52 protein-coding genes (2 of these 52 only partly in view) are annotated in these 55,438 nt (G+C 71.3%); 25 read left to right on the plus strand and 27 right to left on the minus strand.

The window, feature by feature from the left end:
* The 3 genes in view from ACBJ59_RS48355 to ACBJ59_RS48365 are tightly spaced (at most 49 nt apart) and all read left to right on the plus strand, a layout consistent with a single transcriptional unit that may run on beyond the window.
* Window positions 1-597 carry the 3' portion of a UbiA family prenyltransferase gene (locus ACBJ59_RS48355; RefSeq protein ID WP_375116780.1) on the plus strand. Its footprint begins 285 nt before the window's first position, so only the last 597 of its 882 coding nucleotides appear in the window; its start codon lies off the left edge, out of view; the stop codon is at window positions 595-597.
* 49 nt (window positions 598-646) lie between these two features.
* A complete protein-coding gene (locus tag ACBJ59_RS48360) occupies window positions 647-1,741 on the plus strand; it encodes a sensor histidine kinase (protein ID WP_375116781.1) in 1,095 nt (364 codons plus the stop codon).
* Complete coding sequence (locus tag ACBJ59_RS48365; RefSeq protein ID WP_375116782.1) at window positions 1,734-2,402, plus strand: response regulator; 669 nt, start codon at window positions 1,734-1,736, stop codon at window positions 2,400-2,402. The genes ACBJ59_RS48360 and ACBJ59_RS48365 overlap by 8 nt, the downstream gene beginning before the upstream one ends.
* Here ACBJ59_RS48365 and ACBJ59_RS48370 read toward each other — a convergent pair.
* Both ACBJ59_RS48370 and ACBJ59_RS48375 read right to left on the minus strand, forming a co-directional pair.
* Window positions 2,375-3,400 (minus strand): aldo/keto reductase, encoded by a 1,026-nt coding sequence (locus ACBJ59_RS48370; RefSeq protein ID WP_375116783.1) that lies wholly within the window; start codon window positions 3,398-3,400, stop codon window positions 2,375-2,377. The genes ACBJ59_RS48365 and ACBJ59_RS48370 overlap by 28 nt on opposite strands.
* 317 nt (window positions 3,401-3,717) lie before the next feature.
* Entirely contained in the window at window positions 3,718-5,409 is a 1,692-nt protein-coding gene (locus tag ACBJ59_RS48375; protein ID WP_375116784.1) for a serine protease, read from the minus strand.
* A gap of 317 nt (window positions 5,410-5,726) precedes the next feature.
* On the opposite strand from ACBJ59_RS48375, the gene sigJ reads away from it, so the two are divergent.
* Window positions 5,727-6,671, plus strand: coding sequence for an RNA polymerase sigma factor SigJ (gene sigJ / locus ACBJ59_RS48380; RefSeq protein ID WP_375116785.1), 945 nt, complete (start codon window positions 5,727-5,729; stop codon window positions 6,669-6,671).
* Window positions 6,672-6,694: 23 nt separating this feature from the next.
* Here the strand turns inward: sigJ and ACBJ59_RS48385 are convergent, their stop codons facing one another.
* From ACBJ59_RS48385 to ACBJ59_RS48400, 4 genes are all read right to left on the minus strand, one after another.
* The gene (locus tag ACBJ59_RS48385) at window positions 6,695-7,123 is read right to left on the minus strand and encodes an organic hydroperoxide resistance protein (protein ID WP_375116786.1); all 429 of its coding nucleotides are present in this window, start codon (window positions 7,121-7,123) and stop codon (window positions 6,695-6,697) included.
* Between the two features lie 143 nt (window positions 7,124-7,266).
* Window positions 7,267-9,078, minus strand: coding sequence for a glycoside hydrolase family 2 protein (locus ACBJ59_RS48390; RefSeq protein ID WP_375116787.1), 1,812 nt, complete (start codon window positions 9,076-9,078; stop codon window positions 7,267-7,269).
* 72 nt (window positions 9,079-9,150) lie between these two features.
* The gene (locus tag ACBJ59_RS48395) at window positions 9,151-10,140 is read right to left on the minus strand and encodes a LacI family DNA-binding transcriptional regulator (RefSeq protein WP_375116898.1); all 990 of its coding nucleotides are present in this window, start codon (window positions 10,138-10,140) and stop codon (window positions 9,151-9,153) included.
* Between the two features lie 71 nt (window positions 10,141-10,211).
* Complete coding sequence (locus ACBJ59_RS48400) at window positions 10,212-12,695, minus strand: polysaccharide lyase family 8 super-sandwich domain-containing protein (RefSeq protein ID WP_375116899.1); 2,484 nt, start codon at window positions 12,693-12,695, stop codon at window positions 10,212-10,214.
* A gap of 121 nt (window positions 12,696-12,816) precedes the next feature.
* Between ACBJ59_RS48400 and ACBJ59_RS48405 the strand changes: the two genes are divergently transcribed.
* Window positions 12,817-13,239 carry a spore-associated protein A gene (locus ACBJ59_RS48405; RefSeq protein WP_375116788.1) on the plus strand — a complete coding sequence of 141 codons (423 nt, stop codon included), beginning with the start codon at window positions 12,817-12,819 and terminating at the stop codon, window positions 13,237-13,239.
* A 100-nt stretch (window positions 13,240-13,339) separates the two neighbouring features.
* On the opposite strand, the gene ACBJ59_RS48410 is transcribed toward ACBJ59_RS48405, so the two are convergent.
* Both ACBJ59_RS48410 and ACBJ59_RS48415 read right to left on the minus strand, forming a co-directional pair.
* The gene (locus ACBJ59_RS48410) at window positions 13,340-13,807 is read right to left on the minus strand and encodes a phospholipase (protein WP_375116789.1); all 468 of its coding nucleotides are present in this window, start codon (window positions 13,805-13,807) and stop codon (window positions 13,340-13,342) included.
* 114 nt (window positions 13,808-13,921) lie between these two features.
* The gene (locus tag ACBJ59_RS48415) at window positions 13,922-14,335 is read right to left on the minus strand and encodes a hypothetical protein (RefSeq protein WP_375116790.1); all 414 of its coding nucleotides are present in this window, start codon (window positions 14,333-14,335) and stop codon (window positions 13,922-13,924) included.
* Window positions 14,336-14,554: 219 nt separating this feature from the next.
* Here ACBJ59_RS48415 and ACBJ59_RS48420 point away from each other — a divergent pair, with 219 nt between their 5' ends.
* A complete protein-coding gene (locus ACBJ59_RS48420; RefSeq protein ID WP_375116791.1) occupies window positions 14,555-15,778 on the plus strand; it encodes a cytochrome P450 in 1,224 nt (407 codons plus the stop codon).
* 45 nt (window positions 15,779-15,823) lie between these two features.
* On the opposite strand, the gene ACBJ59_RS48425 is transcribed toward ACBJ59_RS48420, so the two are convergent.
* Window positions 15,824-16,204: a hypothetical protein gene (locus ACBJ59_RS48425; RefSeq protein ID WP_375116792.1), complete on the minus strand. Its 381-nt coding sequence runs from the start codon at window positions 16,202-16,204 to the stop codon at window positions 15,824-15,826.
* A gap of 47 nt (window positions 16,205-16,251) precedes the next feature.
* On the opposite strand from ACBJ59_RS48425, the gene ACBJ59_RS48430 reads away from it, so the two are divergent.
* Together ACBJ59_RS48430 and ACBJ59_RS48435 are read left to right on the plus strand one after the other, a co-directional pair.
* Window positions 16,252-16,782, plus strand: a complete 531-nt coding sequence (locus ACBJ59_RS48430) for a carboxymuconolactone decarboxylase family protein (RefSeq protein ID WP_375116793.1) — start codon at window positions 16,252-16,254, stop codon at window positions 16,780-16,782.
* Between the two features lie 77 nt (window positions 16,783-16,859).
* Window positions 16,860-17,294 carry a DUF1772 domain-containing protein gene (locus ACBJ59_RS48435; RefSeq protein WP_375116794.1) on the plus strand — a complete coding sequence of 145 codons (435 nt, stop codon included), beginning with the start codon at window positions 16,860-16,862 and terminating at the stop codon, window positions 17,292-17,294.
* Here the strand turns inward: ACBJ59_RS48435 and ACBJ59_RS48440 are convergent.
* From ACBJ59_RS48440 to ACBJ59_RS48455, 4 genes are all read right to left on the minus strand, one after another.
* Window positions 17,291-17,704, minus strand: coding sequence for a hypothetical protein (locus ACBJ59_RS48440; protein ID WP_375116790.1), 414 nt, complete (start codon window positions 17,702-17,704; stop codon window positions 17,291-17,293). The two genes, ACBJ59_RS48435 and ACBJ59_RS48440, sit on opposite strands and share 4 nt — an antisense overlap.
* Before the next feature lie 140 nt (window positions 17,705-17,844).
* On the minus strand, window positions 17,845-18,105 hold the full coding sequence (locus ACBJ59_RS48445; protein ID WP_375116795.1) for a hypothetical protein: 261 nt from the start codon (window positions 18,103-18,105) through the stop codon (window positions 17,845-17,847).
* 3 nt (window positions 18,106-18,108) lie between these two features.
* Window positions 18,109-19,143, minus strand: coding sequence for an NAD(P)-dependent alcohol dehydrogenase (locus ACBJ59_RS48450; protein WP_375116796.1), 1,035 nt, complete (start codon window positions 19,141-19,143; stop codon window positions 18,109-18,111).
* A 119-nt stretch (window positions 19,144-19,262) separates the two neighbouring features.
* Window positions 19,263-20,630, minus strand: coding sequence for an acetamidase/formamidase family protein (locus ACBJ59_RS48455; RefSeq protein ID WP_375116797.1), 1,368 nt, complete (start codon window positions 20,628-20,630; stop codon window positions 19,263-19,265).
* A 144-nt stretch (window positions 20,631-20,774) separates the two neighbouring features.
* Here ACBJ59_RS48455 and ACBJ59_RS48460 point away from each other — a divergent pair, with 144 nt between their 5' ends.
* Window positions 20,775-21,245 (plus strand): PPOX class F420-dependent oxidoreductase, encoded by a 471-nt coding sequence (locus ACBJ59_RS48460; RefSeq protein WP_364116778.1) that lies wholly within the window; start codon window positions 20,775-20,777, stop codon window positions 21,243-21,245.
* Window positions 21,246-21,294: 49 nt separating this feature from the next.
* Window positions 21,295-22,593, plus strand: coding sequence for an MATE family efflux transporter (locus ACBJ59_RS48465; RefSeq protein ID WP_375116798.1), 1,299 nt, complete (start codon window positions 21,295-21,297; stop codon window positions 22,591-22,593).
* Here ACBJ59_RS48465 and ACBJ59_RS48470 read toward each other — a convergent pair.
* Window positions 22,553-23,008 (minus strand): MarR family winged helix-turn-helix transcriptional regulator, encoded by a 456-nt coding sequence (locus ACBJ59_RS48470; protein WP_375116799.1) that lies wholly within the window; start codon window positions 23,006-23,008, stop codon window positions 22,553-22,555. The two genes, ACBJ59_RS48465 and ACBJ59_RS48470, sit on opposite strands and share 41 nt — an antisense overlap.
* 83 nt (window positions 23,009-23,091) lie before the next feature.
* Between ACBJ59_RS48470 and ACBJ59_RS48475 the strand changes: the two genes are divergently transcribed.
* Complete coding sequence (locus ACBJ59_RS48475; protein ID WP_375116800.1) at window positions 23,092-23,637, plus strand: YceI family protein; 546 nt, start codon at window positions 23,092-23,094, stop codon at window positions 23,635-23,637.
* 143 nt (window positions 23,638-23,780) lie between these two features.
* Entirely contained in the window at window positions 23,781-24,464 is a 684-nt protein-coding gene (locus ACBJ59_RS48480; protein WP_375116801.1) for a hypothetical protein, read from the plus strand.
* A 77-nt stretch (window positions 24,465-24,541) separates the two neighbouring features.
* On the opposite strand, the gene ACBJ59_RS48485 is transcribed toward ACBJ59_RS48480, so the two are convergent.
* The 3 genes from ACBJ59_RS48485 to ACBJ59_RS48495 all read right to left on the minus strand — a co-directional run bounded on the left by ACBJ59_RS48485 (window position 24,542) and on the right by ACBJ59_RS48495 (window position 25,613).
* A complete protein-coding gene (locus ACBJ59_RS48485; RefSeq protein ID WP_375116802.1) occupies window positions 24,542-24,841 on the minus strand; it encodes a hypothetical protein in 300 nt (99 codons plus the stop codon).
* A 149-nt stretch (window positions 24,842-24,990) separates the two neighbouring features.
* Complete coding sequence (locus ACBJ59_RS48490) at window positions 24,991-25,368, minus strand: hypothetical protein (protein WP_375116803.1); 378 nt, start codon at window positions 25,366-25,368, stop codon at window positions 24,991-24,993.
* A complete protein-coding gene (locus tag ACBJ59_RS48495) occupies window positions 25,365-25,613 on the minus strand; it encodes a hypothetical protein (protein ID WP_375116804.1) in 249 nt (82 codons plus the stop codon). Before ACBJ59_RS48495 ends, ACBJ59_RS48490 begins: the two co-directional genes overlap by 4 nt.
* Window positions 25,614-25,832: 219 nt before the next feature.
* Here ACBJ59_RS48495 and ACBJ59_RS48500 point away from each other — a divergent pair, with 219 nt between their 5' ends.
* Window positions 25,833-27,281 carry an ankyrin repeat domain-containing protein gene (locus ACBJ59_RS48500; RefSeq protein WP_375116805.1) on the plus strand — a complete coding sequence of 483 codons (1,449 nt, stop codon included), beginning with the start codon at window positions 25,833-25,835 and terminating at the stop codon, window positions 27,279-27,281.
* A 139-nt stretch (window positions 27,282-27,420) separates the two neighbouring features.
* Window positions 27,421-29,520 (plus strand): NAD-dependent DNA ligase LigA, encoded by a 2,100-nt coding sequence (gene ligA / locus ACBJ59_RS48505; protein ID WP_375116806.1) that lies wholly within the window; start codon window positions 27,421-27,423, stop codon window positions 29,518-29,520.
* Between the two features lie 59 nt (window positions 29,521-29,579).
* On the opposite strand, the gene ACBJ59_RS48510 is transcribed toward ligA, so the two are convergent.
* Window positions 29,580-30,488 carry a class I SAM-dependent methyltransferase gene (locus ACBJ59_RS48510; RefSeq protein WP_375116807.1) on the minus strand — a complete coding sequence of 303 codons (909 nt, stop codon included), beginning with the start codon at window positions 30,486-30,488 and terminating at the stop codon, window positions 29,580-29,582.
* Between the two features lie 212 nt (window positions 30,489-30,700).
* Here ACBJ59_RS48510 and ACBJ59_RS48515 point away from each other — a divergent pair, with 212 nt between their 5' ends.
* Together ACBJ59_RS48515 and ACBJ59_RS48520 are read left to right on the plus strand one after the other, a co-directional pair.
* A complete protein-coding gene (locus tag ACBJ59_RS48515) occupies window positions 30,701-31,405 on the plus strand; it encodes a restriction endonuclease (RefSeq protein WP_375116808.1) in 705 nt (234 codons plus the stop codon).
* Between the two features lie 342 nt (window positions 31,406-31,747).
* The gene (locus tag ACBJ59_RS48520; protein ID WP_375116809.1) at window positions 31,748-33,961 is read left to right on the plus strand and encodes a hypothetical protein; all 2,214 of its coding nucleotides are present in this window, start codon (window positions 31,748-31,750) and stop codon (window positions 33,959-33,961) included.
* Between the two features lie 301 nt (window positions 33,962-34,262).
* Here the strand turns inward: ACBJ59_RS48520 and ACBJ59_RS48525 are convergent, their stop codons facing one another.
* Both ACBJ59_RS48525 and ACBJ59_RS48530 read right to left on the minus strand, forming a co-directional pair.
* A complete protein-coding gene (locus ACBJ59_RS48525; protein WP_375116810.1) occupies window positions 34,263-35,378 on the minus strand; it encodes a serine hydrolase domain-containing protein in 1,116 nt (371 codons plus the stop codon).
* A gap of 55 nt (window positions 35,379-35,433) precedes the next feature.
* On the minus strand, window positions 35,434-36,036 hold the full coding sequence (locus ACBJ59_RS48530) for a TetR/AcrR family transcriptional regulator (RefSeq protein WP_375116811.1): 603 nt from the start codon (window positions 36,034-36,036) through the stop codon (window positions 35,434-35,436).
* A gap of 108 nt (window positions 36,037-36,144) precedes the next feature.
* On the opposite strand from ACBJ59_RS48530, the gene ACBJ59_RS48535 reads away from it, so the two are divergent.
* Entirely contained in the window at window positions 36,145-37,329 is a 1,185-nt protein-coding gene (locus ACBJ59_RS48535) for an erythromycin esterase family protein (RefSeq protein ID WP_375116812.1), read from the plus strand.
* Here the strand turns inward: ACBJ59_RS48535 and ACBJ59_RS48540 are convergent.
* Window positions 37,295-38,347 (minus strand): tartrate dehydrogenase, encoded by a 1,053-nt coding sequence (locus ACBJ59_RS48540; RefSeq protein ID WP_375116813.1) that lies wholly within the window; start codon window positions 38,345-38,347, stop codon window positions 37,295-37,297. The two genes, ACBJ59_RS48535 and ACBJ59_RS48540, sit on opposite strands and share 35 nt — an antisense overlap.
* A gap of 56 nt (window positions 38,348-38,403) precedes the next feature.
* Window positions 38,404-39,291, minus strand: a complete 888-nt coding sequence (locus tag ACBJ59_RS48545) for a LysR family transcriptional regulator (protein ID WP_375116814.1) — start codon at window positions 39,289-39,291, stop codon at window positions 38,404-38,406.
* A 104-nt stretch (window positions 39,292-39,395) separates the two neighbouring features.
* Here ACBJ59_RS48545 and ACBJ59_RS48550 point away from each other — a divergent pair, with 104 nt between their 5' ends.
* Window positions 39,396-40,994 carry an SLC13 family permease gene (locus ACBJ59_RS48550; protein WP_375116815.1) on the plus strand — a complete coding sequence of 533 codons (1,599 nt, stop codon included), beginning with the start codon at window positions 39,396-39,398 and terminating at the stop codon, window positions 40,992-40,994.
* A gap of 30 nt (window positions 40,995-41,024) precedes the next feature.
* On the opposite strand, the gene ACBJ59_RS48555 is transcribed toward ACBJ59_RS48550, so the two are convergent.
* Complete coding sequence (locus ACBJ59_RS48555) at window positions 41,025-41,948, minus strand: AraC family transcriptional regulator (RefSeq protein WP_375116816.1); 924 nt, start codon at window positions 41,946-41,948, stop codon at window positions 41,025-41,027.
* A gap of 113 nt (window positions 41,949-42,061) precedes the next feature.
* Here ACBJ59_RS48555 and ACBJ59_RS48560 point away from each other — a divergent pair, with 113 nt between their 5' ends.
* Both ACBJ59_RS48560 and ACBJ59_RS48565 read left to right on the plus strand, forming a co-directional pair.
* A complete protein-coding gene (locus ACBJ59_RS48560; protein ID WP_375116817.1) occupies window positions 42,062-42,613 on the plus strand; it encodes an NADPH-dependent FMN reductase in 552 nt (183 codons plus the stop codon).
* An 85-nt stretch (window positions 42,614-42,698) separates the two neighbouring features.
* Window positions 42,699-43,373, plus strand: coding sequence for an alpha/beta fold hydrolase (locus ACBJ59_RS48565; protein WP_375116818.1), 675 nt, complete (start codon window positions 42,699-42,701; stop codon window positions 43,371-43,373).
* 24 nt (window positions 43,374-43,397) lie between these two features.
* Here ACBJ59_RS48565 and ACBJ59_RS48570 read toward each other — a convergent pair whose 3' ends face one another.
* Window positions 43,398-44,120 (minus strand): Clp protease N-terminal domain-containing protein, encoded by a 723-nt coding sequence (locus ACBJ59_RS48570; RefSeq protein ID WP_375116819.1) that lies wholly within the window; start codon window positions 44,118-44,120, stop codon window positions 43,398-43,400.
* Window positions 44,121-44,185: 65 nt separating this feature from the next.
* Here ACBJ59_RS48570 and ACBJ59_RS48575 point away from each other — a divergent pair, with 65 nt between their 5' ends.
* The 4 genes from ACBJ59_RS48575 to ACBJ59_RS48590 are packed head-to-tail and all read left to right on the plus strand — an operon-like array spanning window position 44,186 to window position 48,915.
* A complete protein-coding gene (locus tag ACBJ59_RS48575; RefSeq protein ID WP_375116820.1) occupies window positions 44,186-45,613 on the plus strand; it encodes a serine hydrolase domain-containing protein in 1,428 nt (475 codons plus the stop codon).
* Complete coding sequence (locus ACBJ59_RS48580; protein WP_375116821.1) at window positions 45,610-46,704, plus strand: AAA family ATPase; 1,095 nt, start codon at window positions 45,610-45,612, stop codon at window positions 46,702-46,704. Before ACBJ59_RS48575 ends, ACBJ59_RS48580 begins: the two co-directional genes overlap by 4 nt.
* Window positions 46,691-48,103, plus strand: a complete 1,413-nt coding sequence (locus tag ACBJ59_RS48585; RefSeq protein WP_375116822.1) for a VWA-like domain-containing protein — start codon at window positions 46,691-46,693, stop codon at window positions 48,101-48,103. The genes ACBJ59_RS48580 and ACBJ59_RS48585 overlap by 14 nt, the downstream gene beginning before the upstream one ends.
* Window positions 48,100-48,915 carry a hypothetical protein gene (locus ACBJ59_RS48590; RefSeq protein WP_375116823.1) on the plus strand — a complete coding sequence of 272 codons (816 nt, stop codon included), beginning with the start codon at window positions 48,100-48,102 and terminating at the stop codon, window positions 48,913-48,915. Before ACBJ59_RS48585 ends, ACBJ59_RS48590 begins: the two co-directional genes overlap by 4 nt.
* A gap of 229 nt (window positions 48,916-49,144) precedes the next feature.
* Here the strand turns inward: ACBJ59_RS48590 and ACBJ59_RS48595 are convergent, their stop codons facing one another.
* The 3 genes from ACBJ59_RS48595 to ACBJ59_RS48605 all read right to left on the minus strand — a co-directional run bounded on the left by ACBJ59_RS48595 (window position 49,145) and on the right by ACBJ59_RS48605 (window position 53,762).
* Window positions 49,145-50,968, minus strand: a complete 1,824-nt coding sequence (locus tag ACBJ59_RS48595) for an ABC transporter ATP-binding protein (protein ID WP_375116824.1) — start codon at window positions 50,966-50,968, stop codon at window positions 49,145-49,147.
* Window positions 50,968-52,803, minus strand: coding sequence for an ABC transporter ATP-binding protein (locus tag ACBJ59_RS48600; RefSeq protein WP_375116825.1), 1,836 nt, complete (start codon window positions 52,801-52,803; stop codon window positions 50,968-50,970). The genes ACBJ59_RS48595 and ACBJ59_RS48600 overlap by 1 nt, the downstream gene beginning before the upstream one ends.
* A 95-nt stretch (window positions 52,804-52,898) precedes the next feature.
* Window positions 52,899-53,762: a dioxygenase gene (locus tag ACBJ59_RS48605; RefSeq protein ID WP_375116826.1), complete on the minus strand. Its 864-nt coding sequence runs from the start codon at window positions 53,760-53,762 to the stop codon at window positions 52,899-52,901.
* Window positions 53,763-53,991: 229 nt separating this feature from the next.
* On the opposite strand from ACBJ59_RS48605, the gene ACBJ59_RS48610 reads away from it, so the two are divergent.
* Window positions 53,992-55,438, plus strand: the 5' portion of a protein-coding gene (locus ACBJ59_RS48610) for a pectate lyase (protein WP_375116827.1). The gene runs 158 nt beyond the window's last position; the window shows 1,447 of its 1,605 coding nt (coding positions 1-1,447); it begins with the start codon at window positions 53,992-53,994; the stop codon falls past the right edge of the window.

The raw sequence follows: 55,438 nt of genomic DNA on the forward strand, positions 1-55,438 counted from the left end.
GTCGCGGGCGGGGCCGCGGTGCTCGCGCTCTGCCTCGGCGTCCTGGCCGGCCCGTTGTTCGCGGTCCTCGTCGCGGCGCTGCTCGTGCTCGGCCACGCCTATTCGGCCCCGCCGCTGCTGCTCAAGTCCCGCCCGAGCACCAGCGTCGCCGTGGCGGTCAGCGCGGCGCTGCTGACGTACGCGGCCGGCTTCGTCGCCGCCGGCGGCCGGCTCACCGAGGTCACCGGCACCCCGCTGCCGCAGATGGCGCTGATCATGGCGGCCTGGATGGGGCTGGTCGGCGCCCCGGCCAAGGACCTGCCCGACGCCCTCGGTGACGCGGCGGCGGGGCGGCGCAGCTTCCTGACCGCGTACGGCCTCGCTCGTACGCGGATCCTGCTCATCGCGGCGCCCGCCTCGCTGGCCATCGCGGCCGGCCTGGTGAGCGTGGCCGAGCCGCTGCTGGCGGGGATGGCGATCTGCCTGTCCGCCGGCGCCGTGCTGCTGGCCGGGCTGGCCGTCAAGGTCGGGGTCGGCAGCCGGGCCCCCTACCGAGTGTTCATGGCGACGCAGTACATCGCCCATGTTGCTGTGCTGTTGTCGGTCTTATGGGCTTGATAAAAGATGTCCTACGTTCGGGCGCCCACCTTCCGGGAAGGGCCCAGTGATGGCGCACGTGCGCGAAAGCGGCAAGCCATTGCGGGAGGCGCTGGCCGACTTCCTCGACGCTGAGCGGTCTGCGCTCCTGGCGGCCTACGTGGCCGGGCTGGAGAGCATGAGCAGTCCGCTGATCGGCGATCCCGAGACCCGGCCGCAGTTGCTCGCCCATGCCGACCTGACCATCACCGACGTCATGAGGAGCCTGCGGCTGGGCCACCCCACCATCGACGAGGGCTACAAGCTCCTCGCCTGGGACATCGGCAAGACCCGGGCGGAGAGCCGGCTGCACCCCAGGGCGTCGCTGCAGGCCGCGACCTGCCTCGCGGACGTCACCATGAACGCCGCCGCGGACTACCTCTCGGAGCACGCGTGCGGCCGGGAACTGCTCGTGCTCGTCATGCGCGCCGTGACCGAGAGCGTCATCATGCGGGTCCACGAGGCCTCGCTCGCCTACTCCTCCCAGCTCCTCCACGACATCAACGCCGCGCACGTGGACGAGCGCCGGAGGATCGCGCGCGAACTGCACGACCGGGTGGGCTCCGGGCTGGGAGTCGCCCACCACCAACTGGAGCTGGCCGAGGTCTACCGCACGAACCCGGCCAACGCCATGGACCGCGTGACGCTGGCGCACGAGGCCGTCCAGAACGCCATGCTCAGCACCCGCTCGATCGTCTCCGACCTGCGCATGGACGAGCAGGTGCACAACCTCGAGAAGGAGCTGACCACGCTCCTGGAGACCATCGCGCCCGACGGCGTGATCATGCGCTTACGCGTCAACGGCGACGAGGCGTGGGCCTCCAGGCAGGTGCTGGCGGAGACGTTCCTCATCATCAGGGAGGCCGTGCGCAACGCGCTCGCGCACGGCACGCCGAGCATGGTGCTCATCAGCGTGAACATCGCGCCCAGCCAGCTCCACGCCATGGTCGAGGACGACGGCGGCGGCTTCGACCTGGCCCGGGCGCGCCGGTCGTCCGGCATGGGGCTGACGTCGATGCGGGAGCGCGCCGAGCTGATAGGCGGCCGGTTGATGCTGACACCGGTGGTGAACCGCGGCACCTACATGGAACTCGTCGTACCGTTATCGGAGCATCGAGATGGATGACCGCACCACCGTCCTCATCGTGGACGACCATGCCCTGTTCCGTGAGGGCCTGAAGGAGCTGCTGGAGAGCGACGACGAGATCGTCGTGGTCGGCCAGGCCGGCGACAGCGAGGGCGCCGTCTCGGTCACCGCCGAGCGGAAACCGCACGTCGTGCTGCTCGACGTGGAGATCCCCGGTGACGAGGTGACCACGACGGTGAGCCGCATCCAGGCCGCCTCACCCGACACCGAGGTGATCATACTGAGCATGTACGACGGGCCGTACCTGGTGCGGAGCCTGCTGGCCCAGAACATCCGGGGCTACCTGCTCAAGAGCGTGCGCCGGGCCGAGCTGCTGGCCGCCGTGCACGCCGCCCGCACCGACCACGACCGGGTCGTGCTCGCCGTCTCCAGGGAGAGCCTGTGCCAGGCGCAGCCGAGCGACGTCAACCCGCTGTCCGCGCGGGAGCTGCAGGTGCTGGAGCTGGTGTCCGAGGCGCTGAGCAACGGCCAGGTCGCCAGCCGGCTGGACCTGACGGAGGCGACCGTGAAGCGGCACCTGCGCAACATCTTCGTCAAGCTGGGCGCGGTCTCGCGGGTGGACGCGGTGAACAAGGCCGTCGCGGCGTCCCTCATCAAACCGCCGTCCACCCATCACAACCCCGGACACGGAGGGTCCTGAGGGATCGGGCCCCGGAGCGGCGGGCCCTGAGAGGTCGGGCCCTGGAGCGGCGGGCCCTCAGGTATCGGGCCCTGGAGCGGCGGGCCCTCAGGTATCGGGCCCTGGAGCGGCGGAAACAGCGTGCCGAGCCGCGCGAGCAGGGCGTGGTCGGGCTGGATGCCCGCCGCGCTGGCGTTCATCTCCAGGTGCACCTGGTTGCGCGTGCTCGGGACCGGCACGATGTCACCGCCCTGCGCCAGCAGCCACACCAGGGCCAGCCTGGCGAGGCTGAGGTGCAGCTGCGCGGCGATCTCCTCGGCCGACCGCACCGCCCGCATGCTCTCCCCCAGCGCGTGCCTGGCGATGCGGAAGTCGGCCCGCCGCGCGTCATCATGCGCCAGATGCGCCCCGAACCTGGCCGCCCCCGACAGAAAGCCGCGGCCGAGCGGGCGGCAGGCCACCACCCCGATCCGGTGCGCCCGGGCCGCGGGCAGCCGGTCCAGCTCGGCGCGGCGCTCCCACAGGGAGTATTCACAGGTGATCGCCGAGATCGCGTGCTCGGCGGCGGCCTGGTGGATCTGCCCGGCCAGCGGTTCGGCCAGCCCGATGTGCCGGATCTTCCCCGCCGTGACGAGCTCGGCCAGCTCGCCCACGCCGTCCTCGATGGGCCGCCGCCAGGCCGGGCAGTCCAGGTAGAACAGGTCGAGGTGGTCGACGGCCATCCGGCGCAGGGCGGCGTCGCAGGCCCGGGCCAGGCTCCGGTTGCCCGGGCGGGCCAGCGCCGCCAGCACCACCTCCCGGCGGCGGCCCCCGATCGCCCGGCCGGCCAGCTGCTCCACCTCCTCGGACCGGGTGCGGCAGGTCGTGTCGAGCAGGGTGATGCCCAGATCCAGCGCGTGGCGGATGACCCGGACACCCGCGCCGACATCGACGGTGCCGTACGCGCCGCTGAAGGCCGTCCCACCCAGGCCGATGGCGGAGGAGGCCGGACCGGCTTGGCCGAGTCGCCTGACGTCCATCGGGTCACGGGATCCCGCGATGGGTCGGGTGCCGGTGACGGCCGTGCTCGCAGCCTTCGGTCAGGGTTTCGCCGGACATACCATCACGATGCGCCGGGCCTATCCAGGCAGGCTTCATCCGCGATACAGCGGGGATACGAACGGGGCCCCTTCCGGGGAATCGTTGGACGGACGTGGGTGAACCGGCGGCACGTCCACGATCACGTGCCGCCGGTCCACGAACCTCCGGCTGCCGCCCCTCGGGGGGACGGTCGCCTGCGGGGGAACATCGTGAACGGCTCATGCTCCTCCCCGCCTGCTGCCGGAGGAAGCCGTTCTCAGGAGGAGTGACCGTCCCGAGGAGGCGCGAACTGGCCGTGGCGGGCGTCGCGCGTCCGGTCGTCCAGGTACGGCTGACCGGCGTGCCCCTGCGCAGGGTTGCCGTACTGCCCACCACCACCGGCATAGGGCCCGGCCCCGTAACCTCCCTGACCGTTGTGGGCGTACGTGCCGCCGTGGGCCGGCGGGACCGGCGGCGACGCTTGACCGGCATGTCCGGCCGGCAGCTGGTGCCGCGGCCACGAGGGCGGCGGCACCGCACCGTACGGGGCGTAACCCATTGGAGGAGAGGATCGGCGGCGGCGCCTGCCGAGGAGCTTCACCACGACCAGGGCGAGCACGATCGCGACCAGCACCCCGGCCCCGATCAGCACCCACATCAGCAGCGGCCTGGGCGACTCGTCCTTGCCCGCCGAGATCGCCGCCTGCGTGTCGCTGATGTACTTGGCCACGTACGGGTGGTTCGGGAAGAGCGCCTGCACCTCGCGGAACTTCGGCAGGGCGTCCTCGAAGTAGTTGCGGAAGTAGTCGTCGAGCGCCTCGTTGTAGCGGACCGTCGTGACGGCCTGGGCGGGCTTGACGTTCTTCTCGCCGAGCTTCTCCTTGATGATGCTCACCGGCAGCACGAAGCTCTCGCTCTCCGATGCCTCGCCGCCCTCGCTCACCGTGCCGGCGATCAGCATGCCGATGACCTTGCCGTCCTTGCTGAACACCGGACCGCCGGAGTTGCCCTGGTAGGACGGCGCCTGCGTCTGGATGTACGGCACGCCGGTCTGGGTGGTGCGCTTGGCGTTGTACGGCCCCTCGGTCAGCGCCGGCTCCAGCTTGGACTCCAGGCTGAAGAACGGGGTGTTCGTGACCAGGCCCGGGAAACCGCTGATGTACAGCGAGTCGCCGGTGCGCACGTCGGCGTCGTCACCGAGCGGGACGGTCGGCAGGTTCTGCTGGCCGTTGACCTTGAGCAGCGCGAAGTCCTTGCCGGGGTAGCTCTCGCCCACCGACACCAGCTCCGCCGGCACCGCCTTCGCGGTCTTGTCCACGCCACCGCCGGGCAGGCTCTGCAGCACCGACAGGCTCTGCTTCAGGCCGCGGATCTTCATGTGGTTGGTGTTGAACGTGACGTAGATCTGCTGGGCGAGCTTGACCATCTCCTCGTCGGCCGCGATGTTCTGCAGGCCCGAGATGATCTCCTTGGCGTCCTGCTCGTTGAACTTGGCCAGCGCCTGCTGCGCGAACAACCGGCTGAGCTCGGTCTCGCCGACCTGGACGCAGTGGGCTCCGGTGACCATGTAGCCGTCGGGGGTGACCCACCAGCCGGTGCACAGGCCGCCGACCTCGGCGTCCACCGTACGTTCCGGGGTGGTCTCGGCGAGGTAGGCGTCGACGTCGGCGGCGATCTGCTGGAACAGCCACTTGGCGATGCTGCGCTCGTCCGACGAGATCTTGCCCGCCTGCACGGCGAGGACGGCCTGCTCGGTGAGCTGGTTGAAGGCGTTCTGGTTGATCGTGCTGGTGGGGACGGCGACCGTACCGGTGTAGGTGAAGCTGGTCAGCTGCACCGCGGGCTGGGTGCGAGCCGCCAGCCACGTGCCCACCGGCACGTCGGGCCGCTCGTCGGGCGCGCCATCGGCCACCGCGGGCGCGGCGGGTAACGCGACTGCCATGACGACCGCCGCCACAACCGCGGCCACCTTCGTCCACCTCTTACCGAGATTCCTAAAATTCTCGAAAAATCCGTTCACGTCGGCAAATGCTGAAGCACCGCTCTTGTCCATGGCTTGTAGCCGACTGGGAACCCACCACGCCGCACTACCTACTCACGGTGTCTGCACGAAATGCGCCGCGATCTCGACGCGGTCGGCGACGGTCTGAAGGGTGCTCATCGGCTCGCTCCTTGGCTGGTGTTGGATGGTGCCAGATCTCACCGGTACGACGACGCGACCCCGCGGAAGGTGGGAAGGCACCTCACAGTTCGGCAGGCTGTCTCGTCCAACTGGTGAGGAGAGATGTGACCGAGGGAGTCGTCGACACCATGACCAGCCGATCCGGGCCAGGGCACGACCGGGACGATCCGAGTCTGAGCGCGATCATGAGTGAGCGGCGGCAGCTGATCAATCTCGCGTACCGGCTGCTCGGTTCCCTGGCCGAGGCCGAGGATGTCGTGCAGGAGACGTACGCCCGCTGGTACGCCATGTCCGACCGGGAGCAGGAGGCCATCGAGGCTCCGGGCGCCTGGCTGCGGAAGGTCGCCGGCCGCATCTGCCTCGACCTGCTCGGCTCGGCCCGGGCCAGGCGGGAGAGCTATGTGGGTGAGTGGATCCCGGAGCCGGTGCCCGACCGTACGGAGTGGATGAAGCCCGAGGGAGATCCCGCCGACCGGGTCACCCTCGACGAGTCCGTCAACATGGCCTTCCTCGTCGTGCTCGAATCCATGACCCCGGCCGAGCGGGTCGCGTTCATCCTGCACGACGTCTTCCGCTACTCCTTCCCCGAGGTGGCCGAGATCGTCGGCCGTACGCCGGGGGCGTGCCGCCAGCTGGCCTCCTCGGCCCGCCGCCGCGTCCGCGAGGCGGAGACCCCCGCGACGCCGAGCGCCCAGCAGGCCGGCATCGTCAGGGACTTCAAGCTGGCCTGGGAGGCCAAGGACATCGACGCCCTCATCGGTCTCCTCGACCCCGGCGTCACGGCGACCGCCGACGGGGGCGGGCTCGTCAGTGCCCGGCTCCTCCCGGTCCACGGCGGCGACCTGGTCGCGCAGGCCTTCGCCGACATCGCCCGCGTGGCGCCCGACCTGGCGATCCTGGAGCGTACGGTCAACGGTCAGCCGGGGCTGGTGGCCCAGCAGGACGGCGTCACGGTGGCGGTGTTCGCGTTCGAGGTGGCGGGCGATCGGATCAAGCACATCTGGGCGGTCCGGAACCCCGAGAAGCTCCGCCCCTGGACGGCGGGCTGAGCCCTGCGGCGGCGAAAGGGACGTCAGGCGACGGCGGTCGCCCGGATGGTCACCGGGATGTTGCCGCGCGTGGCCTTGGAGTAGGGGCAGATCTGGTGGGCGGCGTCCCCGAGCTCCTCGGCCGTCCGCTGGTCGACCCCGCCCAGTTCGAGGTTGAGCACGGCGCCGAGGCCGAACCCGCCGTCGTCGCCGTGCCGCAGGGTCACCTCGGCCCTGATGCTCGTGCTCTTCAGCGTCACCTTGCGCTGCGCCGCCGCCCTCCTGACCGCGCCGAGGAAGCAGGCGCCCCACCCGGCGGCGAACAGCTGCTCGGGGTTGGTGGCTCCACCGGCGCCGCCCAGCTCCTCGGGGATGGCGAGGGTGGTGTCGAGGAGACCGTCGTCGGCCCGGACGCGGCCCCCGTTACGGCCCTCTCCGGTCACGGTGACGACCCCGGTGTAGCTCACAGCCATGACATTTCCTTTCCCGCAGGACGATCGCCGGCCCCGGACGGGCATGCTCGCGAGCGTCACCTGTTCAACTGGTGACGATGTTGGCAGGCCCGCCCGTCACCTGTCAAGCCGGTGATGCGAGTACAGCCGGCGGTACCCGGGTCTCAGCGTTCGGCGGCGGCCGGGCGGGACTGGACCGCGCGGACCCGGTCCACGTCGAGCTTCGTCGTACGGTCGAAGCGGTAGATGCCGTTCTCCTCCTGGAACACGTCGGTCAGCTGCGTGTAGCAGTAGCCGAACATGCCCGGGTCGTCCAGCAGCGCCCCGGTCAGACCGGCGAATCGGGCATGGAACTCCTCCTCGCTCCGCACCCGCTGCCCGTAACCCCAGGAGCTCTCGCGGAGCGCGTCCTGCTCGGTCCCGGCCAGCTCCGGGTTCCACCAGATGCCGCCGTACTCGCTGACGAAGTACGGCTGGCCGCGGTAGGGCACGGACATGGGCCGGCCGCCCGAAGCCCGGTTGACGAAGGGCTCGTCCTCGCCCAGGCCGCTCAGCTGCCCGGCGAACGCGACGGGCTCCTGCTCGTAGTTGTGCGAGTCGTAGACGTCGGTCTCCGGCACCCGGTGGCTGTAGCCGGAGGCGTCGATGACCGGGCGGGTGGGGTCGGCGAGCTTGGTGGCCAGGAACATGCCGCGGGTGACGTCGTCGAGCTGGGTGACGTGGTCGTCGATGGCCTGGGAGGTCTCGTTGAGCGGGCACCAGCCGATGATCGACGGGTGTGAGACGTCCCGTTCCAGCACCTCCAGCCACTGCGTGACGAAGGAGGCGGCCGGCTCCTGCCGCTCGTGCCCGGTGGCCGCGCCCCAGTCGCCGAACTCGCCCCACACCAGGTAGCCGAGCCGGTCGGCGTGGTACAGGAAACGCTCCTCGAACACCTTCTGGTGCAGCCGCGCGCCGTTGAAGCCGGCGGCCACCGACAGCTCGATGTCCCGCCGCAGCGCGGCGTCGGTGGGCGCGGTCATGAGGCCGTCCGGGTAGTAGCCCTGGTCCAGCACGAGCCGCTGGAAGACCGGGCGGCCATTGATCAGCACGCGCTTGCCGTCGATCGCGATCGAGCGCAGCCCGGCGTAACCGTCCACGGCGTCCGTGACGGCGCCACCGTCGTCGAGCAGCTCGACCCTGAGGTCGTAGAGGAAGCCGTCACCCGGCTCCCACAGGCGCACCCGGTCCGCCGGGAGCTCCAGGCGCACGGAAGGTGCGAGGTCCACGTCGGCGCGGGCGGTCGCGGTGGCGGCGGCGCCGTCCCCGTCGGAGGCCGTCACGCGGATCGAGCTGCCGGGGCGGTTGCCGGACAGCGGCACGACGACGGTGAAGGACGAGGTCGCCACGTCGGGGGTGATGCGGGGGCGGCGCAGGTGCACGTCCGGGACGGGCTCCAGCCAGACCGTCTGCCAGATGCCCGTCGTACGGGTGTAGAGGCACTCGAAGTTGCCGTACCGGGTGGACTGCTTGCCGCGGGCCTGGGGACCGTGCCGGGGGTCGCGGGCGCGTACCACGATCGTGGCGTCCTCGCCGGGGCGGGCCACCGCCGACAGGTCGGCCGTGAACGGCGAGAAGCCGCCGCGGTGGCGGGCCACCTCCACGCCGTTCACCCACACCGTGGCGTCGTGGTCGACGGCGCCGAAGTGCAGCAGCGTACGGCGGCCGGCCCACGCGGCCGGGATCGTCACGGTGCGGCGGTACCACACCGCCGCCATGAAGTCGGTGTGCCCGACGCCGGACAGCTCCGACTCGGGCGCGAAGGGCACGGTGATCGTGCCGGAGAGCTCGCGTTCGCGCAGGCCGCGCTCCAGGCCGGAGTCGGCGGCGTCGATCTCGAACTGCCAGGGGCCGTTGAGGTTGAGCCAGTCCTCGCGGACCATCTGCGGGCGGGGATATTCCGGACGGGGCACGTCGTGGGGAGCGGCGCTCGGCATCTCACAACCTTCGGGGGGCAGGGTAATTGCTACGTAGCAAAATACCCTGCCACGGCCCCCTGCGACACGGCCTCACCGGCTGGACTCGCGCACCTCCAGCCGGAAGTCCACCACGACGTGCGACCCGCGCCCGCCGGACCTGCCACCGATCTGCTCGTCCAGCATCGCGACGGCATTGCCGGCCAGCGCCTCGACGTCCGGCGAGACGGAGGTCAGCGACGGCGTCGCGTAGCGGGCCTCCTCGACGTCGTCGAAGCCCACCAGCGCGACCTCCTCCGGCACCCGGACCCCCCGGGAGCGCAGCGCCCGGAGCGCGCCGAGGGCGAGGGAGTCGTTCATCGCGTAGATGGCGTCCGGCAGCCGCCGCCCGGCGTCCAGGTGCTCCTCGATCGCCCGCCGGCCGTCCGCCCGGGTCCAGTCCGCCCCGACCAGCAACTCGTCGTACGCCGTCAGCCCCGCCTCCGCCAGCCCCTCCAGAAATCCCCGCAGCCGCAACCGTGCCGTCAGCCCTCCGCCGGGATGGTGGCCGAGCAACATCAACCGCCGCCTGCCCGCGCCCGCCAGATGGCGCACCACCGCCAGCGACGCCTCCCGGTTCGGGATGCCGACGTGCGGGACCTCGCCCTCCAGCACCTCGTCGCCGATCAGCACGATCGGATAGTCCGCGCGGCGGCGCTGCCCGTCGTCCGGCCGCAGCGACATGGCCATCATGATCGCGCCGTCGGTGAGCTGGTCCCGCCCGCCCGTCAGCACCTTCAGCTCGCGCTCGCGATCCGACTCGGTCAGCTCGATCAGCACCGTGTAGCCGAGCGCCTCGGCCTCGCGCACGACCTGACCGGCGAGGTCGGCGAAGATGCGCGCCCTGAAGTCGGGGACGACGAGCGCGATGAGCCCGGTGCGGGCGGACCGGAGCCGGCGGGCGGCGGCGTTGGGCACGTAGCCGAGCTCCGCCATGGCGTCGAGCACCCGCCGGCGCGTCTCGGGCCGGACGTACGCGTAGTCGTTGACGACGTTGGAGACCGTGCGCTGGGAGACACCGGCGGCGCGGGCCACGTCGTGCATGCTCACGGCCATCAGCGCAACGCCTTACCCCTGGGTCGGTACCACGGCCATCATCGTACCGGCCGGCGCGGTCAGCGCAGGGTCGCCGTGAAGGTGCGGCCGTGCGCGTGCCGGGTGGTCGCCTGGATCAGGGTGCCGCCGGGCACGCGGCGTACCGTCACGCCCTCGTCGGCCGTGTCGAGCCTGAGGAACGCGCCGTGCAGGACGACGGAGACGCGGTCGCGCTTCATCGTGGGGTCCGACAGGGCGACGACCGTGCGCGCGCCGGACCGGACGATGACCGAGGCGGGGCCGTCGATGAGCAGGCGTTCGACGTGGCGGGGGCCGTCGGAGAAGACGTTGGCGGCGACGATGCCGAGGGCCTTGTGCTTGATCGCCTGCACGTGACGGCTGTTGGCCAGGACGGACAGCGGGCCCTTCGCGTAGCCGCGCAGGGCGGCCTCGGTCGCGTTCGGGACGAGGGCGTAGGCGAGGGCGGTCAGGTCGCCGCCGGCGGGGTGGGTGACGGAGGCGGTGAAGACGTTCTTGGTCACCATGGTGTCGGGGTTGGACGTGCGCACGACCCGGCGGCTGCGGGTGACGGTCTCCAGCCCGGCCGTGACCGGCTGGCTGGTGAGGAAGGCGTAGCCGACGGACGTGCGGCGGGTGCCGTTGGCGTAGCGCAGCCAGCGCGGTGGCGTGCTGCCCCCCGCCTGCCAGGCCGCGCCGTCCCAACCCTCGCCGGTGACCGCGACCGCGTCGCCGGGGGCGGCGATGCGGCTGTCCACGGTGGTCACCGCGGCCCGCCCGTCCTGGCCGGAGACGCCCGCGGCCAGCACCACGATCTCGTCGTCGAGCATGAACCAGGACTTGGTCGCGCGGGCGTTGCGGTAGGCGACGAAGTCGTCGGGCAGCAGCCCCGCCTGCTTGGCGGTGTAGGCGGCGTCGTCGGACTGGACCAGGCCGGCCGCGCCGTACGCGCCGAGCGTCGCGCCGCCGGAGAAGGCGTTGCCGGCACGCGGGAAGTACACGTAGGTGTTCTGGGACTCCGAGGAGGAGGTGAAGTTGAGCGGGTGCCCGGGGTTCTCGTACCAGAACCGGCCGTACAGCTCGGGCACCGTCCGCCGCTCCTCCACCGGCGCGGTGGCCCCGGCCAGCCGGTACGGCGAGACGGTCGTGTAGTAGTCGACGCCGAAGACCTCGCGCTGGTCCTCGCCCGCCAGGTAGAGGTAGTAGGCGCCGTCGCCCTGGAACCAGGGCATGAGGTTCTCGCCGTTCATGTACTCGTACTTGCTGATCCGCTCCGAGCTCCGCGCCAGGGCGAAGGCGTAGCCGGGGCGCCGGTGGACGGTCCTGTCCATGGCGTTGAACGCCACGCACCGCTCGGGCGGGTTCAGGTCGGCGGCCGGGATGGCGGAGTCGGCGCGGATGGCGGCGTAGCGGGCGATGCTGACCGGGGAGACGAAGGCGGCCGGGTCGGTGGCCGGCAGGAACTTGAGGTATTTCCTCAGCGCGAGCGCCTCGGCGCTCCCGACGTGGTCGGCCAGGTCGGCGACGGCCTCCACGACCACGCTGACGTCGGAGTAGCCGGTGTTGGTGCGCGAGACCGCGCGCCCCTTGACGATCTCCATCATCCAGCCCTCGAAGATCAGCGGGGCGAAGCCGTCGGAGATCCACCGGTACACCGCGCCGGGAAGCTCTTCCGGGCCGCCGGTCACGCCTTCGAGGGTCTTGAGCGTCTGCACGACCCGGGTCAGCAGGATGCGGCCGTACGAGCCGGTGTAGGCGACCGAGTGGTGCTGGATGAAGGAGCCGTCGCGGTAGTAGCCGTCGGTGACGCCGTGCCGGAGGTTGTAGGGGTCGATCGTGGCGAAGACGGTGGCCTGGTCGGAGATGGCCTTGGTGACGCGGGCGTCGTCGCCGGTGAGCGCGCCCTGAAGGATGCGGTTGGCGGTGATGTCAGCCAGGTTCGCCCCGGTGTGGAAGCGGGAGTCGAGGTCGACGTCGCCGTTCTCGCCGTTGCGCAGGTAGGCGTCCATCGAGGTGATGTACGTCCCCGTCAGGTCCCCTCGTAACTGCTCCGGCAGCAGGACCAGCGTCCTGCTCACGTGGGTGGGGATGCCGATCTCCCAGTTGTGCCAGTTGCCGTAGTAGCCCGCGGCCTGGTCGCCGAAGTAGCGCTCGTGCAGCCACCGCAGGCCGCCGGCGACCCGCTGCTGGACGGCGGTGTCGTCGGCGAGCGCGCTGCCGGGGGCGCGGGTCGCGAGCGCGATCTCGTACAGGTACTGGTAGGCCAGCCGGAGGTTGGCGTCGTCGGTGCCCAGCTTCAGGCCGGCGAACAGCTCGCCGGCGCCCGCCTGGTCCATGGCCGTCAGCCGTTGCCTGGCGGTGCCGAGAATGGCCGCGAGCTTGCCCGCGACCTCGGGGCGGGCATTGACCTCGGGGGTCCCCGCGAAGATCGCCACGGTGTTGGCGAGCAGCCGCGCGTGGTCGACCGCCGCCGCGGCACGCGCGGGGGTGGCAACGGCGAGCAGGCCGGCGGCGGGGAGCAGGGAGAGAACCTGGCGGCGGGACATGTGCGGCACGGCGGGCTCCAGGCCGTTGGGGGGTATGCCGGGCTCACATTACATGATCTTTTTCTGGCCGCCCAGGAGCCGGCTCGATGACATCCCCGCGAACACGCGTTATAACCGAACAGTGACTCTACGTAACAGCTCCAAGCGAGCGGCGGCCGTGGCCGCCTGTGCCCTCACCGCCGTGACCGGCACCGTCATCACCGCCCCACCGGCCGCCGCGGCCACGTACGCGGGCGAGTGCGGGCCCGGCTACCGCGTCGTCAACTCCGCCCCCATCGGCCGGCTCGGCACCGTGTTCCTGACCTACAGCTCCGCCTCGGGCAACAACTGCGTGATCGCCAAGCGCCACCGCGCCGGCTCGCGCGTGCTGATCGAGGCGGGCCTGGGCGTGCACCCGGTCGGCCAGCACTGGCCGGCCTACCAGGGGCGCCACTACACCTCCTACGCCGGGCCGATCCGGCTGTCCGCGGCGGGCAGGTGCGTGGACTGGATGGGGCGCATCTCGGGGGTCGAGGGCGGCAAGCGCCGGACCAACTGCGGCTGACCGGAACGGACGGGTGAGAGCCCGATCCGGTCCGGCGGGCACGACGGCACCGGGGTCTCAGGACAGCCGCGATCAGGTGATCGCACACCGGCTGTGACGGTCAGTGGATCCCCTCGCCGACCACGAGCGCGCCCAGCCGCTGAACGGCCTGGTGGTACGAGCGGGCGAGCCGGTCGCAGGCGTCCTCGCGGACCCCCTCGTACCCGGCGCACACCTGCCGCATGTCGAAGAGGAAGGCGCTGTCGACGTGCTCCTTGTTGGCCGCGAACCGGCTCACGGCCCGGTAGTTGCGGTAACCGAAGTCGTGCCGCCGGCAGGGCATCCGGAAGTCGAAGCCGAGCGGCTGGTCGGGGCTGCCGGAGCACAGGTCGGTGGACCAGTCGAAGGCGTAGGCGGTCCAGGACGCCCGGTCCAGCCAGGCGTCGTACCAGGCGGCGGCGCCGGCGCTGGTGGGACTGGTGAGCGCGGAGAGCGCGGTGAGCTTCTGCTCCAGCGTCACGGCGTACGCGGGAGCCGGGTGCGCGAAGACGATGATCGGGGCGAGGGCGGCGAGGAATCGTCCAACCATGAGAACCTGCTTGTCTTTGCCCGGGGCCGGAACCTTGTCATGGCAAGCTTGGTCCGGCCACCCCGGCGATCAGGCGAGCCGACGGGCAACGCCGCAGCAGTTCTCCTTCAAGGTTCAGTAGATGCGGTACTTCTTGCCGCAGTTGTCGAACTTGCCGGCCCAGCAGGTGAAGGTGTACACCTTCCCGATCCCCCGGCCGCTCCACGAACCCACGACCTTGCCGTCCCACGACTTGTTGAACTTGTGCCAGGCGCCGTTCTGGTAGACCTCGAACCACACCCAGCCCTTCTTCCCGCCGACCTTGTCCACGCCGTACCACTTCGTGAACACCTTGCCACCCGACTTCCACGTCCTGCCGAACGTGTAGGCCTTGCCGTCACTGGAGAAGAACTTCCCCCAAGTGGTTACCGTCGACTGCGTCGTGGCCGACTGGGTCGTGGTGCTCGCCTGGGCGGCGGCCGGGCTGAGCGCCAGACCGGTCACGGCCATCGAACCGGCCAGAGCGGCGATCGCAAGAGTCTTACGCATTTCGGGTTCCTCCCTGTCAGTGCTGCCGGGGTGTTTCCGGCAAGACAGACAGTACGGAGACCACAAGCGATCAACTGTGCAGGAATCCACACATCAGAGGTGATCAGCGCCACAAAGCGCCGGCACGGTGGCCCGACACGTCGCGCCGGCCTTCGTGGGCGTCCTGAGGCGATCGACTTATATTCGGAAGGACGACGGGCTCCCGAGTTGGAGGACAAGGTGGCTGCCGACGCGATCCCCGAATTCCCGTTCGACCGCCCCACGGCCCTGGAGCCGCCGCCGCAGCTCGCCGAGCTGCGCGAGAAGTGCCCGGTGGCGCACGTACGGCTGCCCAGCGGCGACGTCGCCACGCTGGTGACCAGGTACGACGACGCCCGCGCGGTGATGGCGGACCCGCGTTTCAGCCGCAACCTGGCCAGGGAGGGCGCCGCCCGGCTGTCCACCACCGAGGACGGCGGCCTGTTCAACCGGCGCCGGGTGAACACCATGGACATCAGCGAGGGGCAGGGCCACCTGCGCTGGCCGCGCCTGCTCGGCCGCTGGTTCACCATGCGGAGGATGGAGCTCTGGCGGCCCAGGGTCCAGGCGATGACCGACGACCTGCTGGACGCCATGCTGGCCAAGGGCTCCCCGGGGAACCTGTCGGCCGGTCTCGCCCTGCCGCTGCCGGTACGGGTCATCTGCGCGCTGGTGGGAGCGCCGAGCGAGGACCAGGACAAGTTCGCCCACTGGTCCCGCGTCATGCTGACGCTGACGCGGCACACGCAGGAGGAGGTGGACCAGGCCTACCGGGAGTTCAACGCGTACGTGTCGGACCTGGTCGACCGCAACCGGGCGGACCCGGGTGACGACCTGCTCAGCGAGCTGACCCAGATCACCGACGCCGAGGACGGCCGGCTCAGCCGGGCCGAACTCATCGCCACCGTACGCGGGCTGCTGCTGGCCGGCCACGAGACCACCTCGAACATGATCGCCATCATGGCGGCCATGCTGCTCGCGGAGCGCCGCCGGTACGAAGCCGTCATCGAGGACCCCGGCCTCGTCCCGGGCACCGTCGAGGAGGTGCTGCGCCTGGACAGCACGCTGTCGGTGATCGGCGGGGTGCCCAGGTTCATCACCGAGGACGTGGAGCTCGGCCGGACCACGGTGCCCGCCGGCAGCACGCTGATCCCGAACATCCCGGCCGCCAACCGCGACCCGGACAAGTTCCCCGACCCCGACCGGTTCGACCCCCGGCGGCAGAACAGCGGCCAGCACCTCACCTTCGGCGCCGGCCCGCACTACTGCCTCGGGCAGCCGCTGGCCCGGCTCGAACTCCAGGTCGTCCTGACCACCCTGGCGCAGCGGCTGCCGAACCTGCGGCTGCGTGACTCCGCCGACGACCTCCGGCTGCGCACCGGCGGGCTGTCCGGCGGGCTCCAGGACGTATGGGTCACCTGGTGACATCTTGACGCCGTCCGCCAGCTCGGCTCGGCGCGGCCGGCGCCGCTACACGGGCACGCGCAACACGGGAACGCCGTTGTAGTGCGCTTCCCACGCGGTGGCGCCGACCAGCTGGGAGATCACCGTGGCGCCGTCCACCATGGACGCCGCGCACCGGAACGGCAGCCGGCCCCCCGGCGCGGCCGCCTCCAGCGCGCTGTTGAGCCCGCTGCGGATGCCCTCACCCGCCGCACGCAGGTGCTCGGGCGCTCGGGGGTGCTCCGGGAGAAGCTCGCGGAGCAGGTGCTGCTCCTCGTCGTCGGCGTGCTGGTAGCAGACGTACGCGGGGAGGTCGGCCGAGACCGCCCGGGCGACCTGGCCCATGAGCCTCTCGACGTCGTACCTGCTGGCGTGGGCGTCGCCGAACCAGTAGATGTAGAGCTCCATGCTTCGCAGACCTTACCGATTCGGTAATGTCCCATCTGGAGGACCGGATGCCACATATCGACCTGGGCAACGACGCCCCCGGGATCGTCGGGCTGATGCGCTACCGTCCCGAGACGGGCAAGGTGCTGAGCGAGCTGGCCGAGGTGCTGCTGCGCGGTGACAACACGCTGTCGCGGGGCGAGCGCGAGCTCATCGCCTCCTACGTCTCCACGCTCAACGAGTGCGGGTTCTGCGCCAGGTCCCACGGGGCCTTCGCCGCGGCCCAGCTCGACGGGGGCGAGGAGGTCGTCGCCCACGCGTGCGCAGCCCCAGACACCGCCCCCATTTCCGGCAAGTTGCGCGCCCTGCTGCGCGTCGCGGCGGCCGTACGGCACGGCGGGAGCGCCGTCACCCCCGAGGACGTCGCGGCGGCCAGGGAGGCCGGCGCCACCGACACCGAGATCCACGACACGGTGCTGATCGCCGCCGCGTTCTGCATGTTCAACCGGTACGTCGACGGCCTGGCCACCACCGCCCCCGACGACCCCGCCCCCTACGCCCATCGCGCCGCCCACATCGTCGCCCACGGCTACCTCTGAGATCGTGGACTTTCACGTATGGGATTGAGCGGAACGGGCATGGACCGTCTCATCGGTCAGCCGTCACCATATGAACCATGTTGGTAATGGCTCTCGTCACACTCCTGCTGCACGGCGCCCTCACGGGCCTCTTCTACACCTTCTCCATGTCGGTCATGCCGGGCCTGAACGCCGTCGACCCCGACCAGGCGGAGGCGGCGATGCGGAGCATCAACCGGAAGATCCTCAACCCGTGGCTCTACCTCGCGTTCCTGGGCTCACCGATCGCGGCGCTGGTGACCGGGTTCCTCGCGGACGCCCCGGCCGCCATCTGGTTCTTCGCCGCCGCCGGGGTGAGCTTCGTCGGCTCGTTCCTGGTCACCATGGTGATCAACGTGCCCATGAACAACGCCCTCGACGCCGGGACGATGTCCTGGAAGGACTACTCGCCGAGGTGGACCGCCTTCAACACGCTGCGCGCCGTGGCCAGCGCGGCCGGTCTCGTCCTGGTGGGCGTCGCCCTGATCGTCTAGTAGATGCGGTACTTCTTGCCGCAGTTGTCGAACTTGCCGGCCCAGCAGGTGAAGGTGTACACCTTCCCGATCCCCCGGCCGCTCCACGAACCCACGACCTTGCCGTCCCACGACTTGTTGAACTTGTGCCAGGCGCCGTTCTGGTAGACCTCGAACCACACCCAGCCCTTCTTCCCGCCGACCTTGTCCACGCCGTACCACTTCGTGAACACCTTGCCACCGGACTTCCACGTCCTGCCGAACGTGTAGGCCTTGCCGTCACTGGAGAAGAACTTCCCCCAAGTGGTGACCGTCGACTGCGTCGTGGCGGACTGGGTCGTGGTGCTCGCCTGGGCGGCGGCCGGGCTGAGCGCCAGACCGGTCACGGCCATCGAACCGGCCAGAGCGGCGATCGCAAGAGTCTTACGCATTTCGGGTTCCTCCCTGTCAGTGCTGCCGGGGTGTTTCCGGCAAGACAGACAGTACGGAGACCACAAGCGATCAACTGTGCAGGAATCCACACATCAGAGGTGATCAGCGCCACATGGGGAAACGTCATCCGGCGAGCGGTCTAGGACGAAGACTCCGCCCCCGCGTAGCGCGTACGCAGCAACCCCCGGCAGAACCCGGCGTTGCCCTCGATGCTGACCCGCACCACGCGGGCGAACCGCAACCGGCGCTCGGCCTCCTCCTCCGGGATGGGCGCCCCGGCTCGTCGAGCAGCAGCGCGGACCCCGGCGCGCAGTCCAGCCCGAGCTCGGCCCCGCGCCGGAGCAGCCCGGCCGGCTCCCCCGTCCACGACGAAATACCGCTGGCCGTCCTTCTCGTACATCCGCTAGCTCCTTGCCGGCACGAGGATGCCCCGGCCCTGCAGCCGGCCGCCGTCCAGGTCGTCCATGGCGTCGTTGACGGCGTCGAGCGGGTACGTCCTGGTGTGCAGGCGCACCTTTCCCTGGGCGGCGAGGGCCATCAGCTCGTCCAGGTCGTTGTAGGAGCCGACGAGGTTCCCGATGACGTTGATCTCGGTGGAGATGATGTCGATGGTGGGGATCTCGACGCGCCCGCCGTACCCGATCGAGAAGTACGACCCCGCGCGCCGCAACATCGCCACCCCCTGCCGCTCCGCGCCGCCCTCGCCGACGAAGTCCAGCACCACGTGCGCGCCCTCGCCATCGGTGAGGTCGGTCACCGCCTCCACCTGCCGGCCGTCGGCGGGCACGGTGTGCGCGGCGCCGTACCCCTCGGCGAGCTTGAGCGCCTCGGCCGACCGGTCGACGACGATGATCTCGGCGGGCGTCATGGCGGTCAGGCACTGCACGCCGATGTGCCCGAGCCCGCCGGCGCCGATCACGACGACCCGCGTGCCGGGGTGGAGCAGCGGCACCGCCTTGCGTACCGCGTGATAGGCGGTCAGGCCCGCGTCGGCCAGCGCGGCGACGTCGGCCGGCTGCAGGGCGGGGCTCAGCTTCACCACCGACCGGGCGGTGGTGAGCAGCAGCTCGGCCATGCCGCCGTCGGAGTCGATGCCGGGGAAGCGCGAGTTCGCGCAGTGCACGTCGTCGCCCGCCCGGCAGGCCCGGCACAACCCGCAGGTGACCAGCGGGTGCAGGATGACCGCGTCACCGGGCCGGACGTTCGTCACGGCCGCGCCGACCTCGCGCACCCACCCGGCGTTCTCGTGCCCGATCGTGTACGGCAGGCGCACGCCGGACTTCCGCGCCCACTGCCCCTCGACGATGTGCAGGTCGGTACGGCACAGCCCGGCCCCGCCGATCTCGACAAGCACGTCCAGCGGGCCGCCGGCCCGGGGCTCCGGGACCTCCTCGACGACCGGACGCTTGGTGTACTCGTGCAGACGTACGGCTTTCATCCCGACCGCTCCCTCGTAGCGCGCTTATGCCCGATCGTTCGCGCGCGTGCCGGGAGCGGTCAACAACTGAAATTTCATAACACGGTAATTTCGGCCCCTCCATGGGACCGGCTACGCGGTCAGCCCGAGAAGTGCTCCTTGAGGATCACGCCGTGCACGCCCGTGGTCCGGTCGACCACCTGCGACACCTCGAAGTCGGTGGCGGCCGACAGGTAGGCGTAGGCGACCGCGCGCTCCATGCCCTGGTCGTGCTCCAGGAAGTCGAGCGCGTTGACGACCGCGCGCCGCATGGCGACGTCGAGGTCGTTCACCTGGCCGTTCCGCGACCCGTCGGGGTCGGACAGGCCGATCGGCAGCCAGGCGTCCGGGGTCTCGGCGAACGGGTAGTGGAAGGCGACCGAGGGCGCGTCGCCGGAGCCCGCCTTGCACACGGTGAGCCGGAAGGTGCCGCGCAGCGAGCCCTCCATCGCGGTCAGCGCCGCCTCCCCGCCGCCCATCGCGTGGTGCGGGTCACCGGTGTAGAAGAGCGCGCCCTCGGCGAACACCGGCAGGTAGAAGGTGGCGCCCGCGCCCAGCAGGTTGATGTCGATGTTGCCGCCGCCGAGGGTGGGCGGGATCGAGTTGAGCGCGGGATCGGTCGGCGTGCTCGCGGAGGCGAACGCGACGCCCATCATCCCCATGAACGGGCGCAGCGGGAACGTCACCTCCCCCGACCTCCCGCGCTTCATGACCCCGCTCGGCACGCCCCTCCGCCCCCGGCGTACCGGGGTGAACACGGACACGTTGCCGTACCGGGTCGGATCGCCGGTGGGCCGCCCGTCGGTCGCCACCGGCGGCATGACCTCCTCCAGGGTGCTCCCGTCCGGCGCGCCGCCTCCGGCCTGCCGGGCCAGCGCGCCCTTGCCGTGCCGGCTCGACACGACCCCGTACGGCACGCGCGGCAGCAGCGAGAGCATCTCGACCTTGAGCACGTCCCCCGGCCGCGCGCCGTCCACGTGGACGGGGCCGGTCACGACGTGCGGGCCGTCGACGTCGAAGTCGCGGGCCGTGCGGGAGTAGTCGCGGGCGATCGAGACGGCGTCCTGGAGCACGTTCGCGCGGGGCACGCCGTGCCCGCCGAAGTACGCGACCGGGTCGCGGCCCTGGTCCTCCAGGATCCCCTCGTGCGAGACGGTGTCGATGGTGACCGTCTCCCCCGACCGCATCCGGAGCACCGGCTCGCTGCCCACCGACGGCACGTACCCCCATCTGACCTGCTCGACGGCGGAGGGGAGGTAGTGCTTGCCGTGGATCGGGCCCTTGCGGGGCTGCAGGATCTCCCGGGGCAGCGTCGGCGTGCCACTCGTGGCGGCCGTCGCGGCGCGCGAGGCGGCCAGCAGCCCACCGCCCGCCCCGCCCACGGCCGCCGCCGCGCGCAGGAAACTCCGTCGTCCAAGTCTCGCGATCAGGGCGTCGCGTACGTCGCTCGGGCTCTTCGGCACGCTCATGGCTCTCCTCGCGTCACCGGCCGGAAGGTTGCCACCGATCATGCAGTACGCCCGTTACGCCCCTGTTTCGGCCTTGCCTCGGACAGAAGTGAAAGGATCAGATCGAAGTCTGACCTCGAAGGACATACTCGAAAGGCATCCGAGATGGCTCCGAACATCGCGACCGCCCGCCGCGTCGAACTGCCCGAACTGCTCGAGTTCCTCCGCCCCCGGCACCACGGCCTGCTGTCCACCACCCGTACGGACGGCCGCCCGCAACTCTCCCCCGTGAGCTGCGGCGTCGACGAGGACGGCCGGATCGTGGTCTCCACGTACCCCGACCGCGCCAAGGCGACCAACGCCCGGCGTGACGAGCGCGTGTCGATCTGCGTCCTGTCCGACGATTGGAACGGCCCGTACGTGCAGGTGGACGGCCGCGCCGAGGTGCTCGACATGCCCGAGGCGCTCGAAGCGCTCGTGGGCTACTACCGCTGCATCGCCGGCGAGCACCCCGACTGGGACGAGTACCGCGAGGCCATGCGCCGCCAGGACAAGTCGCTGATCCGCATCCACATCGACCGCTGGGGCCCCATCGCCACCGGCGGCTTCCCCGCGCGCCTGGCCACCGGAGGGTGATATAATGATCTTGAATCCCGAGCCAGGTCCGCTCGGGATTTTGCTTTTCATGCCCTCTCCCCACCGCACCATCCTGAACGCGGCGCTCCCCCTCTTCCTGTCCATGAGTGCCGGGATCATCGCCCAGCTCCTCGGCACCGCCCTGCTCGGGCACCAGGGGACGGCGCAACTGGCCGCCTTCGCGCTCGTCTGCGCGGTGCTCAACCCGGTCACCGCGGCCGTGTCCGGCGGGCTGCGCGGGATGTCCCCGTTCGTCGCGGCCTGCCGGGACCGCCCCGCCGAGGCGCTGCCCATCCTGAAGGACGCGCGCTGGTTGTCCCTGGGGATCGGAGTGGTCGGCGCGGGCGTCATGCTCGCCGTCCCGCTGATCGCCCGCCTCAGCGGCGTGCCCTACGACCTGGGCGCGTTGCCGCAGATCTTCGCCCTCCAGGTGCTGCTGGCCGCCGCGGGCGGCGGCGCGAACGGGGTGCTGATCGCGCTCGGGCACAGCCGCCTCGTGCTGAGGTCGGGCCTGACGAGCACGGCCGCGGAGGTGATCCTGCTCCTCGTCCTGGTGCCCCCGACGGGCGCGCACGGCGCCGCCCTCGCCCTCCTGGCCTCCACCGCCCTGGCCCTCACCCTCTCGAACGCCCTCCTGCTCCGCCGGCCCGAGTTCGCCGGCCAGTCCCTGCTCCCCCGGCGTCCCCGCCCTCACCCGATCCTGCGCATGGCCAGGCTGGGCATCCCGATGTCCGCCTCGGTCGTCCTCAAGTTCGCGGTGATGGGGGGCGCCACCTACGCCGCCGCGCGCACGGGCCCCCACGCCGCCGCCGCCCACGCCATCCTCGCCGCGCTCGACGGCCTCCTCGGCCTGGCCGCCTTCGCCGTCGCCCAGGCCGTGACGCCGGAGATCGCCCGATCGCATGCGCCCGCCGACGCCCGCCGCGCCAACCGGGCCGCCCTGGCCATCGCCTCCGCCGGCACGCTCGCCGCCGGGCTCGCGCTGCTCCTGCTCGGCGCGGAGGCACTCGGACCGTTCACCTCCGACCCCCGCGTGCTCGCCGCCGCCCTCCCCCTCCTGCCGCTCCTCCTGGTCTACGCCCTGGCGAACAACTGCGGGATCGTGCTGTCCGCCGGTCTGATGGGGCTCAGGCGCTCCAGCTGGAGCCTGGGCTCGGCCGTCCTCGGGTACGGCCTGCTCGCCGTCGCCATGACACCCGTGACGGCGGCCTGGGGCCTGACCGGCCTGTGGACGGCGTTGACCGCCGCCCGCGCGCTCATCCTCGCCGTGCAGGCCGCCGGCTTCACCCGGCACAGCGCCCGCCTGCCTATTTCTCCTCGGTCAGGTGCTCAAGAAGAACCTGGCTGATCTCGCCCAGCTGATGGATCTGCTCGGGAGTGAGCAGGTCGACGAGGTGGGCACGCACGCTCTCCACATGGGCCGGAGCCGCGGTCTCCAGCGCGGCCAGGCCCTCGTCGGTCAGCACCGCCAGCCAGCCGCGCCGGTCGCCCTCGTAGTGCTCCCTGCGCACCCAGCCGCTCTGTTCGAGCTTGTTGACCGCGTGGGAGATGCGGCTCGGCTTGGAGTTGGTCCAGTGCGCCAGCTCGCTCATGCGCAGGGTGCGCTGTGGCGCCTCGGAGAGCAGCACCAGCAGCTCGTAGTAGGTCGGCGGCATGCCGGCCGCCGTCTGCAGGTCGCGTTCCAGGCGGTCGGTCAGCAGGCGCGTGGCCAGCGCGAAGGCGCGCCAGGCACGTTGTTCGTCGTCAGCGAGCCATCTCGTCACATCGGCATCGTACTCAATAGTTGCGCACTGGAATATCTAGATGTACTGTCGTGCTGAATATTTCAGCACTGAAGGAGTCTGGCATGTTTCCCAGTGACCTCACCGGCGCGTACACCATCGACCCGGCGCACAGCCGCTTCGGTTTCGCAGCCCGGCACGCGATGGTGACCAAGGTGCGCGGCAGCTTCCCCATCGTGGAGGCCACCGTCCACCTGGACGCCGCCGACCCGGCCGCCTCCAGCGTCCGCGTGGTCCTGGACGCCGCGGGCGTCGAGACCGGCAACGCCCAGCGTGACGGTCACCTGCGCACCGGCGACTTCCTGGACGTCGCCACCCACCCGCACATCACGTTCACCAGCTCGGGCGTGAAGCACGTCGGGGGCGACAGCTTCGAGGTCACCGGCGCGCTGACCATCCACGGCGTCACCCGGCAGGTGACCGTTCCGCTCGACTACACCGGCACCTCTGTCGACACGCAGGGGTTCAAGCGGGCCGGGTTCGAGGGCGGCATGGTGATCGACCGCAGGGACTACGGGGTCAGCTTCAACGCCCTGCTGGAGACCGGGGGCGTGATGGTGTCGGAGAAGATCACCCTCGAGTTCGACCTGTCCGCCGTCAAGACCGGCTGACCGCTCGTGCACCTCCATCTCCTGGCCGGAGAGCGCCCTCCGGCCAGGAGGAGCACCCCGCACCCGGGTCTCGGCACCGCCTCCACCCTCCGTCTCCCTGGATCACCATCACTGTCCGCGTCTCTCATGTCACAATGAGCGGCGTGCCGTCCCCCCGATACGACGTCCTCATCCAGTTGTTCCACGACCACCCCCAGCTGGCGGTCGAGATCCTGCGTGACCTCATGGCCGTGGACCTGCCCTTCGCCACCCCGGCCCGGCTGGACCCGTACGACGGCACCCTGGCCCTGACCCTCGGCCCACCGCGATCCCCCGCGCACGCGATCATCGTGGAGATCCCGCAGGACACCACCAGGACCGCCGAGCGACTCGCCCGCGACGCCGCCGCGTTGTGGCTGAGGCTGGACTGCGACGTCACGGTCCTGCTCGTCTGCCCCGACCACGAGATCGCCGCCCACTACGCGCGACCGATCACTTCAGGGCTGACCGGCTACCACTTCCAGGCGCAGGTCCTCGGCCCGCACGGCATCCCCGACTCCGACCTGCACTCACCGGAGATGTGGCACCTCGAAGAGATCATGACGTCCGCCACCTGGCTGGCCCACAGCCCCTTCACCCGCGGCCTGGAAGAAGGCCGGACCGCCGGCAGGAAAGAGATGGCCGCCAGAATCCTCCTGCTCGTCCTGGCCACCCGCGGCCTCGACGTCCCCGACGACACCCGCACCCGCATCGTCAGCGGCGCCGACCTCGCCCAGCTCCGCACCTGGGTGACCCGCGCGGCCACCGCCGAGTCCGTCGAGGACGTCTTCGACGAGCCGGTGGCCTGAAACCCGCCGGCCGTCCGCACCACCTGACCATCCCGCGCCCCACTATCCCCGGGCGTGTGTCGCCGGAGCGGTGGGGGTCAGGCCAGGTAGAGGCGGTCCTTGAAGGCGCCGCGCTCCGCGCGCTTGGCCTCCGCCGCCTTCTCGATCTCCTGCCAGTCGTGCCCGTGGGCCGCCGCCAGCGCCCTGAGCACCTCGTACACGTCGGCGAGCTCCCCGGCCACCTCCTCCGGCGAGGCCTCACTCACCTCGGTCGCCTCCTCGAACAGCTTGGCCAGCAGGGCCGCGCGGTACTCGGCTTCCCCCAGGACCGTGATCACCGGCTCCTCGCCGGTGCGCCGGATGATCTCCGGGATGCGGTCCCGTACCAGCTTGCCCATGCCCAGACGTCCTTCGTGGTGCGGCGGCTCTGCGAGGTCACGAGCGTAGTGGGTCAGACCATGGCGAGGTAGGCGGCGAGCTCGTCGGCTCTCCTCGTCCCGCTTGTACGACGGTTCTTCCGATCGCCTGGCACGAGAGCGCCTCACTCTCAGGCGCTGACCTTCAGCTGGTGGACGCGCTGCTTGGACATGCCCATGACGCGTGCCGTGTCGGGCTCCGACCAGTGGCTGGTGAGTGTCTTGGCCACCTTGACGGCCAGCTCGGCGGCACGCTTGGTGTGGGCTTCGGCCAACTCCTTCTCGCGGTGATATTCGGCCACCACCCCCGCCACCTCCGCGGGCAGGTCGAACACGAACTCCACGCCGGGGACGTCCTCGGGCCAGGCCCAGGCGTGGACCTCCGCCAGGTCACGCTCCAGCTGCGACAAGGAGCCGGCCACGCCGACGCCCTCGGTCTCCCCTGTGGGGCAACGCGACACCCATCTCCCGTGCTCGTAGGTGATGACATAGGTGATCGACTTGCTCATCGACTCATCCTTTCGATGACCGCCTTCAGGCGCTTGATGGCTTCACGGAAGAGCTCGGGATCGCGGTCCGGGTCGGCAGGGATCAAGATGGGGACCGAGATGATTCCACCCTTGATCACACGCAGCGCGCACATGTCGCCCTTGAGGTGGTAAAGCCAGTCGGCGGTGGCGCCTGCGGTGGCCACTATGGCTGCGACCTCGGCGAGCTGGCGCATGTGTGGGGGGGAGGTCATCAGCCATGGCATGAGGCTATCGCACTAGGAGGATGGCTCCTAGCCGTATAGGAAGCGGCGTTGCCTTCTCCCGTACGAAGGAGAGCAGGCGTATGGTGGGTGGTGCGCGCGCAGGGCGCCACCGGTCCGCGGGAAGGGCGAAGCCCACCTGGAGTTCACCGTGCGACCTCGGCCCGACCTCTTTTCCGGCCTGACCATGCGGACACCAGGCCAGACGGAAAGGAGGCCATCGTGCCCATCCATCGTCTGCCCGACAACCCCAGCCTCGAACGGCTCCGCAAGCAGGCCAAGACCCTCCTCAAGCAGGTGGACGCGGGAGCTCCCGAGGCGCGCGGGCTCGTCGCCGAGTTCCATCCCCGGCCGCCCGCGACGCTCAAGCTGTCGGACGCGCAGCTCGTCACCGCCCGCATGTACGGCTTCGCGAGCTGGCCCAGGCTGACGGAGCATCTCACCACCGTCGAGCGTTACTCCCGCTCGCCGCACGAGGTTCCGCCGCGGGCGGACCTGCCGGAGGAGTTCCTGCGGCTGGCCTGCCTCACGTACGGCTCCGACCACCCCGGCCGGACCGACGAGGCCGACCTCCTGCTGGCCCGGCAGCCGGACCTCTCCACCGCGAACGTCTTCACCATGGCCGCCACCGGGTCGGCCGGCGCGCTGGCCGCGGCGCTGGCCGCCGATCCCGGGCTCGCGCGGTCGCAGGGCGGGCCCTTCGGGTGGGAGCCGCTGCTGTACCTGGCCTATGCGCGGCTCAAGGCTCCGGGTCAATACGTGGCGGCTGCCCGGGTTCTCCTCGAACACGGCGCCGATCCCAACGCCGGATTCCTGTGGGACGGGCTGACCTCGCCGTTCACGGCGCTCACCGGCGCGCTCGGGGGCGGGGAGGGTGACCAGCCGCCGCATCCGGAGGGGATGGCGCTGGCGCGGCTGCTGCTGGAGGCCGGGGCGGATCCCAACGACGGCCAGGCGCTCTACAACCTCGGGCTCGGCGGGACGTTCTCGGACGACGTCGACCATCTTCGGCTGCTGCTGGAGTTCGGGCTGGGGCGGGGGGCGGGCGGGCCGTGGCGCGCGCGGCTGGGGCCGACGATCCAGTCCCCGCGGCAACTGCTGCGCGAGGAGCTGGCCACCGCCGCGCTGCGGGGCGGGCCGGCGCGGGCGCGGCTGCTGCTGGCGCACGGGGCGGAGGTGGACGGGCTCGGCGAGCATCCGGCGTACCGGGGGCGCACGCCGTACGCGCTGGCCCTGCTGAACGGGCACACCGAGGTCGCGGAGCTCCTCGCCGAGGCGGGCGCCACGGCGACGCTGGACGAGGACGACGCGTTCACCGCCGCCTGCATGCGCGCCGACGCCGGCGCGGTGGCCGCGTTCGGTCCGGAGGCGGCGGCCCGGGCGCTCGCTCGCGCCCCGGGGCTGATCCACAGCGCGGCCGGGCAGCGCAAACCGGCGGCGGTACGCCTGCTCGCCGGCCTCGGGTTCGACGTGAACCACCTGCACCGGTCCACTCCGCTGCACGCGGCGGCCTGGAACGACGACGTCGAGACGGCCAGGACGCTGATCGAGCTCGGGGCCGACCCGACGATCAAGGACGCCGAGCATGATGCGACGCCGCTCGGCTGGGCCGACTACGGTGGCAGGCATCGCGTGGCGGCCTACCTGCGGAGCGTCGCCGGGCAGGAGTGAGCCGAGCAGGCCCGCCACGGCGGCGTACGCCCGTGGAGCGTGAACCGATCTCGCAAGAGGCGGCCTACCTGCGAAGCGAGGTGTGGGAGTGGTGATCGTCGGGGGTGGAATTGTCGGTGGCACTCGCCATGATGAAGCCATGACCGAGACGCCCCCCATCACCGCGCTGGCCGACGACACGGCCTACGCCGAAGCCGTCCAGCGGGCCGTGCACTCCGCGGCCGCCTACTACGCCGACGGCACCTCGACGCTCGACGACGACGCCTACGACCGGCTGGTTCGCGGCATCCAGGCGTACGAGGAGGAGCATCCCGAGTCGGTGCTGCCGGCCTCGCCGACGGGCAAGGTCGCCGGCGGGGCCGTGGTGGGCGACGTGCCGCACACCGTGCCGATGCTCAGCCTGGACAACGTGTTCGGCGCCGAGCAGCTCGCCGACTGGGCGGCCGGGCTGGAGCGTCGGCTCGGCCGGCCGGTCACGCGGTGGAGCGTGGAGCCGAAGCTCGACGGGCTGGCGATCTCCGCCCGCTACCGTAACGGCCGCCTGGCGCAGCTCGTCACGCGCGGCGACGGCACCGCGGGTGAGGACGTCTCGCACGCCATCGGGACCATCGTCGGCCTGCCCGACCGGCTGGCCGACGCGGTCACGGTGGAGTTGCGCGGCGAGGTGATGATGACCACCTCGCAGTTCGAGGAGGCGTGCGCCAAGCGGCAGGCGCATGATGGCACGACGTTCGCCAACCCGCGCAGCGCCGCCGCGGGCACGTTGCGGGCGCAGGACCGGCCCTACGTGTGCGAGCTGACGTTCTTCGGTTACGGCGTCCTGCCGCCCCCGGGCGACGGCTCCCAGCTGGCCGTACGCCTGCGCGAGCTGCCGCACAGCGAGATCATGCACTGGGTCGCCGCGCAGGGCGTGCAGACCACGGCCGCCACGCCGGTGGCCGGGATCGTGGCGGAGACGCTGGAGCGGGTGCAGGAGCGCGTCGGGGAGATCGGGGCGGCGCGTGCCGCGCTGCCGTTCGGCATCGACGGCATCGTGATCAAGTGCGATCTGGCGGCCGACCAGGCCGAGGCCGGGTTCAGCTCGCGGGCGCCGCGGTGGGCGATCGCGTACAAGCTGCCCGCTACCGAGAAGATCACCAAGCTGCTCCGCGTGGAGTGGAACACCGGACGCACCGGCATCATCGCCCCGCGCGCGGTGCTGAAGCCGGTCGAGCTGGACGGCAGCAACGTCACATACGCGACCCTGCACAACGTCGCCGACATCACCCGGCGTGGCCTGATGCTCGGCGACAGCGTGACCGTCTACAAGGCGGGCGACGTGATCCCCCGGGTCGAGGCGCCGGTGGTCCACCTGCGCACCGGTGCGGAGGAGCCGATCGCGATCCCGGAGGTCTGCCCGTCCTGCGGCGACGCGATCGACACCTCGCAGGAGCGCTGGCGGTGCGTGCGCGGGCGCGGGTGCCGGGCGATCGCGTCCATCACGTACGCGGTCGAGCGCGACACGCTCGACATCGAGGGGCTGGCGGTGAACCGCATCCAGCAGCTACTGGACGCCGGCCTGATCGCCGACTTCGCCGACCTGTTCTTCCTGACCCGGGAGCAGTTGCTCGGGCTGGAGCGCATGGGCGAGACCAGCACCGACAACCTGCTCGCGGCCATCGAGCAGGCCAAGACGCGGCCGCTGAGCAGGGTGTTCGCGGCGCTCGGGGTGCGGGGCACCGGCCGCTCGATGAGCCGGCGCATCGCCCGCCACTTCGCCACCATGGACGCCATCCGGGCCGCCGACGCCGAGGCGATCCAGCAGGTGGACGGCATCGGCCCGGAGAAGGCGCCGGTCGTGGTCGATGAGCTGATCGAGCTGGGCCCGCTCATCGACAAGCTCGTCCAGGCCGGGGTGAACATGACCGAGCCCGGTGCCACCCCGCCCGCCGTGAGATCCGAGAACTTGGAGGAGCCCGGGCAGTCCGGGGGGTCGGTGGTCGAGCTGCCGCTGGCGTCGATGTCGGTGGTGGTCACCGGCGCGATGACGGGGCCGCTGGCGGCGCTGTCGCGCAACGAGGTCAACGAGCTGATCGAACGGGCCGGGGGCAAGGCGTCCTCCAGCGTGTCCGCCAAGACGTCCCTGCTGGTGGCGGGCGAGAAGGCGGGCTCCAAGCGGGCCAAGGCCGAGACCTTGGGGGTGCGGATCGTGAGTCCGGAGGAGTTCGCCGAGCAGGTCGGCGCGTTCATGGGAGGGTGATCGCGGCTACCTCCCGGCGCTTGGGCGGAGCCGCTTCCAGGCGTGGCATGGGATGGCGGCTACTTGCCAGGGGTGGAGCGGCGGCGGATCCAGCCGGCGGCGCGGTGGGCGACGGGGCCGAGCAGGCTGACCTCTCTGGTGGCCTTCCTCAACGCCTGGACGGCGTTCTGCGAGTCCGCCGTGACCTTCTTCAGCTCCGCCGTCGTGCGCCGCAACTCGGTGGTGAGCCGGTCCACGTCGCTGACCGGTGCCGCGGGCTTCGGCTTCTTGCGGTGGTTGACGCGTACGAGCCGGCGGTCCCCGAGCACGTCGGTCGTGTGCCACAGGTCGGGGCGCTCCCCGAGCCAGTCCAGCAGCCGACGCTGGACGGGCACCGGGTCGCCCCACATCCCGTACAACTTCTGCGAGCTCACGCAGATCGGCTGCAGGCCGAGACCGGCGACCGCCTCCCAGACGGCGAGCGCGACGCCCGGCGTGTGCTCGCTGCGATAGTCGTCGAAGGCGACGACCCCACCGGCCCTGAGCACGGTCCGCGCCGCCTCCACGTCGGCCTTCACGTGGGTGTAGAGGTGCGAGGCGTCGACGTGTACGAACCTGCAGGTGTCGGCCTCGACGTGGTCGAGGATGACCGACGTCGGGCCGTGCACGATCTCGGGAAGAGTGGTGTGGACGCTCAGGTAGTTCTGCTCGAACTGGCGGCGGGTGAGCGCGGAGTACGACCTGGAGGTCTCGGCGTCGTTGTCCGCGTCGGGGGCGTCCGACTCGAACAGGTCGCAGACGGTGAAGGTCTCCCCCTGGCGTACGTGGCCGCCGATCAGGACGGCGCTCTTGCCCAGGTACGTACCGAGCTCGAGAACGTCGCCACGAGCGGCGTCATCCGACAGGAACCACTCGAACAGGCGCTGGTCCGCGGGCCAGAACCAGCCGGGGATGCGCTCCAGCGCGGCGTTGAGATCCGGTACTGACATGTGCGGACGCTAACAGCCGTGTTTTCCGGAGAAAAAGGGGGTTTGCCGCATGGCCATCGGGAGGTCACCCAAAGTTCGGCCGGCAGGGCCCGGCCGGCGCCCCGCCCCGACCCCAACACAAGAACTCTTGTCCCACCAATATCGCCAGGCTTTCCCAAAAGCCGCCATTTCTGCGCAAAGCTCGGGGCCCGATTCTGTCGGTGCCACCGTTCATGCTCGCCATCAGCACCGATCCTCGGGAGGACATGATGGCGAGGCGATCCGGTCGTCGCAGGAAGCGGTCCAAGCCGGGCGGCAAGGAGCAGTTGTTGCTGACCGGCCTCGTGGGCGTCGTCATCGCGGCTGTCCTCGTGGCCGAATTCGCCGCCGAATATCCCGGTGCCGCAATGGGCATCACCGCGCTGCTGATTGCCGCCTTCGCTGGCGCCCTTTTCCTGCGATATCGGGTCATCCAAGCCCGTCGGCGACAATTCCTCGCCGCCAATGCGGAATTGGCGAAGGTCGATCTCATGTCCGGCCCACAATTCGAGCACCTCATCGCCGAGCGCATGATCGCCGAAGGGTTCCGGCGCGTTCGCGAGCGGGGGCGCAGCGGTGACGGCGGCGTGGACATCACCGCCGTGGCGCCGGGCGGGACTCCGTACGCCGTCCAGTGCAAGCGCTACAGCCGGACCGTCGGCGCACCCGAGGTCCGCAACTTTCTCGGAGCGCTGGCCAATGCCTTCGCCGGGCACACCGGAGTGCTCATCACCTCGGGCCGCCTCACCCGCCAAGCGCGGGAGGAGGCACTCAACGCACGCCAGCCCCTGTTACTCGTCGAGCGGGACCGCCTGGCCGACTGGCTGATCGGCAGGAGCACCCTGCTGCCCCAACGCGTGCCGCCCCTTGCCGAAGGGGGTGAGGAGTTGGCCGGCTGACCCTGAGCCGTCGGTGCGGCGCCAGCGTGGTGGTTCGTGGTGGGTGAGTTGATCGACTTCGGGACGGCGGCACCGCTAGGTTGGGCGTTTCGCTCCTCCCGTCCCCCGGTTCTCGCGTCCCCCGTCCTCCTGCCCTGCCCGTCCCCCGGTCCTCGCGGTCCCGTACCCACGTCCCCTTCCCCTCGTCCTCCTACCCCCACGTCCCCGCGTCCTGCCGCCCTCCCGGCCCTCCTGCCCCGGCCTTCGTGCCCCGCATCGCCGCGTTCCGCCTTCACCCGTCCGCCCGTCCCCCATCCTCCTTGTCCCCGTTACTCCGCCCCTCTTCCCTGCCAGGAATCGCTCGTGCTCCGCTATCGCCTTGGCCTGATCGTCGTCGCCGTCTTCGCGGTCCTGGTCGGCGCGTCGGGGGTCGTCGCCCTCGTGACCGGCGACATCCGGCTCTCCCAGCTGCTCGTCTACTGGGGCTCCACCGTGTGGCGCCAGGAGCCCCGCATGGACGTCATCGTGATGCTGATCCTGGTGGGGATGCTGCACGCCTGGGCGCTCTGGCAGTTCCTGCCGAAGCGGCAGGACGGCGGGAAGCCGGACCGGGAGGCGTGGCTGCTGCGGATCGCGCTGTACGCGTGGGCGGTGATCGAGCTCGCCGACCGGATGCCCTGGACAGATGTGCCCGAGGAGATCGTGCAGGTCGCCGTCGTCGTGCTGCTGTACCGGGCGATGCGCGGGGTCTCCCGGACACTCCGGCTGTTCGCGCTCGTGGCCGGGTTGCACCAACCGGGGTTGGCGGTCGCGTACACAGTGCTGGACTCGATCGGGATCAACGGCGGGTTCCTCCAGGACGCTCTGCCGTTGGGCACCATGCCGTGGCTGGTGTGGATCGTGCTGACCCTGGTTGCGCAGGCGAAGGACGGCAGATGGCGGCGGGGCACGCTGTGGGCAGGAGTGGCGGCCGCCGTCGGGCCGGGCCTCGTGTCACAGCTCGCGGGCCCGTTCTACTCGACATTTGTGTGGCACGAGGGTCTCGGGCTGGCAATCGGTGTCGTTACGTCGGTATGGCTCGCGCGGACCGCGCGGGAGGTCGGTAACCGGCCCAGAAGTCCGCGACCCACCACGGCCGGAAGCCCGTTGCGATGGTGGCCGGTGCAGGTGGTCGCGGTCGTGCTGCCGCTTCTGCCCGCCGTGGTCAACAGCGCGAACGGGATGTTCACCTGGATCGGGTCGCGCGGGGCGATCGCGTCCTGGTTCACCGGGAGCGGTTGGTTCCTGTGGCAGCTCTGGTTCTCGTTCGACCTCCTCGTCGGGATCGGCGGGGCCTCGGGGCTGGTGCTGGCGGCCGTACTGGTGCGGACAATGCGGCTCGTGCTCGGGACGATCTGGGCTCTACTGGTCGCGGCGGTGGCCGGAGTGGTGAGCGTGGCGACAGCCGAGGGCGAGGGCATGACGGCGGCCCCCGCGGGCTACGAGCTCGTGGAGGGCTACGACAGTGTCCGGATGTCGCCGGATCAGCTGCTGGGGTCCGAGGTCGGCATCTCACCGCTCTGGTACAGCGCCGCCCTCACCGGCTCGGCCCTGCTTCTCCTCCTCGTGGGCAACGGCCGCCTCGCGTACGGCAACCGCCTCGGGTACGGCGGCGGGCGCAGGCCGTATCAGGCGGTCATGGCAAGTGTGAGTACGGCCTTGGTGCTCGTTCTGGTGCCGGTGTCGGACCATGCGCCCGGCCCGATCACCACGGCGAGCGACTGCGAGGCCATGGACGGCCGCAAAAGCCCTAAAACCGGCGAGCAGAAGTTCGTCTGCATGGTCCGGAGAAGCAGCCTGCCGTTCGGCAAGGCCCTGCCCGATCCTCAACTGATCGCGTACGGGCGGCGCATGTGCGGCATCTACACCCGCGGCGACGCCCGGGAGGCAGCCGCGTTCCGCGAGGCGCACGGCATCGACCCGCTCCAAGAGGCCGGCCTCCTCTATGGCGTCTGCCCGAAGGCCGATGCGGACACCGACAAGGCGGCCGCCGAGGAGGAGGCCGAGATGCTGGCGTGGGAGGCCGAGGAGCAGGCCAAGTGCGATCATGCCCCGCGACATCGGCCGCTGATCAAACCCGTGCGGGCCGTCAGGCAGAAGCGGCCGGTCTGGCCCGAGACCGTGCTGGAGGCGTACGAAGGGGAGGGCATGCCGGACTACGGGCTGGTGGGGCGGGGCTCCGAGCTGGTGACCGCCGCGCCCGGCCACCTTCGCATCGAGGTCGACACCACATACCGCGTCTGCGTCACCACCGAGACGTACACCCGCCGGCCGCCGGTGGAGGTCAAGGGCTGGGATCGCGTTGTCGAGGTCGGATACGAGAGCCCGACGGGCCGCATCGTGCTCTCCGACGGTCTGGTCGGCGTCGAGCTGCCTGACCTGGCCGTCCGCGGCGCGGGGCATTACCGCATCCGCGTCCACTACGCCTGGTTGGACTGGAAGGGTCATGAGAACGTGGGGCAGCGGCTGCTGGTCATGGCTTGGCCCGGGCGCGGTGACGACGTGGTGGTTCATCACCCCGCCCACACTCAGGAATGAGGACAAAGCCCGTCCCACGGCTGAGAACGAAAGGCCACACGCGGGCCGAGGGCGAAGCGCCCCGCACCGCTGAGGCGGAGGGCGACGCACCGCTGGAGGTGGAGGACGGCCCGCCCCTGGGGGCGAGGCACCACACCCCTGGAGGCGGAGGACGGCGCACCGCTGGGAACGAAGCACCGCACAGGGGTGAGGACGAAAGGCCACACACGGGTGAGGGCGGCACACCCGCGCGCGGCTGAGGGTGGAGGGCGTGCGGGGCTGAGGGTGGAGGGCGTGGTGCGGATGAAGGTCGGTACGTGGCTCAGGGCTGTGTGCACAAGGTGGTGTCGAGGGCCTGCTCGACGTGCTTCTGGGCGGCCGGTGTGGTGGGCAGGTGGGTGACGGCGATGGCGGCGGCGCGGCCGTCGTCGGTGGCGGCGTTGGTGGTGTAGTAGCCGGGGATCGCCCCGCCGTGGCCCCACGCCCGGCCGCCGCATGACAGCTTGACGCTGCTGAGGCCCAGCCCGTACGCGCCGCCGGGGCCGAGCTCCGGGACCTTGACGGTGGTGCGCATCTGCTTGAGCTGCGCGGGCTTGAGGAGCTTGCCGTCGAGGAGGGCGGTGAAGAAGCGGTTGAGGTCGCTGGGGGTGGAGATCATCTGGCCGGCGGTCCACGCCTGGGACGGGTCGAACGTGGTGACGTCGGTCATCGGCTTGCTCGGGTCGTCCCGGTGGTAGCCCTTGGCGTGCGGGGTGCGGAGGGCCTGGTCGCCGACGTTCGGGAAGTAGGTGCGGGTCAGGCCGAGCTTCTTGACCGTGCGGTTGGTGATCTCCTCGATCGCGGGGCGGCCGGTGACCTTCTCGATGAGCAGGCCGGCGACGATGTAGTTGGTGTTGGTGTAGGCCCATTTGGTGCCCGGCGCGAACTGGGCCGGCTTGCGCAGCGCCATGTCCAGGAGTTCGCGGGGCTGGAAGTAGGTGTGCTGGTAGGGCAGGGCGCCCTTGGCCAGGAAGTCGGTGTACTCGGGCAGGCCGCTGGTGTGCTGCAGGAGCCGGCGTACGGTGATGCGGCGGCCGTCGATGCCCTTGCCGCGCAGCAGGCCCGGCAGATACTTCTCGACCGGCCCGTCCAGCTCGACCTTGCCCTCCCCGACCAGCTGCAGGACGGTCACGGCGGTGAAGGTCTTGGTGTTGCTGCCGATGCGCACGTAGCCGTCGGCCGGCGGGTCGTCCTGGCCGGCGGTGTAGTCGCGCATGGTCCCGTCGCGGTCCTGTACGGAGGCCAGCGCGGCGGGGAACCCGTCCTCGCTGACGAGGTCGTCCAGCGTGTCCTGGACGGGGAACGAGTCCGCCTGCGCGGCGGTGGCGACGGGGCCGCACAGGACGGCGAGGGCGAGGGCGGAGGCGCCGGTCCACCGGCGAAGACGTGGCGTGGTCATGCCCTAGAACCTACGGACGATCAACGGTCCGGTTCGATCCCGCTGGCGGGAAGGCTCAGGTAGTGCCTGCCCTACCTCCGCCGTCGATGACGTCCGTGAGCGCGCGCAGGCCCGCGACGATCTCCGCGGCGTCGGGGGCCCGGCCGGGGTCGGTGAGCCACTGCGTCACCACCCCGGTGAGCAGCGCCATCTGCACGGCCCCCAGCGTGTGCACGCTCCGGTCGTCGACGTCGTCCTCGGGCGTGCCCAGGAGGGTGGCCGCCAGCCCCCGGCGTCCCAGGGCCTGCCCGCCCGCGAGGTAGCGGCGCAGGTCGTCGGAGTGCTCGGCCTGGACCAGTGCCTCGATCGTGGCCAGCCACAACGTCCGGTGTGTGGTGAAGGACGCCGTGATCGCGGCCCACATCGCCTCGTAGCGTTCGGCGGGGCCGCTGCCGTCCGCCCCGAACGCGGCCAGGGTGCGGCCGACCTGCGTGCCCCACTCGTCGACGGCCTCGATGAGCGCCGCGTTCAGCAACGCCTCGCGCGAGCCGAAGTGGTAGCCGATGGCGGCCATGCTGACGCCGGAGGCGGCCGAGATGTCGCGCACGGTGGTGCGTCCCCAGCCCTTCTCCTCCAGGCAACGCCTGGCTCCGGCGAGGAGGTCTTCCCGGTTTCCCATGCTGGAGCAGCGTACTCGATGGTTGGCACGAGCGCCTTAGACAATCGTCTTGCGCAAATGCGCAAACAACGGCTACGTTTCTCCCGTACGCCGAGTCGAGGAGACGACATGCTGAGCAGCCACGCCCGCCCCCTGAACGACATGACCGCTCTGGAGGAGATGATCGGAAGCGCCCGGATCGTCGGGCTCGGTGAGGCCGGCCACAGCGCCCACGAGTTCTTCACCCTCAAGCACCGCCTCTTCCGGCACCTCGCCGAGACCAAGGGCTTCACCACGTTCGTGCTGGAGGCGAGCTGGAGCACCGGCCTGCGCCTGAACGACTACGTGACGAACGGCGTCGGCGACCCCGAGCAGATCATGCGCGAGGAGTTCCAGGGCCAGTACGTCTTCTGGAACACCCAGGAGTACCTGGACCTCCTCCACTGGATGCGCGAGCACAACGCCGCCGGCCGCCCCCGGCTCAGGTTCGCCGGCAACGACCTCGGCTACCCGGGCCGGGAGGCGTTCGACCAGGTCGTCGCGGGCTGCCCCGAGCTCGCCGAGCGCCTGACCGAGCTGTACGCGCCGCTCAGGCCCGGGACGACCGAGGAGGCGGGCCGGTGGATGTTCGGGCAGCTCACCAAGGAGCAGCCGCTACGCCAGGCCGACGCGGACCGGGCGCGGGCCGCCCTCGACCTGGTGCGCGAGCACGGAGGAAGCGCGTGGGCCCGGCAGAACGCCACCGCGATCGCGCAGAGCTTCACCGCGTACGCCTACCCGGACGAGCAGTTCCCCGAGCGGATGCGCTACCGCGACCGGATCATGGCGGACAACACCGCCTGGCTGCTCGACCACACCGGCGGCAAGATCCTGCTGGCCGCCGGCAACGGCCACGTCGCCTACACCAGCGACCACCCCGACGAGTTCCCCGAGCCGGCCGGGGCGTTCCTGCGCGAGCGCCTCGGCGCGGACTACGTGAGCATCGGCCTGACCTTCAACCAGGGCACCGTCAACGCGCTGCCCGACTTCACCGCCCAGGAGCCCCGGGTCTACACCGTCCCGCCCGCCCCGCCGGGCCACAACGAGCACGTCCTGGACCAGGTGCCGTTCCGGGACTTCGCCCTCGATCTGCGGACCGTCCCGGACCGCGACTGGTTCGAGACCGCCCGCCCCACGCGCTCGTACGGCCTGTACTGGTCGGCCGACGACCCGAAGACCGCCCTGGCCGGCTCCTACGACCTGCTCGTCCACCTGCACCAGGTCGAGGCCGGCCACCTGCTCACCCCGGCAGGCGGTCGAGCACCGCGCGGGTGAACTCCCCGGTGCCGGCCGTGCCGCCCAGGTCCCGCGTGCGTACGTCCCCCTTGGCCAGGACGGCAGCCACGGCCGCCACGATCTCGTCGCCCGCCGCCCGATGCCCCAGGTGCTCCAGCATCATGGCCGCCGACCAGATGGCGCCGATCGGGTTGGCCACGCCCTTCCCGGCGATGTCGGGCGCGGAGCCGTGCACGGGCTCGAACATCGACGGGAACTCGCGCTCCGGGTTGAGGTTGGCCGACGGGGCGATCCCGATGCTGCCCGCCACGGCGGCGGCCAGGTCGCTGAGGATGTCGCCGAACAGGTTCGAGCCCACGATCACGTCGAACCGGGACGGCTGCAGGACCAGCTTCGCGCACAGCGCGTCGATGTGCTCCTGGTCCCAGCGCACGCCCGGATGCCCGGCCGCACGCTCCCTGACCAGCTCGTCCCAGAACGGCATGGTGTGCACGATCCCGTTGGACTTGGTGGCGGAGGTCACGTAGCTCCGGCGGCGGGCGGCCAGGTCGAAGGCGTAGTCGAGCACGCGCGTCACGCCCGCCCGGGTGAACACCGCCTCCTGGACGGCCATCTCCTCCGGGAAGCCGCGGTTCATCCGGCCGCCGATCTCGCTGTATTCGCCCTCGGTGTTCTCCCTGACCACGACGAGATCGAGGTCGGAGGCGCGTACGGGGCTCTCGATGCCCTCGAAGAGGCGGACCGGGCGGAGGTTCACGTACTGGCGGAAGGCCCGGCGGATCGGGATGAGCAGGCCCCAGAGGGACACGTGGTCGGGCACGCCGGGCGCCCCGACCGCGCCGAGGAAGATCGCGTCGTGGCCGCGCAGCCGGTCCAGGCCGTCGGCCGGCATCATGGCGCCCTCGCGGCGGTACCGCTCGCACGACCAGTCGTACTCGGTGAGCCGGAATCCGAAGCCGTGCCGCCGGCCCGCGGCCTGCGCCACCTCCAGGGCCGCCGGGGTGACTTCGAGCCCGATGCCGTCTCCGGGGATCACGGCGATGTCATGCGTCGTCATGGTCCCGATTCAAGCGGCGGCCCGCGCGAACGTCCAAGACCGGCGGACGATACGACCTATAGGCCGCGCCTATAAGAGGTGGCGATCTCCAGGAACTCCGCGGCCGCCGGGGTGAGCCAGCCCTTCCTGCTGACCAGGGCCAGGTGCAGCGACGCCGGCGGGTCCAGGTCGAACACCAGCGCGCCCGCCCGCTCGGCCAGCGTCCGCCACGCCTCGGCCAGCACGCCGATCCCCACGCCCTTCAGCACCAGTGGCAGGAACGCCTCCCGGTGCTCCGACTCCACCGCGATCGACAGCTCCACCCCCGACGCCCGGATCTCCTCCACGAGCCGGCGCAGCCCCGTGCCGTGCTCGCCGACGATCAGCCGCTGCCCGGCCAGGCGTTCGCGGGACAGCGACCGCGCCGGTTCGAACGGGCCGTCCGGCGGGGCCACGAGCACGAACCGCTGCTCCTCCACGGGGTACAGCTCCACGTCCACGGCCACCGGCGGCTCCCAGGCCGACAGCAGGCCCAGCTCCGTGACCCCCGTACGTACCAGCTCGATCACCGCCTGCGGCACCGGCGCGTTCCTGATCGCCACCTCCACGCCCGGATGCCGGTCGCGGAAGTGGTCGATCATGCTGGTCAGCGGCTCCACCGCCGGGGACGGCATCGAGGCGATGGCCACGCTGCCGCACACCATCCCCTGCACGGCGGCCACGCTCGCGCGGGCCGCCGCCAGGCTGCGCACCACCTGCCGGGCCGGCTCGATCAGCGCCCGCCCGGCATCGGTGAGCACCACGCGGCGGCCGATACGGTGGAAAAGCTGGCTGCCCAGGTCCTTCTCCAGGATCCTGATCGCCTGCGACAGGGAGGGCTGCGCCATGAACAGCGCCTTGGCACCCTTGTTGAACCCACCGTGATCGACGACGGCGAGGAAATACTCGAGTTGCCGGACGTCCACTGAACGCTCCTATAGGGGGGACCTATAACCCAAGTAGCTAACGCGTCTTGGACCTGGCCGCCACCCGGACCTTGAATGACGGGCGGAAACGTTAGGAGCTGGCGATGACCCCTGGTCCACCGAAAACCGACGTCGACCAGGCCCTCCTGGGCCACGCCACCTACCGCGGCCTCGGCGAGCAGAAGCTGACGCCGGCCGAGGAGAGGTTCGAGAAGGGCCGGCGCACCACCGGGATGTGGCTCGCGCCGCTCATCACGGTGGTCTTCCTGCTGTTGCCTCTCGGCATGGACGCCAAGCAGCAGACGCTGGCGGCGGTCCTGCTCGGCGTGATCGTGTTGTGGGTGACCGAGCCGGTGCCCATCCCGGTCGGGGGCCTCATCGGCGTCGGCGCGATCGTGCTGCTCGGGGTGGTCTCCGCGGCCGACGCGCTCTCCCCGTTCGGCTCCCCCACGATCTTCACCTTCATCGGGGCGTTCATCCTGGCGCAGGCCATGCTCAAACAGGGCCTGGCACGCCGCTTCGCCTTCCGCATCCTGTCGCTGCCGGGCGTGGGGCGCTCGACGTTCCGGCTGATCGTGGCGTTCGGGGCGATCACGGGCCTGCTGTCGGCGTTCGTCTCGAACACCGCCACCGTCGCCATGCTGCTGCCCACGGCGCTGGGCATGCTGGCGGTGATCGCCAAGCTCCTGCAGGATCGCGGGCTGGTCGCGGCCGACTTCAACCCGCTGCGGCTGCGGGTGGGGGCGGCGCTGGTCCTGATGCTCGCGTACGGCGCCAGCGTCGGCGGCCTGCTCACTCCCGTCGGCAGCCCGCCGAACCTGATCGGCCGCGGCCTCATCGAGGAGGCCACCGGCCGGCGCATCTCGTTCGCGCAGTGGATGATCACCGCGCTGCCGGTCTGCCTGCTCATGTTCGTCGCGCTCGCCGCCGTGCTGCTCCTGCTCAACCGGCCGGAGATCCGCAGGATCGAGGGCGTCGAGGAGTACGTGCGCCGCGAACGCGCCTCCCTGGGCAAGCTCTCACGCGCCGAGAAGAACACGCTCGTGGCCTTCGGCGTCACCGTCTTCCTGTGGGTCTTCCCCGGTCTGGTCGCGTTGTTCGCCGGCACCGAGTCCGCCCTCTACACCACCGTCAGCGGGCGGCTCAACGAGGGCATCGTGGCCGTGCTCGGGGCGGCCCTGCTGTTCGTGCTGCCGACCGACTGGGGCAAGCGCGAGTTCACGCTGAACTGGAGCGACGCGGCCCGCATCGACTGGGGCACGATCGTGCTGTTCGGCACCGGCATCATCTTCGGCTCCCTGCTGGAGGACACCGGGCTGGCCAAGACCATCGGCTCCTCGGCCGCCTCGGCGCTCGGGCTGAGCAGCGTGTTCGCCATCACCGCCTTCGCCGTCGTGCTGGCCGTGCTGGTGTCGGAGACCACCAGCAACACGGCGTCCGCCGCCGTGGTGGTGCCGATCATCATCCCGGTCGCGTTGGCGGCGGGGATCAACCCGTTCGTGCCGGCGCTGGCGGCGACGTTCGCGGCGTCGTTCGGGTTCATGCTGCCGGTGTCGACGCCGCAGAACGCGATCGCGTACGGATCGGGTGTGGTGCCGATCACGACGATGATCCGCTCCGGGGTGAGCTTCGACGTCCTCGGGGCCCTGCTGATCATCGTGCTCCTGCCCCTGCTCATCGGGGTGACCGGCATCGGGGGATGACCCTTGCCGGCCGGACCGGTGCCTGGCCTATCAGGCCGCCACGGCCTGGCGGCGGTACCGGCCGGGCGCCACGCCGAACTCGCGCTTGAACGCGTTGCCGAAGGCGAACTCCGACCCGTATCCCACCCGCTCGGCCACCTCCGCCACCGACGCGTCGGACTCCCGCAGCATGCGGGCCCCGCTCACCAGCCGCCACCAGGTCAGGTACGCCAGCGGCGGCTGCCCGACCAGCCCCGTGAAGCGGCGGGCGAAGCCGGCGCGCGACATGCCCGCGTGGGCGCCGAGCGACTCGACCGTCCAGCGGCGGGCCGGGTCGCGGTGGATGGCGTCGAGCGCGCGGCCGACACCGGGGTCGGCGAGCGCGGCGGCCCAGCCGGACAGCGTGCAGGGCTCGTCCTGGGTCTCGAAGTAGGCCCGCAGGACGTACAGCTGCAACATCTCGAGCAGGGACGACACGACGGTGTCCGTGCCCGGGCGCGGGTTTTCGATCTCGGCGGCCAGCAGCTCGACGGCGGCCCGCAGCTCCGGATGGCTGCCGAGCGTCGAGGGCAGGTGGATCACGCCGGGCAGCGAGCCCAGGATCGGATGCGTCCGGTCGAGGTCGAGCTGGTAGCCGCAGGAAAGGATCACCGTCTCGGCCCCGGCGCCGCCGAAGTCGGCCGAGGCGAACAGCTCGGAATGCGGGGCGCAGTCCGCCTCGACCAGCGGTCGCGCGGGATCGTCGGCCAGCCCGAACGAGTCGCCGTGCGGCAGGAACACCAGGTCGCCCACGCTCAGCGGAACGGGCTCGCCGTCCGAGGGAAGGAGCCAGCAGGACCCGCGCAGCACCACCTGGAAACCGGCGGACCCGCGCGCCGCGTGGAACGACACGCCCCAGGGCGCGCGCCAGGAGATGCGGGCGGAGGCGGGGCGCCCGCACCGCATGAAGGCCACCACGTCGCTCAGCATGTCCATGCGCGAAGTCTAGCTCCTGAGACGATGGCTTATAAACCTTGGACAGCAGCGCATTCAGTATCTCAGCAAGTCTCCCTACGGTGGTTCGAGTAACCGATTGAGGGAGCATTGACATGCTGAAGGTAGGCATCATCCTGGGCAGCACCCGTCCCGGCCGCAACGGCGAGGCGGTGGCGCACTGGGTCCGCGATATGGCGGCCAAACGAGGCGACGCCGAGTACGAGCTCGTCGATCTGAAGGACTACAACCTGGGCAACCTGGACGAGCCCGAGCACCCGGCCACGGGCATCTACCGGCACGAGCACACCAGGCGCTGGTCGGCCAAGGTGTCGTCCCTGGACGCGTTCCTGATCGTGACGCCCGAGTACAACAACTCGTACCCCGGCGCGCTCAAGAACGCCCTCGACTTCCTGTACACGGAATGGACCAACAAGGCGGCCGGGTTCGTCGGCTACGGCGTGGACGGCGCGCCCCGGGCGATCTCGCACCTGCGGCACGTCCTGGGGCTGCTCAGCGTGGCCACCGTGTCGAACCAGGTCGGGCTGTCGCTCAACACCGACTTCGCGGACGGCTTCAAGCCCGCCGCCGTCCACGAGGACCGGCTGAACGTCGTCCTCGACCAGGTCCTCGCCTGGGGCTCCGCCCTGCGCCCGCTCAGGGGGTGAGCGGGCGGCGGGGAATCGAACCGATCGGTTCGATGGGGTGCTAGCATCCTTTATCGTACCGATCGGTTCGATGTAGGGGTGTTCCGTGGCGACGTTCGTCCTCGTTCCTGGCATGTGCCATGGCGGCTGGTGTTTCGCCGAGCTCGCCGAGGAGTTGCGGAGCCGGGGGCATCAGGTGCTCCCGGTGACGCTGACCGGGCTCAGCGAGCGCCGCCACCTGCTCCACGGCGGGGTGAATCTCGACACGCACCTCCAGGACGTGATCGGCCTCATGGAGGCCGAGGGCGTCGAGGACGCGGTGCTGGCCGGGCACAGTTACGGCGGCATGGTGATCACCGGGGTGGCCGACCGGGTGCCGGGACGGGTGCGCGGGCTGGTGTACCTGGACGCCATGGTGCCGGGGGACGGCGACTCCTGCTGGAACGTGGTCTCCGACCAGGAGCGGCGCTGGTACGCCGACGTCGTGGAGAGCGGTTACGCGGTGCGGCCGCTGCCGTTCTTCGATCCTCGGGCCACCCCGCACCCGGTCGCCTCGCTGCTGCAGCCGCTCCGGCTCACCGGCGGGCTCGCCCAGGTCCGCGGCAGGACGTACGTGTACGCCGCCGGCTGGGAGACCCCGTCCCCGTTCACACCCGTCTACGAGCGGCTGCGCGAGGACCCGGCGTGGACGACGTACGCGCTGGACAGCGGGCACAACCTCATGCGCGGCGCGCCGCGGGAGCTGGTGGAGATCCTGCTGGAGGCAGCCGCTCGGCGGTGACCACACGGCGGCGCGGGGGACGTCCTAACCCTCCCGCGAGCGCAGGAACGCTTCGAGGGCCGCGCGGACGGCGGCGCGGGTCGGTTCGAGGGTGATGCCGCGCTCGCGCAGGAGCGGGCTGGACTTGTCGCGCAGGAGGCCGAGGAGCATGTGCTCGGTGCCGATGTAGTTGTGCCTGAGCTCCGCACTCTCCGCCAGCGCCGCCTGCAGGGCACGCCGGGTCTCGGCGCCGATCGGGACGGCCGCCGGGGACCCGGGGCCGGTGGACAGGCGTTGTTCGAGGTCGGCCTTGAGCGTGGCCGGGTCCACTCCCTGGGCGGCGATCGCTCGCACGGCGAGGGTGCCGGGGTCGTCGAGGATGCCGAGCAGGAGGTGGTCGGCGCCGACGGCGAGCTGGCCCAGGCGGCGGGCGTGTGCCTCCGCCCGCTCCACCGTCTGTCTGGCCCGCCCCGTGTAGCGCTCGAACGCCCCCGACTGCGCGAGGTCGGCGACGGTGAGGCTGGACCAGCGGCGGCCGTAGCGCTGCTGGGCCGCCTGGCGGCTGATGCCCAGGTGGTCGCCGATGTCCGACCACGAGCAGCCATCCGCCCTGGCCAGCTCGACCAGGTAACCGAGCAGCCGGTCACCGACGCCCTGCAGGTCGGACAGCACGCCTTCGGCGACGGTGAGTCGGGTGAGGGCGTCGGCACCCGCGCTGCGCTCGTCGACGATCGACAGCAGGGCGGAGAGATCGGTTAGCTCTGGCACCAGACCATTATGACTGTCAACGTACGCCTTGACGATTCCATGGCGTCAATGCCAGCCTTGACGCCATGGACATTGACTTGCTGGCCGAGGCGCTCGACGCGTACGTGCCGGAGATCATGGGGCACTACGGGACGCCGGGGTTGTCGGTCGCGGTGGGCGTGGGCACGGAAGTGGCGCTGGCCAGGGCGTACGGGCTGGCGGACCTGGCCACCGGCCGGCCCATGACGGTGGACACGGTGGGGCCGACGGGGTCGGACTGCAAGGCGTACACCGGGGTGGCGGCCATGCAGCTCGTGGAGCGCGGGCTCATCGGGCTGGACGACCCGGTCGAGGAGCACTTCCCCGTCGTCAACCCGTACGGGGAACGGCCGATCACGCTGCGGGACCTGCTCACCCACCGCAGCGGGCTGGGCGTCAACCTGGGGAACTGGGCTCGGGTGCCGCCCGCGCCGCTGGAGGAGCACCTGCGGCGGGTCTTCGAGGCCGGCAGGTCCGACGCCTACGGGGGCACGGTGGCGCCGTTCTGGGTGGGGCCGGTGGGTGCCCGGTACACCTACAGCAACGTCGGGATCGCCGTGGTCGGCCGGCTCGTCGAGCTGCTCGATCCCGAGGGGGCCACGCTCTCCGAAGGGGTGCGGCGGAACGTGTTCCGGCCGCTGGGGATGGAGTCGACGGTGCTGCCGAGGGCGCAGCACCCCGACTTCGTACCGGCCGAGCTGCTCGCCCGCCGCTCCACCGGGTACGCGACCCTGCCCGGCTGCACCTTCACCCTCCCCGAGCTGTACCCCGGCGACTATCCGGCCGGCTCCGCCCTCAGCACGCCGTCCGACCACGCCAGGTTCGTGCTCGCGCTGCTCAACGGCGGAGGCGGCGTCCTCGAACCGGGGACGGCCGAGCAGATGATCACGGCGCAGGCGTCCGGTGGCACCCTCGCCGGACCGGCTCAGGACCACTCGGTCGGGCTCGTGTTCAACGTCTTCGGCGGCGAGCACCCCTACATCGGCCACGGCGGCGAGTACCTCTGGGGCTGGAGCCACTTCACCCGTGGCTGGACCGAGGACCGGGTGGCGCTGGTGATCTCCGCGAACCAGTACGACCTCGGCGACCTCGGCCTGTCCGACCGCCCCAGCCACGCGGCCGCCCGGCTGGTCGCCGAGATCGTCACCGCCTGGGTGCACGGCGCCGACCCCCGTCCGCGACGCGACCCCGCGGCGGCGCGCGGCTACCTGGCCGGGCTGCTGATCGGCGACCGGCTCACCACCCGGCTCGGCATCGCCGACCCGCCGGCGCCAGAGGAGGTCACGCGGATCGCCGAGTCCGCGGTCGTCGCGCTGCCGTGGGACACGGAGGCGTTCCGGCAGGGGGTGGGCGAGGTGCGCATGACCGCCGACCCGCTGCGGGACAACGTCGAGACCATGCGCCGCGAGGTGCCCGCCCACGAGCTGGAGCTGCTGAAGCGGCAGCTCGGCCTGCCCGGGCTGGCGAGCAGGTGAGCGACGTCGCGCAGGAGGCGCTGTCGATCGCGGTGTCGGCGGGCGTGCCGACGTTGTTGTGGGGCAGCCCGGGCACCGGCAAGACCTCCGCCGTGCTGGCGCTGGCCGAGTCCCTGAACTGGCCCGTCGAGGTCGTCGTCGGCTCCATCCGCGAGCCGAGCGACTTCGCGGGCCTGCCGGTGATCTCCGACGGCACGGTCCGCATGGCCCCGCCCGAATGGGCGCAACGGCTGGTCACGGCCGGGCACGGCCTGCTCTTCCTGGACGAACTGACCACCGCCCCACCGGCGGTGCAGGCGGCGATGTTGCGCGTGGTGCTGGAGCGGGCGGTCGGCGACGTGCGGCTGCCCGACAAGGTACGGATCGTGGCCGCCGCCAATCCGCCCGAAGAGGCGGCCGACGGGTGGGACCTGGCGCCGCCGCTGGCCAACCGGCTCGTACACCTCGACTGGCCGGTCGACGGCCGGCGGATCGCGCGCGGGCTGGCCGTGGGGTTCCCGCTTCCGCCGCTGACGGGGTTCGAGCGGCCTGCGTCGTACGAGCAAATGGCGCGCGCCCGGGCGACGGTGGCGGCCTTCCTCGAGGTACGGCCCGCGCTGGCGGTGCGGGTGCCGGCTCAGGGCGCGGGCGGGCAGGGGTGGCCCAGCCCGCGGTCGTGGGAGGCGGCGGCGCGGCTGATCGCCGCCTGCGATGCCGTACGGGCCTCGCCCGACGTGCTGGCGGCGCTCGTGACCGGGGTGGTCGGGGAGGGGGCGGCGCTGGAGTTCCTGTCCTGGATGGAGCACCTGGACCTGCCGGACCCGGTGGCGGTGCTCGACGATCCGGACGGGTTCGAGCTGCCTCGGCGCGCCGATCGGGCCTTCGCCGTACTGACCTCGGTGGTGGCCGTCGCGGTGGCCGACGGGGACGCGTCCCGGTGGGACGCCGCCTGGCAGGTGATCGCCAAGGCCGCCCGGACCGCGCCCGACGTGGCTACCCTGGCCGCCCGCGCCCTGGCCGGTCGCCGGCCCGCCGGCGCCCGGATCCCCGCCGCGCTGCTGGAACTGACGCCGATCCTGCGCGCCGCCGGGCTGCTCCATGAACCGTCCTGAGAAGTGGGCGGCCGCCCGGGTCTGGGCCGCCCATCAGGCCCCCTACCTGGCCAACGCGCTGCTCGCGCTGGAACCGGTCATGGTCCCGGGTTCCTCGGCACTGCGGCGCTTTCCCGCCGACCCGGGATGGCACGTGTACGTGGGGCCGGAGGAGCTGGCGCGGCAGAGCGTGCCCGAGGTGGGGTTCTGGCTGATCCACCAGGTGACGCACCTGCTGCGGGAGCACGCGCGGCGTTATCCGGGCGGTGCCGTGGAGGTGGGGGCCCGGGAGCAGCGGGACTGGAACCTGGCCGCCGACGCCGAGATCAACGACGACGTGTTCGGGGGCGTACCCCTTCCGGCGGAGGCGGTGACTCCCGTACGGCTCGGCCTGCGGGACGGGGGGACGGCCGAGCAGTACTGGCAGTCCCTACGGGAGACGGCCTCGGACGGAGAACTCCCGGACGGGCCTCCCCCGGCCCCGCACCGCCCAGAGCCGAACCTCCTCAACGCGCGGTTCTTGGACGGTGACTGTGGGAGTGGTTGTGACGGTCTGCCGCGGGTTTGGGACTCCCACCTGCCGGGGCTGTCCGCCACCAGCGCCCGGCTCACGGCGCTCGACACCGCGCGGCGGATCCGCGAACGGCTGAACGCTCACGACGACATCCCGGCCGGCTGGCGTCGGTGGGCGGACGACGTGCTCGAACCCACGGTGAGCTGGCGGCGCCACCTGTCCGCCCGGGTCCGCCACGGTCTGGCCCAGGCGGCGGGGCGGGTGGACTACACCTACAGCAGGCCGTCACGCAGGGCCGCCGCGCTGCCCGGTGTCATCCTGCCCAGCCTGCGCCGTCCGCTGCCCGCCGTGACCGTCCTCATCGACACGTCGGGGTCGATCACCGACACCATGCTGGGCCAGGCGCTGGCCGAGGTCGCCGGGGTGCTGCGGGCCGTCGGTGCCGGGCGCGGGCAGCTGACCGTCATCTCCTGCGACGCGCAGGCGTACCGACCGCAGATCCTCAGCCGAGTCTCCGACCTGTACCCGAGCCGAGCCAAAGGAGCCGACGGCACCCTCGCCCTACGGCGCACCGGAGCCCTCGACACCACCCCCGAACCGCCACCAGACGGCACTGGAGATCATCCCGACCCCACCTCCGGCCCGCCGCCAGGCAGAACCGAAGACTCCGGCACCACCCCTCGTCTGCGGCTGAGTGGGGGTGGGGGCACCGATCTGCGGGCCGGGTTCGTCGCGGCTCTGGCGCGGCGGCCGCCGCCGGACGTGATCATCGCGATCACCGACGGCCGCACCCCCTGGCCGGACCGCCCGCCGGCCGGGACCCGGGTGATCGTCGGCCTGCTCGACGCGGCCGGGCAGGCGCCTTCGTGGGCGGAGACCGTACTCATCGATTCAGGAGCGTCATGACGATGTCGTTCAGCACGCCGGGCGACGATTTCGACCCGGCCCCGTACCGCGCGGCCGGGATGGCGGCCGACGAGGCACATTTCTGGTGGAGGTGGCGGCTCACCGCGGCACAGGCTGCCGCCTGGCGGCGGGCCGGGATCGCCGACCCGGCCCTGGCCACGCAGTGGGCCACCGCCCGCGTCACCCCCGAAACGCTCGCCGTCTGCCGTGCCGCGGGGCTCACCGCCGCCGAGGCGCTCCTCTGGCACGAGTACGAGTTCGCCCCCGACGAGGCCATCGGCTGCAAACGCCGGGGCCTTACCCCCGACCAGGCCTTCGACGTCAGGCTCGGACGCCGGCCACGTCCCGCCGACGACACGTCCGCACCCGGCGACGCGTTCAGCAGCCTCATGTCCCTCGCCGGAGGAGGGGCCGGAGCCGGAGTTGGAGCCCGGACCGGCGATCCGCAGGACCGTACCCAGCGGTTCGTCGCACGGGCCGGGAACGCCGATGGTTTCCTGCTGTTCGGCTACATCAACGACGACTGGCTCGACGACGAGGCCATCGCGTGGGCCCGGCACGGCGTCGACGCCTCCACCGCGCGCATGTGGCAGGATCTCGGACTCAGACCCGCCGAGGCGAAGCGCTACCTCCAGCGCGGACTCAACCCGATGGCGGTCGCGCGGGTCTGGTGGCAGGCCGGCATCCCGTTCGAGGAGACCGCCTCCTGGGCCGGCGCGGGCCTCACCCCGGAGGAGGCCGTCGAGCAGCGCGCCCGAGGCGTCACCGCCGAACAGGCCGAAACCCTCCGCGCCTTGCTCGACAACACCTGACGAACGAGGGCTCCACCACCGAGCAGGGCGGCGACCCGGTGGGACGTCACTCGCTCGCCGGTGGCGGGGAGACCCGTTGCGAGACGAGACAGCGCGGCCGGGTGGTGATGTCCCGGGTGGGCGAGCACGCGGGCGAGCGAGCGGGCGGGCGAGTGCCTGGGCGACTGGGCACCTGGACGACTGGGCGACTGGGCGACTGGGCGGAGACGCGGAGACGCGGCCTACTCGGTCACGGTGAGCTGACCGGGACGAATCCAGCGCCCGCGCGGTAGTTGGGCGACTGGTGCCGGAAGTAGGTGTTGTAGACCTGGCAGTAGCGGCCGCCCTGGGCCAGGAGCGTGGCGTGGTCGCCCTCCTCCACGATCTGTCCGTGGTCGAGCACGATGATGCGGTCGACGTGTTCGATCGTGGACAGGCGGTGGGCGATGACGATCGAGGTGCGGCCGGCCAGCACCACGTCGAGCCCCTCCTGGATCTGGGCCTCGGTCAGCGGGTCGACGCTGGCCGTGGCCTCGTCGAGGACCACGATGGCCGGGTCCTGGATGAGCAGGCGGGCCAGCGCGACGAGCTGCCGCTGCCCCATGGACAGGGCGCGGCCGTGCTCGCCGACGTCGGTCCGCAGGCCGTCGGGCAGGGCCTCGACCCAGTCGCCGCCGCCGACCGCCGACGCCGCGGCCAGCACCTCGTCATCGCTTGCCTCGGGTCGCGGGTAGCGGATGTTGTCGGCGACCGTGCCGCTGAACAGGAACGGCGCCTGCGGCACGGCGCCGATCTGCCGGCGGTAGGAGGCCAGGTCGAGGGTGCGGATGTCGCGGCCGTCGATCAGCAGGCGGCCTTCCTGGAACTCGTAGAAGCGGGTGATCAGCTTGCTGAGCGTGGACTTGCCGGCCCCGGTGTGGCCGACCAGCGCCACGGTCTCGCCCGCCTCGATGCGCAGGTCGAAGCCGCGCAGCACCGGGTGGGCCGGGTCGTAGCCGAAGGTGACGCCGTCGAACTCGATGCGGCCGGCCAGCTCACCGGCCGGCTGCGCGTCGGTCTGCACCACGCGGGGCGGGGCGTCGATCAGGGCGAAGACCCGCTCGGAGGCCGACAGGCCCTGCTGGAACTGGGACCAGAACGCGGCGATGGACGTCAGCGGGAACCAGAAGAGCGAGACCCCCTGGAGGAACAGGTACCAGTCACCGGCGGAGATGCCGCCGCCCAGCACCGACAGGCCGCCGAGCTGCACGAGACCCACCGTCGCGAGCCCGGCCACGAGGAAGAGCACCGGGAAGATGGCCGAGAAGACGAATCCCTGCCGCAGCGTCACCTGGTAGCTCTGCCGGTTGATCGGCCGGAACTCGTCGTAGACCTGCTGCTCCTGGCGGAAGTTCTTGGCCACCGTGATGCCGCCCATGGTCTCCTGCAGGTTGGCGTTGACCCGGCTCAGCGAGCGTTGCGCCCGCCGGGTGCCGGCCCTGGCCAGGCGGCGGAACAGCAGCGCGAGCCCCACCACGATCGGCACGACGAGCAGCGTCAGCAGGGCGAGCTCGACGCTGCGCACGAACAGCAGCACCGTGACGAAACCGACCATCAGCACCTGGCTGATCAGGTCCATCGTGAGCGTGGAGACCGTGGCGAAGTCGTCGGTGTCGGACGTCACCCGGCTGACGATCCGGCCGGACGGCGTCTCGTCGTAGAACGACAGGTCGCGCTCCAGCACGGCGTCGAACGCGTCCTCGCGCAGCTGGAGCACGACGTCGCCGGTGACCCTGGAGCTGAACCACTGGCGGACGAAGTTGAAGACCCATCCGAGCCCGCCCGCGACCAGCAGCCCCACCACGAACAGCCACCCGACCTGGGCGATCGTGCCGTCCGCGATGGCGTCGACCACCCAGCTCGCCAGCAGCGGCACGGCGGCCTGGCTCAGCGACGACAGCACGATCATGCCCGCGACCAGGAACATCGCGCCGGCCTTGGGCCGGAAGTAGGACAGGATCCGGCGCAGCAGGTCGCGGTCGTTGTAGGTGCGGTCGTAGTCCTCGGCCTCGAGGCCGTCCATGATGAAGCCCATCAGCGCGCACTCCCCTGCTCGCTCGCCAGGACCGGGGCGTCGTCGTCCGGCCCCACGCCGGCCTCGTCGTAGTGGGCGAAGATCCGCCGGTAGAGGCGGCTCCGCTCGATCAGCTCGTCGTGCGTGCCGCAGTCGACCAGCTCGCCGCGCCGCAGCAGCAGCACCTTGTCCGCCCAGCGGATCTGGGAGAGCCGGTGGGTGATCAGCAGCGTCGTGCGCCCGTCGAGGATGCGGCCGATGGCCTGCTGGATCTTGTCCTCGGTGGCGGAGTCGATGGCGCTGGTGGAGTCGTCGAGCACGAGGATCGCGGGGTCGGTGAGCAGCGCCCGCGCGATGGCCAGCCGCTGCCGCTGGCCGCCGGACAGCGTGACGCCGCGCTCGCCGATGACCGTGTCGTAGCCCTCGTCGAGCTCGGCCACGAACTCGGCGGCCTGCGCGTCCTCCGCCGCCCTGACCACGGCCTCGCGGTCGGCCCGCTGGCCGAGGCTGAAGGCGATGTTCTCGGCCACGGAGCGGGAGAAGAGCACGATGTCCTGCTCGATGGTGGAGATCTGGGAGCGCAGCGAGTCGAGGTCCCAGTCGCGTACGTCGACGCCGTCGACCAGGATCCGGCCCGAGGTGACGTCGTAGATGCGCGGCACCAGCTTGGTCAGCGTGCTCTTGCCGGACCCCGTCTCGCCCACGATCGCCACCGTCTCGCCGGGTTTGACGGTGAACGTCACCCCGCGCAGCACCGGCTCGCCGTCGTCGTAGCCGAAGGTCACGTCGTCGAAGACGATCTCGCCGCTGATCGGCGCGGCGTGCCCGTCGCCGCGCTGCATCAGCTCGGCCTCGGAGGTCACGATGCTCAGGATCCGGCGCGCGGAGGCGATGCCGATCTGCACCAGGGAGAAGGTGAAGATCGACATCTGGGTGGGGAAGCCGAGCATGACCATCAGCCCCATGAACGCCACCAGGTCGCCGACCGTGATCGCGCCGATGCCCTGCAGATAGAGGGCGTGCCAGAGGGCTCCGGCGACCGCCGCGGCGAACAGCAGCGTCGGCAGGTAGCGGGCCTGCACCAGGCCGTTGCGCACGAAGGAGTCGCGGTAGAGGCGGGCGTAGGCGCGGAACCGCTTGCGCTCCTGCCCCTCCTGCGCCATCACCTTGATCACCTCGATGCCGCGCACGGCCTGGCTGAGCCCGGCGTTGAGGTCGCCGAACTGCTCGCGCATGCGGGTGGCCACCGGGTTGAGCTGGCGCATGTAGTGCCAGAGCGCGGCCACGAAGAAGACCGCGAAGACGCCGGGCACCAGCAGCAGCCGCGGGTCGATCGCGGCGATGAAGAACAGCGGCACGAGGCCGGTGAGGCCGGAGTCGACGATCAGGTCTACGCCCGGCGTGATCATGATGGAGAGCTGCCTGATGTCGTTGGCGGCGCGGGCCATCAGGTCGCCGACGCGCTGCCGGTTGTGGAAGGTCTGGCTCTTGCCGAGCAGGCTCACGTAGAGCTCGTCGCGGGTGTCGCGCTCCAGCCGCTTGGCCAGGACCTCGCTCGACAGCCGGGCGACGAGGTCGAACAGGCCGCGGGCCGTCACGATGGCCAGCAGGACCAGCGCGATCAGCCCGAGCACGGCGCCGGAATCGGCCCGCCCGCCGAGCACGGCGTCGAAGGCGGCGCCGGTGAGCTGCGGCACCGCGGCGTTGAGCACCGTCATGACGAGCGAGCCGCCGAGGAACCCGATTAGGTGCACCGGATGGCGGCGCAGATGGGACCAGAGCCAGCGGACCGGGCCGCGCCGGCTGTAGGGCGGACCGGAAACCGAGAACTCCGAGCTGCTGGTGGTCACAGACATGGCCTCCCCCGGCCCGGCTCGGTGAACATCGAAACTGTTTTCTACCACCGGGGTACGACAGTTTTCCAACGAGTTTCGGGGGGAGGCCGCTCTCGTCAGGCCGGGTTCGCCCTCTCCTCGGTCCAGCCGAGGGGCACCAGCCTGACGTCGAACTCGATCTCCTCGTACGGCCCGTCCATCCCCCACTCACCGGCCCCCGGCCGGGGCTCGCGGACGAGCTCCTCCTTCACCGCGTAGGCGGCGTCGGACTCCAGATAGGGATCGCCGGCCAGGAACACGTGCGTGATCAGCGGCCGGTGGCCGCCGGCGGTGACCCGGTAGTGCAGGTGGGCGGGCCGCATCGGGTGGCGCCCGATGGCGCGCAGCAGCGTGCCGCCGGTCCCGTCGGTGGGGACGGGGTAGCTGCTCGGGCGGATGGTGCGGAACCAGTAGAGCCCGTCGGCGTCGGTCGTGAACAGGCCGCGCAGGTTGCCGGTGTCCTGGCTGTCGTCCTGCGTGTCGTACAGACCGGTGTCGTTGGCCTGCCACAGGTCCACCACCGCGCCGGCCAGCGGCGTGCCGTCGCAGTCGAGCACCCGCCCGTGCACGACGGTCGGCACCCCGCGCTCGCGCTCGGGACCGGTGCTGATCCAGTCGCCGAGCTTCCGCTCGGGGGCGGGCGAGTGGAAGGGGCCCTCCACGGAGGAGGGGGTCATGTTCGCCGGTCCGGCGTTGTTGACGTCGTCCACGGCCGAGGTCAGCCCCAGCATGTCGGACAGCAGGATGAACTCGTCGCGGTCGGGCGTGCACATCTTGCCCGTCTCGACGAGGAAGGCCAGCCCCGCCAGCCACTCCTCCGGCGTGGGGCGCGTCTCCTCGACGAAGGCGTGCAGGTGGCTGACGAGCGCCGCCACCACCTCGTTGACGCGGGGGTCGGGCCCGTCGATCTGGCTCAGGACCTGTCGCAGGAGCGGGGTCACGCGTACTCCTCAGAACGGCTCAGCGGGAGCGTATCCCCGACCGGCGGAAATGACCATCCGCCACGGCGGCAAGCGATTGCAGTAGATCGCCGACATGCAACAAAACTGCACACCATACGCATTGACTCGGCTAACAATCGGTTGCATAAAGGTGTGAAGCTCGCCGCGCGTACGAACGCTCGCCCGAGCGGAGCGCGGCCCGGTCGCCAGCGGAACCGGAGGCTCCGAAGTGCGCAGACGCAAAGCACGCAAGACCCGCTTATCCCTCGCCGCCCTCGCGGCGGCCACCACTGCCGCGCTGCTCGTCGCGGCGGCCCTGCTGGGGATGCCGAGCGCGTCGGCCGCGACGCTGTTCGGCGACGACTTCGAGGACGGTGACGCCGCCGGCTGGTCGCGGTCGGGCGGGAGCTGGTCGGTGGTGACCGACGGCTCCCGGGCGTACCGGCAGTCGGGCACCAGCGCGGACGCCCGGGCCGTGGCCGGCGCCGGGTGGACGGACCAGGCGGTCCAGGCGCGGGTGCGGCCGATCGCGTTCAACGGCTCGGGACGGCACGTCGCGGTGCTGGCCAGGGCGCAGAGCACCAGCAGCTACTACTTCCTCGGCCTGACCGAAGCGGGCTCGGTCGTCCTGGGCAGGCGGACCGGCGGCGCCCCGGTGACGCTCGCCTCCGCCGCCGCCTCGGCGGTCCCCGGCACCTGGTACACCCTCAGGCTGGAGGCGTTCGGCAGCACGCTGCGCGGGTTCGTGAACAACGTGCAGCTCGTCACGGCCACCGACGGCGCGCTCCCCTCCGGCCGGGCCGGCCTGGCCGGTCTTTACGCGAGCGCCACGTTCGACGACGTGCTCGTGTCCGACCTGGGCGGGCCCACCGACCCGCCGACCAGCCCCACCCCGCCGCCCACCGGCACGTGCACCTCCCCCGGCGCCCCCGCCGGGTTCGCCTCGGTGAACGCCTGGGGCCAGAACGGCACCACCGGCGGCGCCGGCGGCCCGACGGTCGAGGTGGACACGGCGAGCGAGCTGATCTCCTCGATCGGCCGCAGCGGCCCCCTGACGGTCTGCGTGCGCGGGATGATCACGGTCCCGGCCGGCATGTACGACGTCGCGTCCGACAAGACGATCGTCGGCGTCGGCTCCGGCTCGGGCATCAGCGGCGGCGGCCTCAACATCGGCCTCCCGGCGGACAACGCGATCACCTCGCCCCCGGCCGACGCCGTGCACAACGTCATCGTCCGCAACCTGGCCTTCAGGAACGCCAGCGACGACTCGATCAACGTCCAGATGTTCAGCCACCACGTCTGGATCGACCACAACGACCTGGCCGGCGGCTACGACGGCCTGATCGACGTCAAGCGCGGCTCCTCGTACGTCACCGTCTCCTGGAACCACACGCACGACCACACCAAGAACATGCTGCTCGGCCACGACGACGGCAACGGCGCGCAGGACGTCGGGCGGCTCAAGGTCACCTACCACCACAACTGGTTCGACCGGACGCCGCAGCGCAACCCGCGCGTGCGGTTCGGGGAGCCGGTGCACGTGTTCAACAACTACTACGTCTACAACACCGACGTCGGCGTGGCCTGCCAGGCGAACGCCGGCTGCCTGGTCGAGGGCAACTACTTCGAGCGGGTGGAGGAGCCGGTGAGCAACTCGTACGCCGGACCCGCGGGCC

This window comes from Nonomuraea sp. MTCD27, from assembly GCF_041950495.1.
In the GTDB taxonomy this organism is placed as follows: Bacteria; Actinomycetota; Actinomycetes; order Streptosporangiales; family Streptosporangiaceae; genus Nonomuraea.

Excerpts from the sequence above, each read along its gene's own strand:
- ACBJ59_RS48360 (WP_375116781.1), top strand. The coding sequence starts at position 647 with ATGGCGCACGTGCGCGAAAGCGGCAAGCCATTGCGGGAGGCGCTGGCC.
- ACBJ59_RS48365 (WP_375116782.1), top strand. The coding sequence starts at position 1,734 with ATGGATGACCGCACCACCGTCCTCATCGTGGACGACCATGCCCTGTTC.
- ACBJ59_RS48370 (WP_375116783.1), bottom strand. The coding sequence starts at position 3,400 with ATGGACGTCAGGCGACTCGGCCAAGCCGGTCCGGCCTCCTCCGCCATC.
- ACBJ59_RS48385 (WP_375116786.1), bottom strand. The coding sequence starts at position 7,123 with ATGGCTGTGAGCTACACCGGGGTCGTCACCGTGACCGGAGAGGGCCGT.
- ACBJ59_RS48390 (WP_375116787.1), bottom strand. The coding sequence starts at position 9,078 with ATGCCGAGCGCCGCTCCCCACGACGTGCCCCGTCCGGAATATCCCCGC.
- ACBJ59_RS48395 (WP_375116898.1), bottom strand. The coding sequence starts at position 10,140 with ATGCACGACGTGGCCCGCGCCGCCGGTGTCTCCCAGCGCACGGTCTCC.
- ACBJ59_RS48400 (WP_375116899.1), bottom strand. The coding sequence starts at position 12,695 with ATGTCCCGCCGCCAGGTTCTCTCCCTGCTCCCCGCCGCCGGCCTGCTC.
- ACBJ59_RS48410 (WP_375116789.1), bottom strand. The coding sequence starts at position 13,807 with ATGGTTGGACGATTCCTCGCCGCCCTCGCCCCGATCATCGTCTTCGCG.
- ACBJ59_RS48415 (WP_375116790.1), bottom strand. The coding sequence starts at position 14,335 with ATGCGTAAGACTCTTGCGATCGCCGCTCTGGCCGGTTCGATGGCCGTG.
- ACBJ59_RS48425 (WP_375116792.1), bottom strand. The coding sequence starts at position 16,204 with ATGGAGCTCTACATCTACTGGTTCGGCGACGCCCACGCCAGCAGGTAC.
- ACBJ59_RS48430 (WP_375116793.1), top strand. The coding sequence starts at position 16,252 with ATGCCACATATCGACCTGGGCAACGACGCCCCCGGGATCGTCGGGCTG.
- ACBJ59_RS48435 (WP_375116794.1), top strand. The coding sequence starts at position 16,860 with ATGTTGGTAATGGCTCTCGTCACACTCCTGCTGCACGGCGCCCTCACG.
- ACBJ59_RS48440 (WP_375116790.1), bottom strand. The coding sequence starts at position 17,704 with ATGCGTAAGACTCTTGCGATCGCCGCTCTGGCCGGTTCGATGGCCGTG.
- ACBJ59_RS48445 (WP_375116795.1), bottom strand. The coding sequence starts at position 18,105 with ATGTACGAGAAGGACGGCCAGCGGTATTTCGTCGTGGACGGGGGAGCC.
- ACBJ59_RS48450 (WP_375116796.1), bottom strand. The coding sequence starts at position 19,143 with ATGAAAGCCGTACGTCTGCACGAGTACACCAAGCGTCCGGTCGTCGAG.
- ACBJ59_RS48455 (WP_375116797.1), bottom strand. The coding sequence starts at position 20,630 with ATGAGCGTGCCGAAGAGCCCGAGCGACGTACGCGACGCCCTGATCGCG.
- ACBJ59_RS48460 (WP_364116778.1), top strand. The coding sequence starts at position 20,775 with ATGGCTCCGAACATCGCGACCGCCCGCCGCGTCGAACTGCCCGAACTG.
- ACBJ59_RS48465 (WP_375116798.1), top strand. The coding sequence starts at position 21,295 with ATGCCCTCTCCCCACCGCACCATCCTGAACGCGGCGCTCCCCCTCTTC.
- ACBJ59_RS48475 (WP_375116800.1), top strand. The coding sequence starts at position 23,092 with ATGTTTCCCAGTGACCTCACCGGCGCGTACACCATCGACCCGGCGCAC.
- ACBJ59_RS48485 (WP_375116802.1), bottom strand. The coding sequence starts at position 24,841 with ATGGGCAAGCTGGTACGGGACCGCATCCCGGAGATCATCCGGCGCACC.
- ACBJ59_RS48490 (WP_375116803.1), bottom strand. The coding sequence starts at position 25,368 with ATGAGCAAGTCGATCACCTATGTCATCACCTACGAGCACGGGAGATGG.
- ACBJ59_RS48495 (WP_375116804.1), bottom strand. The coding sequence starts at position 25,613 with ATGCCATGGCTGATGACCTCCCCCCCACACATGCGCCAGCTCGCCGAG.
- ligA (WP_375116806.1), top strand. The coding sequence starts at position 27,421 with ATGACCGAGACGCCCCCCATCACCGCGCTGGCCGACGACACGGCCTAC.
- ACBJ59_RS48510 (WP_375116807.1), bottom strand. The coding sequence starts at position 30,488 with ATGTCAGTACCGGATCTCAACGCCGCGCTGGAGCGCATCCCCGGCTGG.
- ACBJ59_RS48515 (WP_375116808.1), top strand. The coding sequence starts at position 30,701 with ATGCTCGCCATCAGCACCGATCCTCGGGAGGACATGATGGCGAGGCGA.
- ACBJ59_RS48525 (WP_375116810.1), bottom strand. The coding sequence starts at position 35,378 with ATGACCACGCCACGTCTTCGCCGGTGGACCGGCGCCTCCGCCCTCGCC.
- ACBJ59_RS48530 (WP_375116811.1), bottom strand. The coding sequence starts at position 36,036 with ATGGGAAACCGGGAAGACCTCCTCGCCGGAGCCAGGCGTTGCCTGGAG.
- ACBJ59_RS48535 (WP_375116812.1), top strand. The coding sequence starts at position 36,145 with ATGCTGAGCAGCCACGCCCGCCCCCTGAACGACATGACCGCTCTGGAG.
- ACBJ59_RS48540 (WP_375116813.1), bottom strand. The coding sequence starts at position 38,347 with ATGACGACGCATGACATCGCCGTGATCCCCGGAGACGGCATCGGGCTC.
- ACBJ59_RS48550 (WP_375116815.1), top strand. The coding sequence starts at position 39,396 with ATGACCCCTGGTCCACCGAAAACCGACGTCGACCAGGCCCTCCTGGGC.
- ACBJ59_RS48555 (WP_375116816.1), bottom strand. The coding sequence starts at position 41,948 with ATGGACATGCTGAGCGACGTGGTGGCCTTCATGCGGTGCGGGCGCCCC.
- ACBJ59_RS48560 (WP_375116817.1), top strand. The coding sequence starts at position 42,062 with ATGCTGAAGGTAGGCATCATCCTGGGCAGCACCCGTCCCGGCCGCAAC.
- ACBJ59_RS48575 (WP_375116820.1), top strand. The coding sequence starts at position 44,186 with ATGGACATTGACTTGCTGGCCGAGGCGCTCGACGCGTACGTGCCGGAG.
- ACBJ59_RS48585 (WP_375116822.1), top strand. The coding sequence starts at position 46,691 with ATGAACCGTCCTGAGAAGTGGGCGGCCGCCCGGGTCTGGGCCGCCCAT.
- ACBJ59_RS48590 (WP_375116823.1), top strand. The coding sequence starts at position 48,100 with ATGACGATGTCGTTCAGCACGCCGGGCGACGATTTCGACCCGGCCCCG.
- ACBJ59_RS48595 (WP_375116824.1), bottom strand. The coding sequence starts at position 50,968 with ATGGGCTTCATCATGGACGGCCTCGAGGCCGAGGACTACGACCGCACC.
- ACBJ59_RS48600 (WP_375116825.1), bottom strand. The coding sequence starts at position 52,803 with ATGTCTGTGACCACCAGCAGCTCGGAGTTCTCGGTTTCCGGTCCGCCC.